Source organism: Psychrobacter submarinus, from assembly GCF_904846685.1.
Classification (GTDB): Bacteria; Pseudomonadota; Gammaproteobacteria; order Pseudomonadales; family Moraxellaceae; genus Psychrobacter; species Psychrobacter submarinus.
Genome location: NZ_CAJHBQ010000002.1, coordinates 692,059 through 737,933 on the forward strand (window position 1 = coordinate 692,059; position 45,875 = coordinate 737,933).

42 protein-coding genes and 1 pseudogene (1 of these 43 running past the window's edge) are annotated in these 45,875 nt (G+C 44.9%); 22 read left to right on the forward strand and 21 right to left on the reverse strand.

Going from position 1 to position 45,875, the window contains the following annotated elements; all coding sequences use genetic code 11:
• The 16 genes from urtE to JMY03_RS09190 all read left to right on the forward strand — a co-directional run.
• Nucleotides 1–451 carry the 3' portion of an urea ABC transporter ATP-binding subunit UrtE gene (urtE, locus tag JMY03_RS09110; protein ID WP_102077817.1) on the forward strand. 248 nt of this gene lie to the left of the window's left edge, so 451 of the gene's 699 nt are visible here — the last part of the coding sequence; its start codon lies off the left edge, out of view; it ends in the stop codon at nt 449–451.
• A gap of 44 nt (nt 452–495) precedes the next feature.
• Nucleotides 496–1,485, forward strand: a complete 990-nt coding sequence (locus JMY03_RS09115) for an urease accessory protein UreD (protein ID WP_201603134.1) — start codon at nt 496–498, stop codon at nt 1,483–1,485.
• 307 nt (nt 1,486–1,792) lie between these two features.
• Nucleotides 1,793–2,095 (forward strand): urease subunit gamma, encoded by a 303-nt coding sequence (ureA, locus tag JMY03_RS09120; RefSeq protein ID WP_025643648.1) that lies wholly within the window; start codon nt 1,793–1,795, stop codon nt 2,093–2,095.
• Between the two features lie 32 nt (nt 2,096–2,127).
• Nucleotides 2,128–4,272, forward strand: a complete 2,145-nt coding sequence (ureC, locus tag JMY03_RS09130) for an urease subunit alpha (protein ID WP_227675568.1) — start codon at nt 2,128–2,130, stop codon at nt 4,270–4,272.
• A gap of 81 nt (nt 4,273–4,353) precedes the next feature.
• A complete protein-coding gene (gene ureE / locus JMY03_RS09135; RefSeq protein ID WP_201603136.1) occupies nt 4,354–4,977 on the forward strand; it encodes an urease accessory protein UreE in 624 nt (207 codons plus the stop codon).
• Nucleotides 4,970–5,806 (forward strand): urease accessory protein UreF, encoded by an 837-nt coding sequence (locus JMY03_RS09140; RefSeq protein ID WP_201603139.1) that lies wholly within the window; start codon nt 4,970–4,972, stop codon nt 5,804–5,806. The genes ureE and JMY03_RS09140 overlap by 8 nt, the downstream gene beginning before the upstream one ends.
• A gap of 85 nt (nt 5,807–5,891) precedes the next feature.
• Entirely contained in the window at nt 5,892–6,545 is a 654-nt protein-coding gene (gene ureG, locus JMY03_RS09145) for an urease accessory protein UreG (RefSeq protein WP_025643656.1), read from the forward strand.
• A gap of 176 nt (nt 6,546–6,721) precedes the next feature.
• Nucleotides 6,722–7,435: a HupE/UreJ family protein gene (locus JMY03_RS09150; RefSeq protein ID WP_025643658.1), complete on the forward strand. Its 714-nt coding sequence runs from the start codon at nt 6,722–6,724 to the stop codon at nt 7,433–7,435.
• A gap of 594 nt (nt 7,436–8,029) precedes the next feature.
• A complete protein-coding gene (locus tag JMY03_RS09155) occupies nt 8,030–8,329 on the forward strand; it encodes an IS630 transposase-related protein (protein ID WP_201603141.1) in 300 nt (99 codons plus the stop codon).
• Nucleotides 8,330–8,599: 270 nt separating this feature from the next.
• Nucleotides 8,600–9,151 carry an acetyl-CoA carboxylase biotin carboxyl carrier protein gene (locus tag JMY03_RS09160; protein ID WP_201603143.1) on the forward strand — a complete coding sequence of 184 codons (552 nt, stop codon included), beginning with the start codon at nt 8,600–8,602 and terminating at the stop codon, nt 9,149–9,151.
• An 83-nt stretch (nt 9,152–9,234) separates the two neighbouring features.
• Complete coding sequence (gene accC, locus JMY03_RS09165; protein WP_201603145.1) at nt 9,235–10,584, forward strand: acetyl-CoA carboxylase biotin carboxylase subunit; 1,350 nt, start codon at nt 9,235–9,237, stop codon at nt 10,582–10,584.
• A 130-nt stretch (nt 10,585–10,714) separates the two neighbouring features.
• Nucleotides 10,715–11,410: a 5-oxoprolinase subunit PxpB gene (gene pxpB, locus JMY03_RS09170; RefSeq protein ID WP_201603147.1), complete on the forward strand. Its 696-nt coding sequence runs from the start codon at nt 10,715–10,717 to the stop codon at nt 11,408–11,410.
• Nucleotides 11,411–11,457: 47 nt separating this feature from the next.
• A complete protein-coding gene (locus JMY03_RS09175; RefSeq protein ID WP_201603149.1) occupies nt 11,458–12,381 on the forward strand; it encodes a 5-oxoprolinase subunit C family protein in 924 nt (307 codons plus the stop codon).
• Nucleotides 12,371–13,105, forward strand: coding sequence for a 5-oxoprolinase subunit PxpA (pxpA, locus tag JMY03_RS09180; protein ID WP_201603152.1), 735 nt, complete (start codon nt 12,371–12,373; stop codon nt 13,103–13,105). Before JMY03_RS09175 ends, pxpA begins: the two co-directional genes overlap by 11 nt.
• A gap of 71 nt (nt 13,106–13,176) precedes the next feature.
• Nucleotides 13,177–14,364, forward strand: coding sequence for an NRAMP family divalent metal transporter (locus JMY03_RS09185; protein ID WP_201603154.1), 1,188 nt, complete (start codon nt 13,177–13,179; stop codon nt 14,362–14,364).
• 66 nt (nt 14,365–14,430) lie between these two features.
• The gene (locus tag JMY03_RS09190; RefSeq protein WP_201603156.1) at nt 14,431–14,886 is read left to right on the forward strand and encodes an acetyl-CoA carboxylase biotin carboxyl carrier protein; all 456 of its coding nucleotides are present in this window, start codon (nt 14,431–14,433) and stop codon (nt 14,884–14,886) included.
• Nucleotides 14,887–15,718: 832 nt separating this feature from the next.
• On the opposite strand, the gene JMY03_RS13165 is transcribed toward JMY03_RS09190, so the two are convergent.
• From JMY03_RS13165 to JMY03_RS09200, 3 genes and pseudogenes are all read right to left on the reverse strand, one after another.
• Nucleotides 15,719–15,979 carry a hypothetical protein gene (locus JMY03_RS13165; RefSeq protein ID WP_227675569.1) on the reverse strand — a complete coding sequence of 87 codons (261 nt, stop codon included), beginning with the start codon at nt 15,977–15,979 and terminating at the stop codon, nt 15,719–15,721.
• 202 nt (nt 15,980–16,181) lie between these two features.
• Nucleotides 16,182–16,517: pseudogene (locus tag JMY03_RS13170) on the reverse strand (hypothetical protein); the annotation flags it as partial.
• A gap of 523 nt (nt 16,518–17,040) precedes the next feature.
• Entirely contained in the window at nt 17,041–17,202 is a 162-nt protein-coding gene (locus tag JMY03_RS09200) for a hypothetical protein (protein WP_201603158.1), read from the reverse strand.
• Between the two features lie 320 nt (nt 17,203–17,522).
• On the opposite strand from JMY03_RS09200, the gene JMY03_RS09205 reads away from it, so the two are divergent.
• On the forward strand, nt 17,523–18,050 hold the full coding sequence (locus tag JMY03_RS09205) for a peroxiredoxin (RefSeq protein ID WP_037058515.1): 528 nt from the start codon (nt 17,523–17,525) through the stop codon (nt 18,048–18,050).
• A gap of 286 nt (nt 18,051–18,336) precedes the next feature.
• Here the strand turns inward: JMY03_RS09205 and rluF are convergent, their stop codons facing one another.
• The 6 genes from rluF to JMY03_RS09235 all read right to left on the reverse strand — a co-directional run bounded on the left by rluF (nt 18,337) and on the right by JMY03_RS09235 (nt 24,928).
• The gene (gene rluF / locus JMY03_RS09210) at nt 18,337–19,308 is read right to left on the reverse strand and encodes a 23S rRNA pseudouridine(2604) synthase RluF (protein WP_201603159.1); all 972 of its coding nucleotides are present in this window, start codon (nt 19,306–19,308) and stop codon (nt 18,337–18,339) included.
• Nucleotides 19,309–19,550: 242 nt separating this feature from the next.
• Complete coding sequence (locus JMY03_RS09215; RefSeq protein ID WP_201603161.1) at nt 19,551–20,264, reverse strand: DarT1-associated NADAR antitoxin family protein; 714 nt, start codon at nt 20,262–20,264, stop codon at nt 19,551–19,553.
• 190 nt (nt 20,265–20,454) lie between these two features.
• Nucleotides 20,455–21,216 carry an SDR family oxidoreductase gene (locus tag JMY03_RS09220; RefSeq protein ID WP_201603165.1) on the reverse strand — a complete coding sequence of 254 codons (762 nt, stop codon included), beginning with the start codon at nt 21,214–21,216 and terminating at the stop codon, nt 20,455–20,457.
• Between the two features lie 33 nt (nt 21,217–21,249).
• Nucleotides 21,250–22,053 carry an SDR family NAD(P)-dependent oxidoreductase gene (locus tag JMY03_RS09225; RefSeq protein ID WP_025643695.1) on the reverse strand — a complete coding sequence of 268 codons (804 nt, stop codon included), beginning with the start codon at nt 22,051–22,053 and terminating at the stop codon, nt 21,250–21,252.
• Between the two features lie 3 nt (nt 22,054–22,056).
• On the reverse strand, nt 22,057–23,076 hold the full coding sequence (locus tag JMY03_RS09230; RefSeq protein ID WP_201603168.1) for an NADP-dependent oxidoreductase: 1,020 nt from the start codon (nt 23,074–23,076) through the stop codon (nt 22,057–22,059).
• A gap of 46 nt (nt 23,077–23,122) precedes the next feature.
• Nucleotides 23,123–24,928 carry an acyl-CoA dehydrogenase gene (locus JMY03_RS09235; protein ID WP_201603170.1) on the reverse strand — a complete coding sequence of 602 codons (1,806 nt, stop codon included), beginning with the start codon at nt 24,926–24,928 and terminating at the stop codon, nt 23,123–23,125.
• A 167-nt stretch (nt 24,929–25,095) separates the two neighbouring features.
• Here JMY03_RS09235 and JMY03_RS09240 point away from each other — a divergent pair, with 167 nt between their 5' ends.
• Nucleotides 25,096–26,094: a GlxA family transcriptional regulator gene (locus tag JMY03_RS09240; protein ID WP_201603173.1), complete on the forward strand. Its 999-nt coding sequence runs from the start codon at nt 25,096–25,098 to the stop codon at nt 26,092–26,094.
• A gap of 65 nt (nt 26,095–26,159) precedes the next feature.
• Here the strand turns inward: JMY03_RS09240 and JMY03_RS09245 are convergent, their stop codons facing one another.
• Nucleotides 26,160–27,017 carry a universal stress protein gene (locus JMY03_RS09245; RefSeq protein ID WP_227675570.1) on the reverse strand — a complete coding sequence of 286 codons (858 nt, stop codon included), beginning with the start codon at nt 27,015–27,017 and terminating at the stop codon, nt 26,160–26,162.
• A gap of 155 nt (nt 27,018–27,172) precedes the next feature.
• Here JMY03_RS09245 and JMY03_RS09250 point away from each other — a divergent pair, with 155 nt between their 5' ends.
• A complete protein-coding gene (locus tag JMY03_RS09250) occupies nt 27,173–27,931 on the forward strand; it encodes an IS5 family transposase (protein ID WP_192529359.1) in 759 nt (252 codons plus the stop codon).
• 56 nt (nt 27,932–27,987) lie between these two features.
• On the opposite strand, the gene JMY03_RS09255 is transcribed toward JMY03_RS09250, so the two are convergent.
• The gene (locus JMY03_RS09255; RefSeq protein ID WP_201603176.1) at nt 27,988–28,563 is read right to left on the reverse strand and encodes a GNAT family N-acetyltransferase; all 576 of its coding nucleotides are present in this window, start codon (nt 28,561–28,563) and stop codon (nt 27,988–27,990) included.
• A 90-nt stretch (nt 28,564–28,653) separates the two neighbouring features.
• A complete protein-coding gene (locus tag JMY03_RS09260) occupies nt 28,654–28,965 on the reverse strand; it encodes a tautomerase family protein (protein WP_201603179.1) in 312 nt (103 codons plus the stop codon).
• 327 nt (nt 28,966–29,292) lie between these two features.
• Here JMY03_RS09260 and JMY03_RS09265 point away from each other — a divergent pair, with 327 nt between their 5' ends.
• The gene (locus JMY03_RS09265) at nt 29,293–30,483 is read left to right on the forward strand and encodes a glycerate kinase (protein WP_201603182.1); all 1,191 of its coding nucleotides are present in this window, start codon (nt 29,293–29,295) and stop codon (nt 30,481–30,483) included.
• 114 nt (nt 30,484–30,597) lie between these two features.
• Here the strand turns inward: JMY03_RS09265 and JMY03_RS09270 are convergent, their stop codons facing one another.
• The 7 genes from JMY03_RS09270 to surE all read right to left on the reverse strand — a co-directional run bounded on the left by JMY03_RS09270 (nt 30,598) and on the right by surE (nt 39,195).
• Nucleotides 30,598–32,130: an acetyl-CoA hydrolase/transferase family protein gene (locus JMY03_RS09270; RefSeq protein WP_201603185.1), complete on the reverse strand. Its 1,533-nt coding sequence runs from the start codon at nt 32,128–32,130 to the stop codon at nt 30,598–30,600.
• Between the two features lie 121 nt (nt 32,131–32,251).
• The gene (locus JMY03_RS09275; RefSeq protein WP_037058521.1) at nt 32,252–32,692 is read right to left on the reverse strand and encodes a hypothetical protein; all 441 of its coding nucleotides are present in this window, start codon (nt 32,690–32,692) and stop codon (nt 32,252–32,254) included.
• A gap of 122 nt (nt 32,693–32,814) precedes the next feature.
• The gene (locus tag JMY03_RS09280; RefSeq protein WP_025643704.1) at nt 32,815–33,153 is read right to left on the reverse strand and encodes a RidA family protein; all 339 of its coding nucleotides are present in this window, start codon (nt 33,151–33,153) and stop codon (nt 32,815–32,817) included.
• A gap of 99 nt (nt 33,154–33,252) precedes the next feature.
• Nucleotides 33,253–34,515: an NAD(P)/FAD-dependent oxidoreductase gene (locus tag JMY03_RS09285; protein WP_025643706.1), complete on the reverse strand. Its 1,263-nt coding sequence runs from the start codon at nt 34,513–34,515 to the stop codon at nt 33,253–33,255.
• Nucleotides 34,516–34,843: 328 nt separating this feature from the next.
• A complete protein-coding gene (locus JMY03_RS09290; protein ID WP_201603188.1) occupies nt 34,844–37,024 on the reverse strand; it encodes an ATP-dependent helicase in 2,181 nt (726 codons plus the stop codon).
• A gap of 292 nt (nt 37,025–37,316) precedes the next feature.
• Nucleotides 37,317–38,114, reverse strand: a complete 798-nt coding sequence (locus tag JMY03_RS09295) for a peptidoglycan DD-metalloendopeptidase family protein (protein ID WP_201603190.1) — start codon at nt 38,112–38,114, stop codon at nt 37,317–37,319.
• Nucleotides 38,115–38,310: 196 nt separating this feature from the next.
• The gene (surE, locus tag JMY03_RS09300; RefSeq protein WP_201603192.1) at nt 38,311–39,195 is read right to left on the reverse strand and encodes a 5'/3'-nucleotidase SurE; all 885 of its coding nucleotides are present in this window, start codon (nt 39,193–39,195) and stop codon (nt 38,311–38,313) included.
• Nucleotides 39,196–39,663: 468 nt separating this feature from the next.
• On the opposite strand from surE, the gene JMY03_RS09305 reads away from it, so the two are divergent.
• Both JMY03_RS09305 and JMY03_RS09310 read left to right on the forward strand, forming a co-directional pair.
• A complete protein-coding gene (locus tag JMY03_RS09305; RefSeq protein ID WP_201559212.1) occupies nt 39,664–40,098 on the forward strand; it encodes an MCR_0457 family protein in 435 nt (144 codons plus the stop codon).
• Between the two features lie 584 nt (nt 40,099–40,682).
• Nucleotides 40,683–41,849 (forward strand): D-alanyl-D-alanine carboxypeptidase family protein, encoded by a 1,167-nt coding sequence (locus JMY03_RS09310; RefSeq protein ID WP_201603194.1) that lies wholly within the window; start codon nt 40,683–40,685, stop codon nt 41,847–41,849.
• Nucleotides 41,850–41,992: 143 nt separating this feature from the next.
• Here the strand turns inward: JMY03_RS09310 and JMY03_RS09315 are convergent, their stop codons facing one another.
• The gene (locus tag JMY03_RS09315; RefSeq protein WP_201603196.1) at nt 41,993–43,957 is read right to left on the reverse strand and encodes a sensor histidine kinase; all 1,965 of its coding nucleotides are present in this window, start codon (nt 43,955–43,957) and stop codon (nt 41,993–41,995) included.
• 171 nt (nt 43,958–44,128) lie between these two features.
• Nucleotides 44,129–45,571, reverse strand: a complete 1,443-nt coding sequence (gene der / locus JMY03_RS09320; protein WP_201603198.1) for a ribosome biogenesis GTPase Der — start codon at nt 45,569–45,571, stop codon at nt 44,129–44,131.
• Nucleotides 45,572–45,875: the final 304 nt, after the last annotated feature.

Sequence of the window (45,875 nt, forward strand, 5' to 3'; positions counted from 1 at the left end):
AGGGCGCGATATATTCTCAACACTGACGGTAGAGGAAAATATTTTGATCGGTATGGCCAAGTTCTCCCGCAGCAAAGCGGGGCGCGTTCCCAAACACTTATACGACATCTTTCCGGTACTCGATGAGATGAAGCACCGGCGCGGCGGCGATCTGTCAGGGGGTCAGCAGCAGCAGTTGGCAATCGCGCGCGCACTGGCCTCAGAGCCGCGCGTGCTGGTACTCGATGAGCCTACCGAAGGCATCCAGCCCTCAATTATCAAGGATATCGGACGGGTCATTAAGGATTTAGGCCATCAAGGGGATATGGCGATTGTACTGGTTGAGCAGTTCTATGAATTTGCAGAGGAGCTGGCGGATAACTACACCGTGCTCTCGCGCGGACAAGTGGTCGCTCAGGGCGCAGGAGAGGATATGGCAAACAACCACATTCAAGAGTTGGTAGCCATCTAAAAGCGCTTTTTTAATAGCATACGTCTCAAAAGGAACATTTTATTTTGACTTGGCAATCTACGCTACATCTTTATTTTGACCATACAGCTGACGCGGCAAAAACTCGGCTGTATCACCGTGCCCATACTGGGGCACTGGTGGTACAACGCGCACTGTATCCTGAGCCTGATCACCAAGCAGGGATTTGTCATATCTATGTGTTATATCCTCCCGCTGGTATCGCGGATGATGACCGCTTAACACTGGAGTACAAGCTAGAGGCCAATAGTCACGCGGTGATTACTACCCCAGGCGCGGGCAAATGGTACGGGCAACGACAGGCGCAGCGCCAAGCGCATTATGGCGAAGCACAAAAATGTAGCAAACCAAGTCAGCCTATAGACAGCAGTAGCAGCACTTTGCTTGATAAGCGCTTATTAAGCGCTACGGTTGAGGCCGTACAACATATCAGCGCCTACCTCGATGACCACGCTATCCTTGAGTGGCTGCCCCAAGAGAGCATTTATTACGATCACTCTGTCTCTAACGCTACTAACCGCTTTTATTTAACCCAAACCGCCAGTTTGCTCACTTGGGATATCGCCGTGTTTGGTCGTCAAGCGTACCGAGAGACTTTTGCTCATGGTCACTATGCCAATCGTTTAGAGATATGGCGAGATAACGTGTTATTGGTCAAAGAGCATACCGCGCAGCAGGCCGATACCCGCTGGTTTACCTCAGCACTCGGGCTAAATAATCAGCACGTGCATGGCTCGTTTTGGGCCATACCCAGCATTGATACCATTGAAGCAGAGCTACAAAACAACCCATTAAAGCTGGGACAGTATTTAGATGAGACGATCAGCGAGATACGCAGTCTTACCGATAAACAGTCGCTACCCATTTATTGTACGCACAACTATCAAGGGATCAATTGTCGCTACCTAGGGTCTGATGTACGAGCTTGTTTTGAAGCCTTTTACCAAGCCCGCGAGCTTATCAGGCGCAAATGGTATGCGCTTGAGCCGCATCGACCAAGGATTTGGGACACTTAGTTTTTAATTCTGACCTATTCTAAAGCGATAGCTTTTGACAATAGACTCTATTGATCAACAGCGATGTGACTAGGGCGTGTCCCTATTTTAAAAATGGTGATAAAAATGAGATAAATTAAAGGCAAACAAGGAAAATAGCGCAGGTAATATCAAGATATTGACCAGTTATTTGACACCGTTTGCTAAAGATTTAGCCATTTTTAGCCCGTTTAGTCATAAACGCTTGAATTAGGGACACGCCCTAATGTGATAAGTAAATAAACAAATAATATGACCACTCATTATTAAGGCTATTAAGGATAATCCGATGCAACTAACCCCTACCGAAAAAGACAAACTCATGCTATTTACCGCCGGCATGGTCGCTGAACGTCGTAAAGAGCGCGGCGTCAAGCTCAACTATCCAGAAGCCATCGCTTATATCAGTATGCTGCTTATGGAAGGCGCCCGTGATGGCAAAACCGTAGCGCAGCTAATGAGTGAAGGCGCGACTTATCTCTCAACTGATGATGTCATGGACGGTATTGCTGAGATGATTCACGATGTACAAGTCGAAGCCACCTTCCCTGATGGCACAAAACTTGTGACCGTACACAACCCTATTGTCTAGTAAGACCTATAGAGCCATGAAGGATGACAAAAATGAGCAAAAATAAAAAGATAAAAGCAGGCGAATATAGAATCAAAGCAGGTGATATGGCCCTAAATGCGGGTCGCTGCGTGCAAAGCGTAGAGGTCGTCAATACAGGTGACCGTCCCATTCAGATCGGCTCGCATTATCATTTCTTTGAGGTCAACGAGGCATTAAGCTTTGATCGAGAACCCACGCTTGGCTACCGCCTCAACATCGTACCCGGGACTGCGGTACGTTTTGAGCCGGGGCAAGCGCGCGAAGTAGAGCTGGTTGCCATCGCAGGTCGTCAGCACATCTATGGTTTTGCAGGTAAAGTGATGGGAGCGGCCGATATCAAGAGCACGCCACACACCTCGCAAAAACGCGTGGATAGACGCATCCATGCCGAGCACTTTGGCCCGACCACAGGCGACAAAGTGCGCTTGGCCGATACCGACTTATGGCTTGAAGTGGAGTATGATTTGACCAGCCACATCGACCAGCGTCCTAATACGTGTAGCGTCAGTATCGGTGAGGAGGTGAAGTTTGGCGGCGGCAAGGTCATCCGTGATGGCATGGGCCAATCACAGCTGCTTGGTAGTCAAGTAGCCGACACCATTATCACCAATGCTTTGATTGTTGACTATACCGGTATTTATAAGGCCGACGTGGCTATCAAAGAGGGTCGCATTAGCGGTATTGGCAAAGCCGGCAACCCTGATATTCAGCCCAATGTGACTCTGCCGATTGGCGCAGCGACTGAGATTATCGCTGGAGAAGGCAAAATCCTAACTGCTGGTGGTGTTGACAGCCACATTCACTTTATTGCTCCGCAGCAATGCGAAACGGCCTTGATGTCTGGAGTCACCACCATGCTTGGCGGCGGTACTGGGCCTGCCGAGGGCACTCTAGCCACTACTTGTACGCCAGGAGCTTATCATATTCAAAGTATGCTAAAAGCCAGCGATGCTATTCCTATGAATATCGGGCTGCTTGGTAAAGGTAACGTTAGCTTACCTGAGCCTATTATCGAACAAGTTGCAGCGGGGGCTATCGGTCTAAAACTGCATGAAGACTGGGGCTCAACACCGCAGGCTATTGATAACTGCTTGAGTGTGGCTGATGAGTACGATGTGCAAGTCGCTATCCATACCGATACGTTAAATGAAAGTGGCTATTTGCATAGCACGTTAGCTGCCTTTAAAGAGCGCTGTATCCATACCTTTCACACCGAAGGCGCAGGCGGTGGTCATGCGCCAGATATCCTAAAGGCCATTGGTGAGCCTAATGTCTTGCCGTCGTCAACCAATCCGACGCGTCCCTTTACGGTCAATACCATCGATGAACACCTCGACATGCTCATGGTCTGTCACCACTTAAGCCCAGCCATCGCCGAGGATGTGGCTTTTGCTGAGAGTCGTATCCGCCGCGAGACTATTGCTGCTGAGGACATTTTGCAAGATATGGGCGCCATCTCCATGATGAGCAGCGACTCGCAAGCGATGGGGCGCGTAGGAGAGGTCATTATTCGCACGTGGCAGACCGCTGATAAAATGAAAGCGCAGCGTGGTCACTTAGCACCTGACCAAACGGCCAAAACGGAGCAGTCCTCAGAACATATCACCTTAAGTCATACCGACTTTGATAGCGGTAATGATAACTTTCGTATCAAACGCTATATCTCTAAATACACCATCAATCCCGCTATTACCCATGGTATCAGCGATGAGGTCGGCTCTATTGAAGTTGGCAAATGGGCGGATCTGATTTTATGGTCACCCGCGTTTTTTGGGGTAAAACCGGACAACATTATCAAAGGCGGGTTGATAGCTGCCGCGCCTATGGGCGACCCTAACGCCTCCATTGCTACCCCGCAGCCTGTCCACTATCGCCCTATGTTTGGCAGCTTCTCCAAAACAGTAGCGCAAACTTGTATCACCTTTATGTCGCGTACTGCCTTAGAGAAAGGTGTTGATAAGCAGTTGGGACTAAATAAAGTCATTAAAGCAGTACACAACATTCGTCAAATGCGAAAACAAGATATGAAATTTAACAGCTACTGCCCGATTATGGAAGTCAATCCAGAGACTTATGAGGTGCATGCTGATGGGGAGCTGTTGACCTGTGAGCCTGCTGACTATTTACCAATGGCTCAGCGTTACTTTTTATTCTAAAGGGCTTTTATAGTAGTGCTAACTCAGCTCACTAGACATCAACCCCCTATTCCCCTATTTGAACGGACGATAAAGCAATTTATGAAAATATATACACAGCGTCTCGACCCAGCAGCGCTTAGCGTCAAGCAGCAAGCCGTTATTGATGATCAAAAACAGGCACAGCACTTTTTATATCTCGATTTCGATACCCGTCAGCGTAGCCGATTTAAAGCGCAAACGCAGCAGCAACAAGACGTCGGTATTGACCTACCACGCACAGAAACTATCAAAAATGGCAGTGTGCTGGCCGATAAGCACGGCGAACTCATACAAGTGATGGCCGCTAAGCAAGCGTTAATTGAAGTCACTGCTGATAATAGCTTTGATCTTATGAGGGGCGCTTATCATCTAGGTAACCGCCATGTGCCTCTAATGATTACCCCCGACGCTCTGTACTTTGAGCCTGATCATGTCTTAGAGGCAATGTTGGGTCAGTTAGGGCTGCATACCCAAGCCGTACAAGCAGCGTTTGAACCAGAAACGGGAGCCTATAAAGGTGAGCACGGGGGACACGCTCACGGTCATGCGCATAGCCATACTGATAGCCATGGACACAGTCACGCTCATCACAGCCATGCTTATGCATATGCTCATACTCACAGCGCTCAAAGCGCTCAAAGCGATAACGGACATTCGCATAGCGATGGCAACGCTTATGACTAATCATGATACGCCCTTAGCGCAATCGAGCGCAAACACGGTAGACGCAATAGACGCGATAACTGCGCTAAACTCTATAGATATAGACGTGACCGGACGTTTGCTTATGCTGGCGTCAAGTAACCTGCCGATCGGTAGTTACACCTATTCACAAGGTATAGAACCGGCTATTGAGTCCGGGCTTATTTGTGACGAGGCCAGTAGCTTGGAGTTTATGAGCGACTATCTAGCACTGGCATTATGTCGTTACGAGCTACCGCTATTGGCGCTTATGATGGCAGCGCTTATGAGTGATGATAACGCCCTTGCTGATGCTTTAGGTGCCGATTACCACGCCAGCCGCGAAAGCAAAGAGTTTGTCTATGAGTCGAGCCAACTGGCACTGTCTTTATCGGCTTGGCTTGGTGATGTGCTTGAGCTTGACGTGCCTGATCGTCTGCTTGCTCATGGGTTTTTACCCTTATTTGCGCATATCAGCTCGTATTGGCAACTTGAGCCTGCGCAAGCTATGACTACCTATGCTTTTGGGCAAATTGAGAACATGGTGCTGGCGGCGGTCAAGACTGTACCACTTGGACAAATGGCAGGCCAGCGTATCATCTGGCAGTTGCAGCAGTTATTAAGTGAGCGCATACCGCCCTTAGCGGCTAGCGTTCAGCAAAGCTTTTTGCAGGTGCAAAAACTATCGTTAGCGGCTAACAGCCTAGAGGAGACTAGCATCTTAAAGCTAAACCTGCTTTATCAAGAGCTGCATATGTCAGCTAACTTGCCGAATTTAGCGATACTGTCATGTCAGCATGAAAGACAATATAGCCGTTTGTTTCGCTCTTGAGTGCTAACCCACACTATTTCACTTAAACACTATTTATTTGTACCAAACTTTTAATTACTCACGACTTTATTGAGGATATTTATTTATGGCACTTACACCCAAAGCCGACCATACCCATTCAGAGACTAGCTTATCTCCTCTACGTTTAGGTATTGGCGGTCCCGTTGGCTCAGGAAAAACCGCACTCACGCTAAGATTGTGTCAACGCTTGCGTGATGACGTCAATATGGCAGTGGTGACCAACGACATTTATACCAAAGAAGACTCTGAATTCTTAACGCGTCACGAGGCCATGCCAGCCGAGCGTATTCGCGGTGTCGAAACGGGCGGCTGTCCGCATACTGCTATCCGTGAGGATGCCTCCATCAATTTATCTGCCATCGCTGAACTACAACACCAATTTGCAGGGCTTGAGCTTATTATTATCGAATCTGGCGGCGATAATTTGGCGGCGACCTTTAGCCCTGAATTATCTGATTTAACCCTATATGTCATCGACGTCTCAGCAGGCGATAAAATCCCTCGTAAAGGCGGACCTGGCATTATGAAATCTGACTTACTTATTATTAATAAAACCGACCTTGCCCCCTTAGTAGGCGCCTCACTTGAGGTGATGGCGCGCGATGCCAAAAAGATGCGCGGCGATAAGCCCGTGGTCTTTAGTAACATGAAAACCGGCGAAGGTCTCGATGATATCGTTACCTTTATCCTAGATAAAGGCATGATTAGCGCGGCATAAGGTGCGGCGTATAAATAGATGTTCTACAACCCCCTGACTATAGTCAATCAATATTAAAAGTGGTACAAAGCAGACGAGTGCAAGTACTACAGTAGTAGGCTAAACGAGTCTAACGCTGTAACACTTTAATAGTGGTTCGACTATATATCGACTTATTAAACCATTAAGGACACATCATGAGCACACAAGCTTCAAAAACCATGACTAAAAATAAGACAGCTAAAAATCTAATCGATAAGGCGGCAATGACTCGCACTCTAGCACTGTCATCTTTGTTAACGGGACTGCCAACACTAGTATTTGCTCACCCTGGGCATGGGGTGATGACAGCTGATGGAGCCTTTGGCAACTCAGTACTGTCAGGTATCATGCACCCTTTGACGGGGCTGGATCATCTTGTACTAGCGCTCGGTATGGGCATGCTCTTGACGCAAATGCACAGCTTTAAAAAAGGCTTTGTGTCGTTGAGCTTAGGTTTAGTGGCAGGTTTTGCCCTAAGCTTAAATATGAGCTTAAACAGTACGTTTATTGAGTCCGGCATTGTACTGTCTATCGTCTTACTCACCATGGCACTGATGAGCCGCTATTTTAATATCAGGCTTAATAATAACGGCATTAATCAAAGCAATGAAGCGTCGGTGAAAACGTGGCATAACTTAGCCATCGCAGGCTTTGCTGCACTCGCTATGCTCCATGGGGCAGCGCACGCTATCGAAGTGCCCGCTAACAGTAGCACAACAGGCTTTTTCATCGGTATGATTATTGCCATGCTTGGTCTGTATACTGTGGGTAGAGGCGTTGCCACTTACCTAAATACTCACTTGCAAGACAGCCTGATGATCCAGCGTGTACTGGCGGTGGTTGGTCTATGCGGCGTGTTGTTTATTTAGTTTTATAAGATATTAGCAGTTTTGTTAAACACTTTGCTAAGTATAGACGATTGTCTTTGCCAACTATCAATCAAACAAAATAGAAAAGCGTTTAACTCTATACTTCTCGGAATACACGCAAGTAATGCTAGCTAAAAAATTTTTAGGTTTCCAGTATAATTGAATCACTATAAAACCGATACAATGCTGCTGGGATGCTTTTTTTTAAAATATGGGTTGCGCAGCCTCTGGCTGCGACGACACAGCACGCAAGTAAAATTTATAGCACTGGTAATATTAGGGCGTGTTTGCGCCGCTATAATAAGACCTTCACCAAATATAAATAACATATCGGACTGCTGCTTGGTATTTTCCGCGCTTACCTGTTCATACTTCTCGAATAACCATTATCTCACCTCAGTGTTGTGCTACTTGGCTATATGATTAGCCTACTTCTTATCACACGCAAAATTAGTTGACCACTATTTTACAATAGTTTAGGCAAGGACAGACAGTATCCAACTTATTGGTGGTAATTAGCCATTTTTAACGAAGAAAAGCCTTTATGATTTACTAACTAAACACTGTCTCAATTACTCCACAAATCAAATGACCATGACTTACTCCCTAGATTATCGCAAACAAGTTCTTAAAAGCTTAGATGAGGGCATGACCTTTGTCGAAGCTGCTGTTTTCTATGATATCAGTCCAACGACTATCCAGAAGTGGAAAAAGCGTCTTCATAGTAAAACCACCCGATATATTAAGCCCTACAAAATAAAGGATGAAGCCCTAGCTCAAGATGTCAAAGACCACCCTGACGATTATCATTATGAGCGAGCCCAGCGTTTTAATTACAGTCCAACAGGCATCAGCAAAGCCTTAAAGCGTATTGTTGCTAATAGCTCAATATGAGTATCTTATAGTCGAACCACTATTAAAGTGTTACAGCGTTAGACTCGTTTAGCCTACTACTGTAGTACTTGCACTCGTCTGCCTTGTACCACTTTTAATATTGATTGACTATAGTGACTTATACATTGTAAGCCCATTAATTTTAGCAACGACTTACTAAGCGCAATATTTCATTACTTTCTGCATAGTTACAAATGACTTAGTATAAACAGTAATGGACTATTGTCTGCCTTTTACTTTAATAAAACGGCAAAGAATATGGATGAAAATATGAATATCAATTTTAACGATGTAGAAAGGCTCATTAACATTGCTGAACGTGCCAACATTGATTCCCTAGAAGTCGTTGACGGCAGTAAGCGTATCTCTATCATTTGTCAGCCTCCTTTTAATCAAAGCGGTAATCAAATTAATCAAAGCAGCAATCAAGACCGTAGTCATATCAATAGTAGAAACAGTTCTACTAGCACAGATCATACCTCTACAAACTCCTTTACAAACCCTAATGGCAATTCTTCTGCGCAAGATATCGACTCTGCTGGCGCTGCTAAAGATAAACCAACTACAGAAACAGCCAGCGAAAACAACCAAATCACCGCTCCGATGCTCGGCACCTTTTATCGCCGCTCTGACCCGAGCGCCGATGTCTTTGTAAGCGTTGGCGATAGCGTGGTAGCAGGTGATACGTTATGCGTAATAGAAGCGATGAAAATCATGCATGAAGTCAAAGCCGATCGCGCCGGCAGTATTGAAGAGGTTTTGGTCGAAGACGGTGATGTGGTTGAATTTGACCAAGCGCTGTTTATGATTAGTCCTAGCTAGGATATATTAGCTGGATTAGATATTGCCTATATTACTAACCGTATTTAAGCCATCAAATGGACTATATCTGCAAGGACAGCTTCATGTTTAAAAAAATTCTTATCGCCAACCGTGGCGAGATTGCGTTACGTATCATCCGTGCCTGCAAACAGCTGGGCATCACCTCCATCATCGTCTACTCCAAAGCCGATAAAGACTCGCTGCCCGTAAAACTTGCCGATGAAAAGATCTGTATCGGTCCTGCCCTTGCTACCAAAAGCTACCTGAACCAAGAAGCGATCATCTCCGCTGCCGAAGTTATGGGCGCTGAGGCCATTCATCCGGGTTATGGGTTTTTGGCAGAAAATGCCGCTTTTGCTGAGCGTGTCGCCCAAGCTGGATTAACCTTTATTGGTCCAACTTCAGACAACATAAAAAGCATGGGCGATAAGGTTGCGGCAAAAAAACAAATGCTAGAGGCTGGCGTCCCTTGTGTGCCCGGCTCTAATGGCGCACTGCCAAGCGACAAAGAAGCCGCGCTTAAAATCGCTAGAGAAGTCGGTTATCCGGTGATTATTAAAGCGGCAAGTGGCGGCGGCGGGCGCGGTATGCGCGTGGTTGAGAGTGAAGAGAACCTGATAAACGCCATTTCAATGACCCAAGCGGAAGCCAAAACCAATTTTGGCGACTCCGTGGTTTATCTAGAGCGCTATCTACAAGCGCCGCGTCATGTCGAGATTCAAGTCCTTGCTGATACCCAGGGCAACGCCATTCATTTAGGCGAGCGCGATTGCTCGATGCAGCGCCGTCATCAAAAAGTGATTGAAGAAGCCCCTGCTCCCGGCATTAGCGCTGAACAACGCGTACAAATCGGTGAACGCTGCGCGCTGGCTTGTCAAAAGATGAATTATATTGGCGCAGGGACGTTTGAGTTTTTATATGAAAACGGCGAGTTTTTCTTTATTGAGATGAATACCCGTATCCAAGTTGAGCATACCATTACTGAGCTGGTGACTGGTGTCGATATCGTGCAAGAGCAGATATTGGTAGCAGCAGGTCAGCCTTTGAGCTATACGCAACAAGACGTCAGAATTAACGGTCATGCGTTTGAATGCCGAATCAATGCTGAAAACCCTTATACCTTTATGCCCAGCCCCGGACGTATCGATTATTGTCACTTGCCAGCAGGATTTGGCATTCGCGTCGATAGCCATATCGAATCGGGCTATACCGTCCCGCCCTCTTATGATAGCTTAATTGCCAAAATCTGCGTCCATGCGCCAACGCGAGAGCAAGCTATCGACAAGATGCAAGCGGCACTATCAGAAGCTGAGATACAAGGTATTGATACTAATATTGCCTTGCACCAAAAACTATTTGCTGATCCCGAATTTAACAAAGGCCAAGTAAGTATTCATTATCTATCGCAGTGGATCGCTGAGAATATTGAGTAAAAAGTAATTGAGTAAAAAGTAAAAAGCATTATCAAAGACAACTGACATATTTTTTATCATGTGCAGCATTTTTAAATGGTCTTAACTAAAACTAGAATGTAGAAACAAGAACCAAAAGGAATCGCGATCTATGGCTACTCAAGACGCAACCGTTACAGAAACCACAGTATCTGAGCCGCCGCAGTGGCAGCTGTGTAGCGAAACCAATTTGGTGTTATTTTTCCCCAAGCCGACCACGCTTGCCAAGCAGCAACAGTGCTGGGCGCTGGCAGATAGCGTGCAACAGTTGCCAGAGGTGAGCGAGGTAGTCATCGGTATGAATACGCTGAGCGTGTTTATCAGCCCTTTAACTTATAAACAGCTTCACAACCTGCAACAAACGCTCACCGAATTAAGCGCCAACCCCGAGCAAAAGCAGATTCAAGGTAAGCATGTCGAGATTCCTGTACATTACGGCGGCAAGTATGGCCCTGATCTAAAATCTATGGCCGCTGAATTGGGCTTATCTGTTGAAGAGGTCGTCGAGAAGCATACGGCAGCGACGTATACGGTGTACTTCATTGGATTTCAGCCCGGCTTTCCCTACCTTGGTGGCTTAGCGGAAGCGCTTTACTTCCCAAGACATACCAATCCGCGCACCAAAGTTCCAGCAGGTTCGGTCGGTATTGGCGGCGAGCAAACGGGTATCTACCCTTTTGCTTCTCCGGGCGGTTGGCAGCTACTCGGACAAACAGAAACCAAGTTATTTGATTTATCCAAGGAGACGCCTACGCTATTAACCGCCGGTGATACGCTTAAATTTAGCGCTATTGATATTTATGAGTGATGAATAATCTCAAAACAATAAATTAACGATAAAAATAGGCGGTAGTGATGAAAGTTTTAGCCTGCAATGCCCTTGCTAGTATCCAAGACCTCGGTAGATTTGGCTATCGTAGTATGGGCGTGCAACGAGGTGGCGTGATGGATCGCTGGGCCTTTGCAGCCGGTAACGCTTTAATCAAAAATGCATTAAACGAGCCGGCTTTAGAGATCACATTAGGCGGCTTGACGCTAGAATTTACTAAAGACACTGCTTTTTGTATCACAGGCGCTTTATACGAAGCTTATTTAGATGATAAGCGTATCCATTGCTATTGGCGCATCAATGCCAAAGCCGGACAGATCTTAAAACTAGTACGCCCCCTAAAAGGCATGTATAGCTACCTTTGTGTCCATGGCGGCTTTGCTGTCGAGCCAATTTTAAATTCTTCTAGCACCAATGATAAAGCAGGTTTTGGCGGCTTTAAAGGTCGATTCATTCAAGAAAACGATGTCATTAAATTAAACACCTCTTCCCAATTATCCAACATAGGCGTTGCCGCCTTACCCGATACTCGTATCATTCGAGTCGTCAAAAACAGCGAATACGACTACTTTACTAGCGCCTCGCAAAAGCTATTTTTTAAGCAGTGCTGGAAGATAGAAACCAGTAGTAACCGTATGGGTTATCGCTTCAAAGGCGAACAAGCACTTGAGCTTAACGCGCCGCTACAAATGAGCTCGCACGGCGTCGATATCGGTATGATTCAAGTCCCGCCGCAAGGACAGCCTATCGTTCTGATGGCTGACGCGCAAACCACAGGCGGTTATCCCAAAATCGCCAGCGTCATCGACGCCGATATTGGCCTACTGGCGCAAATTCGATATGGTAAGGAGTGTCAGTTCGAGCTTTTGACCATAAAAGACGCTTTAGTGCAGCGCCAAAACAGACAACGTTATATCGCACGTATCAAGGAGTACGCTCATGAAAATTGATCTAAACGCTGATGTCGCCGAAGGCTGCGGCCAAGATGATAAACTACTTACTATAGTCAGCTCTGCCAATGTCAGCTGTGGTCTGCACGCCGGCTCCTATGCCGAGATGCTCGCCACCCTCAAGCTGGCAAAACAACATAACGTGCGCGTCGGCGCGCATCCGGGGCTTGATGACAAAGAAAACTTTGGTCGGGTGCAGCAAGACTTAGACGAAGATGGCTACCGTGCCCTTATCAGCTACCAGCTTGGGGCTACCAAAGCGGTATGCGATATGGTCGGCGTCACGCTTGATTACGTCAAACCGCACGGCGCGCTATACAACCAAGCTGCGGTTGATAAAGACTTAGCAGATATCGTGGTCAGTGAGATTAAACGCTTTGACCCTAGTCTTAAAATCATGGGCCTATCAGGCGGTCATTTAGTTAAAGCCGCCAAAGCGCACGATATGCAAGTAATCTCTGAAGTATTCGCCGATAGAAACTATGAAAATGACGGCTCGCTAGTATCACGCACCAAGGACAACGCGTTGATCACCGATCCTAAAGAGGCCAGCCGGCACGCGCTTGAGATGATTACCGAGGGGGTAGTGACCAGTGTTGACGGCAAAAAAGTCCCGGTCGAGGCGCAAAGCATCTGTCTGCACGGTGATAGCGAACATGCGGTAGCTTTTGCTAAAAGTATCAAAGAGCAGCTGCAGCAGCAAGGTATTGAGATATCGGCATAGATAGTAAATAACAGATAGTCAGTAGTCGTTATAGAGTCAACATATAATAAAAACCCTAAACAAGGACGTTTATGAGCACCATAAAAAAACACAATACCGCCATTTTGGGCGCGGCCTTTTTGATGGCAACCTCAGCGGTAGGGCCCGGGTTTTTGACTCAAACCGCTACTTTCACCGAAAGCTTGCTGGCAAGCTTCGGTTTTGTGATTTTAATCTCTATTATTATGGATATTGGGGTACAGCTTAACGTTTGGCGCGTGGTCGCTGTCTCCAAAAAACGCGCGCAAGAGATTGCCAATTTGGTGTTCCCGGGCGTGGGCTATTTGCTATCTTTTTTGATTGTCGCTGGCGGTCTGGCCTTTAACATCGGTAATATTGGCGGCGCGGGGCTAGGCATGGAGTCGGTGTTTAACATCTCTCCCATTACCGGCGCGCTCATTAGCGGGGTTATCGCGGTCGCCATCTTTTTAGGCCGAGAGACCGGACCTATTATGGATAGATTTGCCCAGCTGATGGGCTTTATCTTGATCATACTTATCATTTATGTGGTGTTTAAATCTGATCCGCCGTTAGCTGAAGCCGCTACCAAAACCATTATGCCCGATAAGATAGACGCGGTGGCTATCGTCACTCTAGTCGGCGGCACGGTCGGTGGTTATATTACCTTTTCAGGCGCGCATCGATTATTAGAAGCGGGGGTCAGCGGTGAAGAGAATCTTGACTCGGTGACGAGAAGTTCGGTCTCAGGTATTTTAATTGCCTCTATCGTTCGGGTGTTTTTATTCCTCGCCGTCTTGGGCGTGGTCTCACAAGGTTACGCGTTAGACCCAACCAATCCTGCGATGTCACCTTTTCAATATATCTTAGGTAACGTCGGTAAAATCATCTTTGGTATCGTCATTTGGGCGGCATCTGTGACCTCAGTCATTGGCGCCGCTTATACCTCAGTGTCTTTTATGACCAATTTTCACCCCTTTATCGAAGAATATAAGCGCTTTTTTATCATTGGTTTTATCGTCGTCTCCACCCTGGTTTTTGCCACTATCGGTAAGCCGGCGCAAGTGCTGGTGCTGGTCGGTACATTGAACGGTTTGGTACTCCCAATAGCAATGGTGATTATCCTGATCGCCGCTTATAGAAAGAATATCATCGGTAATTACAAACATCCCATTTGGATCGCCGCGTTTGGCTGGGTTATCGCTGTGGCTATGAGTGTGCTTAGTGCGATGACTATTGCTCAGTACTTAGGTATTAATTAGGGATTTTAGTTAGGGGTATGAGTTAACTGATTTTAAATAGTAGATATAGTAGATAAGGATAATATTATGGATATCGCTGCCGTTGAGCGCTTAGTAAAACTGACAGAAGCTAGTCAGGTATATCAAATAACCATTGAGGACAACGATCAATCTATTAGTGTGGTTAATGGTTCTCGTACCGCTAAAAGCTCTGTTCGAAATCCTATAGACTCATCATCAATCGAGGCAGGCGACAATACTAATTCCTCTCTTAAGGCAAAAAATAACAATGCCCAAGACCAAGAGGCTTTACAAGTACGCTCTCCTCACGTTGGCTATATGCGCTTAAGTGCCGATGGCGCGACGGATAATGTGGTACAAAAAGGTGATGCAATTGAGATAGGTCAAACCATTGGATTTGTTGAAGTATTGACGAAACTGCTACCCGTTACCAGCGATAAAGCCGGCACGGTTAATGAGATTTTAGTTGAAGAAAGCCAAGTCGTAGAATATGGTCAGCCGATTTTGCAGTTAACTGAATAAAGAGTAACAAGTCATGTGTAATAAATAGGTTAGATAACTAGCTATTGACGGGTTGTAACCTACTGAACTGTCTAAACCGTTCCAAAAATCTTACTCAAACCTAGCCAATATTGACTATTAGATAGGTTTGACGTTTTCTTTCTGCTTCATTGTCACGCGCTATTTCTCATTTGAGATTTAGACTGACCACGACTCCACAGACTTTTTTAATTGGCGATGGAACTCACCGTCCAATAAACAGGATTATGCAGCTGTTAAAATAACAGTCGCGTTATTTAAAATATTGATGCTGGCGTTGAGGTCATGGTCATGAGAAACCTGACAGTTAGGGCACTGTCCTCACGCATTTTCAATGTTAGCTCATCTTACCAAGGATATGATTGCAGTTTGAACAGGTTTTTGAGCTTGGGTAGAAAGGTCCGACTGATTTCTAACCTTGCCTTGCTCAGTGGCTTTGTAGATAGCTGTCGCTTAAACTCAAAAAAGCAAGTCACTGATAGCTCTTGATAGCCGCCTGTTCTTAACCATACCTTTGACATTCAAATCCTCAATCGCAATCACATCGAACTCATTAACCAGACTTGTTGTGATTTGATGGAGAGAATCACCTAGCCACTGATCTTATAAGGTGCACAAACAAGAGAGCTTGGTTTTAACTTTTCTCTGTTTTTACTGCCTTTTTTAGTGCGACTGAGCGCTTTGTTTAACGTTCTTAGTTTTTAAGGTTTGCTTGAAGTGGTTTTGGCGCTTTAATTTTAGTGCCGTCTGATAAAACCAGTAAGTCGGTAATACCAAGATCAACACCAGCACTTTCCTGTCTTTTTAGTAGGAATTACAGCTTTTTGTATTTCAACAGCCACATAACAAACCACTTACCGCCACGTTTAGAGATGGTGGCTGACGTGATCTTTGCCGTCAAAACGTAAAGCTTCTTTAAGCGAACCCAGCCCAAGTTTGGGATACGAATGGATTTACCTTTAATGGCAAATTGGTCGTTGGATAAACTGAATCTATCGTCACGGCCTTTTTTACGAGCGGTTGGGTATTTCGCTAAGCCTTTAAAGAAGTTGTTATAAGCATCACCCAACTGCATGATTGCCGCCTGCGGAGCGCATTTGGTCACTTCCAGCATGTAGAATAATTCGCTTAGCCAGCGTTCAATTCATGATACAGGCTTCGCCTGAGGGGCTTGTTTAGATTTTAGTATCAACCTCAACGCCTGCGGCCAAACGCATCACGGTACGCTTTGTCAAGCGCACTTCCTTACCACTCATGCAAGCAGTTGTGGGCTTTTCTCACTTACATAAGCACGAGCAAGGTGATTTGCCTGTACGTTGTTTGGCTTGAGTTCGACGTGTCCACGGATCATAATGCTTTTTAACCGCCTCTATTAATTGTTGGTTTTTCTTGCTGCGGGGGCATCTTAGCCTCGCTGAAAATACGGTGATAAGCTCAATACATCTTGGCTGTTCTTGCTCAAAACTCAACTCTTCACCTTGATTGATTATTACCACTTCAACGTCACGAGCCTCACACAACATGAAAACCAGTTCTGCACCAAATCGTAAAAGCCTGTCTTTATGGGTAATTACCAGCCGTTCAACTTTATTGCCCAGTATGTCATCAAGCAGGTTTTTTAAACGCTTTCTTTATAATTCATTCCACTACCAAGATCGGTAATCGTCTCAAAGTCCAGCCTTGCCTGGCACAAGTTCAAAACTTGAGACTGGCGAAGTAAGGTCGTCTTTTTGATCGACTCGGCACGAGCATAAGCAATGGTTTTCGGTCTAATTTAGGTGGTGTATTCAAGGAATGCGGTCTGATTTCACTTAAATCCTTATCGCCTATGCCCGTTTCGGTTCGCTTGGCATTAACGTACCATCCTCATCCAACGTCTTAATGTGAGTTGAGCAACTTGAAATGTTTGTAGCCTCCCAATACTGTAGTTCCCATAACTTGCTCTCTATATTATAGATATAATCTATCTATTATAGTAATAAATAGGTAGTTTTGTATATATTTTATTTAACTGTTTGCAACCCTCTACCAGCAAGCTTAGCTTTTAATATTTTATTGATAGATATTGACAGCGTAAAAAATGTCCGTATAACCTCCCCTCATCATCACATGATTGATGATTTAAGCGGGATTAGCTCAGTGGTTAGGCACAGTGGTTTGCGCTGAGGTGCCGGGTTCACTAATATCATTACTCATATCGTTAAGATCAGTTGCGGCATAGGCTTGATAACTGATACTCATTAAAAAACTGAGCTGTATCGCTTTTACTAAAGGTTTCTTGTGAGAAGGTTTAGGCATAAGATATTCTTCGTTTGGTTTTGAAAAAGAAAATAGCAACTATGGAGATGCTACTAGATCGTTATCGACTCTACATAGAGTAACAAAGCAGATAGAATATATAATAAACATTCTCATTTGTAAATGATAATCGTTACTATTTACAAATTTAAAGTGTATAGCATGGCTGAGTTTTATTCGAATGAGTCACCGTTAACAATAGACCACGAGTATTCAAACCATATTACAACCTTAAAAATTTGCTTATAAGTTGCAATAACTACTATCATATCGATGCACTATTAAAACCATAAAGATCACACCCCAAATAGGAGAAAATAATGATTAGCCATGTACCTGACGTAACGTTCAAAACTCGTGTTCGTGATGAGTCTATCGGCGGTGATAACCCCTTCACTTGGTATGACCTGACCACGGATGAGTTATTCGCTAATAAAAAAGTGGTCGTGTTCTCACTACCTGGCGCCTTTACGCCTACGTGTTCGACCAGCCATCTACCGCGTTATGAAGAGCTATATGAGGAGTTTAAGGCGCTTGGCGTAGATGAAATCGTTTGCGTTTCTGTCAATGATGCTTTTGTCATGTATCAATGGGGTCTCAAGCAAAACCGTGAAAACGTCTTCTTGCTACCTGATGGTAATGGTGAGTTCACTCGTAAAATGGGCATGCTAGTAGATAAGAGCAATCTTGGCTTTGGTATGCGCTCATGGCGTTATTCGATGTATGTCGATAATAAAGAAATCAAAAAGGTGTTCAAAGAACCTAACTTCGGTGACAACTGCCCAATAGACCCGTTCGAAGTATCAGATGCTGACACCATGTTAGAGTATCTAAAGAGCAACGCCTAATATCTACTGACTGGTATTACAATCATTCAAAGATAGCTCAAAAAAAATCCTCACAACTCATTGACGAGTAGTGAGGATTTTTTTGCGTTGTGTTAAATCGTTTTTTTAAATGATATGTACGTGTCTGACGCTATAGTCCATTCATCTTAAAAGTATTATAGCGCTACTGGTATAAATTTTACTGGCGTGCTGCGTTCCTTCGATGCTGCGCAACTTATGTTTTAAAAAGAGCATTCCAGTAGCGCGTTTAATAGATTCATAACATTTTTATCTTCAACTGACGCTATCATTTAGAGGAACGCTTCGAACCTCTGCCCCCTTTGCCTTTAGTAGGACGCTTACCATTACCGCCAGAACTCTTACCGCCGGTAGCCTTACCACGTCCAAAAGGGCGACCGCCTTTAGAAGGCGCTGGAGTTTTAGCGCCATTCTTGGAGCGCTTACTGTTATCGTTTGTACCTTTTGATTGTGAAGAGCGATTATTATTAGATTTTTTGCGGCGTGTATTAGCAGACCTCTTAGAAGCATTACTGTCCTCTGACGCAGAGCCTTCTAACGACTTAAGTAAAACGGACATCTCTTTTTGGGTCAAGTCGCGCCAGTCTCCAATAGCAAGACCCTTGAGATTGACATTCATAATCCGCGTACGCTCAAGCTTGACGACTTCGTAGCCAAAATGCTCACACATACGGCGGATTTGACGGTTTAGACCTTGCACTAAAGTAATGTTGAACACCGTGGGCGCTACTTTAGTCACTGGGCATTTTTTGGTCATTTGTCCCAAAATCGGTACCCCGCCTGCCATACCCTTAATAAAGCTCTCAGTGATTGGCTTGTTTACTGTTACTAAATACTCTTTTTCGTGGTTATTACCGGCCCGTAATACCTTATTGACCAAATCACCATTGCTGGTCAAAAATATCAAACCTTGCGAGTCTTTATCCAAACGGCCAATAGGAAAGATACGTATCCCATGTCTGACAAAATCCACGATGTTATTTTTTTCAGCTTTTTCCGTCGTACTCACGATACCAACTGGCTTATTGAGTGCAATAAATACAAAGTCATCAGCGTCTTGCGGCTCAATGAGCTGTCCGTTGACTTTTACTGTGTCTCCAGGCATCACTTGATCGCCGATTTGAGCCCGCTTGCCATTGATATATACGTTGCCTTGCTCAATAAAGCGGTCCGCATCTCTACGAGAGCAGATACCACTTTCTCTGATGTATTTATTTAAGCGAGTTGAGTTGTTGAACATAGAGCACCGTTTTAGCTAATGAAAAGCTTTTATTGCCAAGAAAGCTTATATTAAATGAATGAGTCGTAATGTATGAGTAGAACTGAGTTGATTTTATTATATAGGAAATTGAGTATTAGTTTTATTTCGAGCAGCCTGTATCCATTATAGGGTTAACCAGAATGACTTTAAAATATCTTATTGATGCTTTTAAAGTCTCAAACCTATACCAATGAGCAGTAGATGTAGCGATCATCTAACGATTAGAACCAACCGCTCTGCAAAAGGTGCTCGGTATTACTCACTTTAAAGCCCTCACATAAATCATAAAAGGCTATCGGGTCTTCTATATTATCGAGCAAATCTCGTTTGTTTAGTGCCACAAATAGCGCTAAAGCATAAGCGGCGCTGTGAATAGACTTTTTGGGATTGAAGGTGATATCGGTAAAGGCTTGATACTGCATTACCTCGCTATGGAGCCGTGTATTTTGTTTAAGCGCGTTGACGTATAGCCAATCATAAAACATGGTTAGCGGCTCTAAATTCCACTCCATCCCAGAGTCATTGTAACCAATAAGCTGACCTGAATGGTGTAAGCGCTCATCTTTTTTGGCTTGTCTTGGCGGCGCATCAAGCAGGTCAGTAAAGGGGCCACCGCGCTCAAACACCTTACTCGCCTGAAAGATATTCTCCACGCTATATTGCCCGCCACTGTGCTCATCAGTGAGCTGCAAACTGAGTGGGCTGACTAAGAAACTTAACTTATTGCCCGATTTACTTGATAGCTCTAAAACATTATTAAAGCCGTATTTTTTACGGATGACCTGATGCAAGTCGTTGATAGATTTTTTCTTTTGACGGCTGGCAAATCCGATATGGCGCTCAAAGCGAACCATATCTGTTTTGACTAGGTTGTCACTATTGACTCTGGGCATAAATACCGGTCTTTGTTCTACAGCGTTTTGATTTTGTTCCATAGTGTATAGTCTTCAGTTCATCATAATGATGGACATTATACCAAGAGTTGAGGAATTGAAAGCCGTTTTAGTTTAAATACAATTGTGAATGATAAAATGTGAGCAATAAAAAAGGACAAAATATTGATTATTCTGTCCTTTTCTTTGGTAACTAATCTACTTGAAACTTTAAAGTATAAAAGGCATAAAGTTAAGTCAGCATACCACCATCCACGAGCACACAAGCGCCAGTAGTATAACTCGACGCGTCTGACACTAAGTACAATACGGTGCCTGCCATCTCATCAGGGTCGGCCACGCGCCCTAGCGGAATCGCATGTAGTGCCATATTTAATACTTTATCATTTGACGTCAGTGCTGAGGCAAATTTGGTATCAGTAAGGCCTGGTAATAAAGCGTTGACACGGATATTGAACGGGCCACATTCTTTGGCAAACGATTTAGTCATGCTGATAACAGCAGCTTTGGTAATTGAATAGATGCCTTGCTTGTCACCAGCGACAATGCCGTTGACCGAGGCGGTGTTTAAAATAACGCCGCCGCCCTGCTCTTTCATCATTTTGCCCGCTGCAATAGACATAAAGAAATAACCACGAATATTGACATCGACAGTCTTTTCAAATGCGCCCAAATCAGTATCTAAGATATGGCCATAATAAGGGTTGGCCGCGGCATTATTGACTAAGATATCGATTTGACCAAATTCGCTTTTGATGTGCTCAAAGATGGCATCAATCTGATCCATCTCGCCGACGTGACAAGCATAAGCACTGGCTTTATCGCCGTTCTCTACAATACTATCAGCAACCGCTTGGCAAGCGTCAATCTTACGGCTTGAAACGATAACGTGCGCACCGCGTGATGCCAGCAAGCGCGCAATAGATTCGCCAATACCGCGACTCGCGCCTGTAACTAAGGCAATCTTCCCTGTTAAATCAAATAAATCTTTCATTACTCCTCCATAATATTCTTAAATATCTAATGATTACGCTAACATACCACCATCTAAAGTAAAGGCATGACCATTCATAAAGCTGCTCTCATCGCTGGCAAGCCAAGCGATAGCGCCTGAGATTTCTTCTACTTGACCTAAGCGGCGCAGCGGACTGGCTTTAATAGTGGCCTGCTGAGCACGCTCATCCATTTTTGCCATGGTGTTCTGTACCATCGGTGTATCAATGAAGCTTGGGCACACGGCATTGAAGCGAATGTTTGCGCGAGCATACTCGTGAGCCGCTGACTTTGTGAGCCCCATAACGCCATGCTTAGCTGCACTATAAGCAGATAATAATGGCGCAGAGCGCAAGCCTGCGATAGAGGCCACATTGATCACATGGCCGCCGCCATTAGGCGCTAAGCAAGCAACTGCCGCTCGCATACAGTGCCAAACGCCTTTGAGATTCACCGCGATATTTTTATCAAAATCGTCATCGCTCAGCTCATGCATCGGTTTGGGTGCATGGTCGATACCGGCATTATTAATGACCACATCAAGGCCACCAAGCTCGCTCATAGCGAACTTAAATAGCGCGCGAACATCATCACCATCGGTGACATCGACTCGTCTAAAGGTAATGCTATGATTGGCCTCTAGCGCTTCTTTATAGACGCTATCGCCAAGCTCTTCGTTTCTATCGCCGATCACGACCTTTGCGCCGCGACTGGCTAATAACTTAGCGCTCGCCGCACCAATGCCTGAGGCGCCGCCTGTAATCAAAATGCGTTTGCCTGCAACGTTTGAGGCAGGTAGGTTGCTTAAATTGTTTGCTGCAAGTCCATTGCTAGTCATCAGTTATTCCTTTACTTGTAAAATAAGTTTGCCAAAGTTTTCACCATTAAATAACATCATGAGCGTCTCTGGGAACGTCTCAATCCCTTTGACGATATGATCTTTTACCGTGATATCTCCTGCTTGAATCCAGCCGGCGATATCTTTCATCGCTACCGGGTACTCTTTGATATTATCAAACACGACGATGCCCTCCATACGCGCGCGATTGACCAGCAAAGATAGATAGTTGGCAGGGCCTTTGACCGCTGTCGTATTATTATACTGACTAATCGCACCGCAAATCACAATACGCGCATGGACATTAATTTGAGTTAAGACGTCATCTAGAATCTCGCCACCGACGTTATCGAAATATACATCAACGCCGTCAGGGCACGCTTGCTTAAGCGCTTTTTTGACGTTCTCGTTTTTGTAATCGACCGCGGCATCGAAGCCTAACTCATCAATCAAAAACTGACATTTCTCAGGACCACCGGCGATACCAACGACACGGCAGCCTTTGATTTTGGCGATTTGGCCAACTAGGCCGCCGACAGCTCCCGCCGCTCCTGAGACCACTACCGTCTCGCCAGCTTTGGGCTCGCCGGTCTTTAGCAGACCGAAATAGCCGGTCATTCCTGGCATACCGAGTACGCCAAGATAATAAGGCAGCGGCGCTAGATTCGGATCGACCTTATACAAACCCTTGCCATCACTGACCGCATAGGACTGCACACCGTTATGACCAGAGACAAAATCACCAACGTTGAATTTGTCGTTATTACTTTCGATGACTTCGCCAACCGTACCAGCGCGCATGACATCGCCCATTTGCACCGGCTCAATGTAGGATTTGGCATCGTTTAACCAGCCGCGCATCGCAGGATCAATAGAGATATAATCAATTCTAATTAAGATCTCGCCATCACCAATACTAGGTACTTCGGTCTCGGTATAGTCCCAAGTATCGCGGCTCGGTCTGCCTGTCGGTCTCTCTTTGAGTCGCCACTGCTTATTGATCGGTGTATTTTCAGCTGTCATTATTTATTCCTTTAAATTAATTTTGTGTTCGTGCCATTTATCGAGTCTAAAACCACTCTACTTCCATATCGGTACAGACTGAATTATCGTTGTTTAATAAGTCAATATCACGCTGAATCGTTGGCAACTCCCAGTCGATAAAGTATTTGGCCGCCTGAATTTTGCCATGGTAGAAGTTTTGCTTATCGCTCGCCTGTTCCTGAGCCAATAGCTGCTCAGCTGTGCTTGCTTGACGAATCCACATCCAGCTCACCACGATTGAGGCAAAGATATTCATCAATGCTTGCGCGTTACCCGTCAATGTCAGCGCTTTTTCGGTCGGTAGTATTTTGCTTAAATGCACAAGTACGTTGTGTAAGTGCTCGGTATATGGCATAAGTTTACCCGCCAACTTCGCCGACTCAGGCGTTGTGATACTTTGCAAGTCATTAGTAATCTCACGCTTAAGAACTTGCATCCCTAAGCCTTGATTTTGCCAAATTTTACGAAATGACAAATCAAGCGCCTGTACGCCGTTCGTGCCTTCATGAATAGGGTTCAGACGGTTATCACGCCAGAATTGCTCGGCATGATATTCGCGTGTATATCCGGCGCCGCCTAATACCTGAATGCCTAAATCATTGGCTTTGGGTCCATACTCTGATGGCCAAGCTTTGATCACTGGCGTTAATAAATCTAATAATTCGGATAGCTCGTTCTGTAGCGTGTCATCATCGCTGGTATTGATACGGTCAATTAAGTTTGAGCCGTACAGACACAATGCCATTGCGCCTTCGGTATAAGCTTTTTGCGCAAGCAGCATCCGCTTGACATCGCCATGATTGATAATAGCCGTAGCGTCATGCTCAGGCTTATTGTTCGGAGCAATACGACCTTGGGTTCTGTCTTTAGCATAATCAAGCGAGTACTGATAGCCACGATAGCCGATCATCGCCGCGCCAAAGCCGACACCGATACGCGCTTCATTCATCATCTTAAACATATAGCGTAGACCAAAGTGCGGCTCGCCGACTAGGTAACCATAACATTCGCCTTTATCACCGAAGCTCAGCGCGGTAGACGTCGTACCGCGGTAGCCAAGCTTATGCAGCAGCCCTGTCAAATGTACATCGTTACGCTCGCCGATGGAGCCATCCTCTTTTAAGCGATACTTCGGCACCACAAAGAGCGAGATGCCCTTCACGCCGGCAGGTCCGCCTGGGATTTTGGCCAGCACTAAATGCACAATATTGTCAGACAGCTCATGGTCGCCGCCTGAGATGTAGATTTTGCTGCCTTTAATGCGATATGAGCCGTCTTCTTGCTCGGTGGCAGTTGTTTTGATATCCGCTAGTGAGGAGCCCGCGTGCGGTTCGGTCAACGCCATCGTACCGGTGAACTCACCTGTCAGCATACGCGGCATAAAGGCATCTTTGACGTCCTCACTGGCAAAATGCGAGATAACATTGATCGCGGCTGTCGTCAAGAACGGATAAGCGGTAGTCGACGGATTCGCCGCCATAAAATAACCTGCGACTGCGGTCATTACCGTCTCAGGTAGCTGCATACCACCAACTTCAAAAGAGTAACGACCAGCGATAAAGCCGGAGTCACGAAAAGCATCAAAGGCGACTTTGACATCGTCGATCATGCTGACGGTTTTGCCATCGAACTGCGGCTCATCTTTGTCCGCGAGATGATTGTGCGGTAAAAACAAATCCGTCGCGATCTTATCTGCAGTATCTAGCACGGCATCAAAGGTTTCGCGGTTATGTTCTGAAAACTTAGTATGTTCAGTTAAACGCTCAACATCTAACACATCGTAGAGCTGGAAAGGTAATTCATATTCGTTAATCAAAGTATCGGTCGCCATAATATTCCCTTGTTATTAAAGCTCATCATTAGCATTAGAGTAATCATAAGCTAAATTTTTGCTTTACCGTATTGTCATTTATGACATAATTGAGGTGAAAAACGACATTGGTATGACACTGGTATAAAGAGTGCCTGCATAATAATAGTCAATAAGGAGAGTAGCCAATGCCGCAAACCAAGCCCTATGAAGTGATTATCCTCGGATTTGATGGCGTGCTCGGTAGCGTGCTTTCAGGAGCGCTGGACTTGTTTTCTTTTACTGGCGTCAGCTGGCAGCGTTTTTTGGATTTAGAAGTAAAGCCAAAGTTTAAGGTGCAGATTGCAAGCCTTGGCGGTGTGGATATCACCGCCAGTAATCGGCTAGTGATTCAAGCACACTGCGATATCACTACAGTGAGCAAGTGTGACTTACTCCTTATCCCAACCATTGGCGACTCGATAGACAAGGTACTCAAACAAAACGCAAAGCTGCTACCGCATTTGCAGCGTTTGGCCGCAACTGAGGCTGATATCGCAAGCAATTGTAGCGGCGCTTTTTTTCTAGCTGAGGCAGGACTCCTCGATGGCAAAACCGCGACTACCCATTGGGGCTACGCTGATAAATTTAAAAGTGATTACCCCTTAGTTGACTTACAAGACAATCAGTTTGTCACTCAATCAGGGAATATATTTTGCGCGGCAGGAGGGAGCGCTTTTTATGATTTAGCACTGCTACTCATTGAGCGTTATTGCGGCCGTGAGGTCTCAACGCAAGTAGCCAAGACTCAGATTATTGATAGCAAAAGAGGCAGTCAAAACAGCTATACCAACGTGACGCTGCATAAGCCGCACGGCGATACACTAGTCAAACAAGTGCAAGAGTATATCGAAAACAACTTCGATCAGCCGCTACAAGTCAGTGATTTAGCTACCATTGTCAATGTCACGCCGCGTACGCTGAATAGACGCTTTCAGACCAGTATCGATATGCGCCCTATTGAATATATTCAAGCAGTGCGAATTGAGCAGGCCAAGAGGCTGCTTGAATCACAAGCCGTCACTATCAAGTCGCTTGCCTATCAGGTTGGCTATAGCGATCTTTCCTCATTTACCCGGCTTTTTAAGCGAGCGACCGAGCTGACGCCAAAGGAGTATCGAGATAAGTTTTCGCGGCTAGCGATTTAAAGACGAAGTCTTGCAAGCCGCAAATTTAGGTTTTATAGCTGTATTCAATATAGCTAATCCAAAAATCAACGCACTAAAATCACCGGTGAGACTGTACTCGCCAAAATCTCAGTCGTCGTACTGCCTAGGAACATCTGCTGCCATTTAGAATGACCATAAGCGCCAATCACCATAATATCGATATGATGTTCTAGTTGAAAATTGAGTAGGCCATTGACCGCATCGCCTTGCGGCAGATGATGACAGTCAATACTATAGCCTGCATTTAGTAACTCTGCAGCGGCCGCGGATAGGCTATTTTTGGAAGTGCTATCGTGATTACCCACCATCACTAAGTGGCCTGGTAGCTTTTTTAGCACTTCGCTCTTAGCGATGCGTTTGATGACTTTGATAGCAGTTTTACTCGCGTCAAAAGCAATCATATAACTGCTTGGCTCTTGAAACGGCTCTGAACAAATCAAAATGGGTACATTCGATGCGCGCGCAACGGTTTCGATTTGACTGCCAATATTGATGCGGCTATTTTTGTGGTCCTCACCGCGGCGCCCCATGACGATCGCGCGGTTCATATCACTGAAATGCTCGATAGCAGGTAATAGCTTGCTATGACGCTGATAGATATCAACGGCGACATCGAAATGGCTATTGATATAGCTTTTTGCGTCATTCACCAAGGCGGCGCTATAATTGTTAGCCACCTTGGCTCGGCGTTCATCTATCTCCGACAACTCCTGTAATAGAATCTGACGACTGTCAACGCCAATGCTCCCTGAGAGGTCACGCCTAACTGAGGCTGGCACTTCGATTGTATTCAACAAAGCAACCGGCAGACACAGCCGATTAGCGTACCATGCGGCGTAACCACAAATGGACTCGGTCACTGCCGAGCCATCAATACAAGCTAAAATATGTTGCGTCGCCATAATTTATCCTTAAATGCGCTGAGTGCATTATCCTAATATTGATACTCATATTTATAGCAGATTATTAGGGGCTGTATAGAATTGAGAAAACATTGAAAAAAATAAGCAACGCCTTACTCTAATGTTTACCACAACAAAGAAACAAGGCGTCACTTATGGCTCGCACCAAGCTCAACGATGAACATTGGCACAAGCTATTTATTATATTGCGACAAATTAACGTATATAACAAGCCCAATCTAAGACGTACCGTTGAAGGCATGTTGTACCGCATACGAGTAGGCTGTCCATGGCGAGACTTACCTTCTTATTTTGGTCATTGGTCTAGCATATATCATCAATACCGTTACTGGCGTAAAACCGGTAAATGGCAAAAGCTCATGAAGATAGTCACAGCAAACTATGATAGTGAATGGTTATTTATAGACGGTAGCGTGGTCAAAGCTCATCAGCATAGTACAGGCGCAGCCAGTCATCTTGATGAGGCCATTGGTAAAAGCGTTGCAGGTAATAGCAGCAAACTGCACTTAGTGGTCGATGCTTGTGGCAACCCTATACATGTTGAGCTGTCAGGTGGGCAAGTACATGACTCTAAGATGGCAAAGGCGTTGATATTTAGCACGATTAATAACCAGACTAAAGCGGTGATTGCAGACAGGGGCTACGATAGTAGCGATATTAGAGAGTGTATCTTCACGCACTGTGCTCAGTCAGTCATACCTGTTAAGTCGAACTCTAAAAGCTGTAACGACACACTAGATTGGTATTTGTATCGTTGCCGTCATTTGGTAGAAAACGCTTTTGCTAGATTGAAACATTTTAGGGGCATTGCCACGCGATATGATAAGCTCAAAGATAGCTATGCAGCGGCGGTAATGCTCGCTTGTGTCTTTATCTGGTTGCCCCTGATTTGAATTCTATACACACCCTAACCCGTATTGATAGTATTTCTAAAATTTAAAACAAATATCTAATCTCTGATTTGTAATTGCTGCCAGTCTTTTTGGCTTATTCTATATAGTACATGCGGCGCAAGCGGATGATTGGCGTTTAACATAGGGTGATCAAAGACCTGATTAGTATTAGTCATTCCTAAGCGCTGCATCAGGCGCTGTGACGGCTGATTGCTTATAGCGGTAAAGGCGACTACTTCCTCAAGAGCTAAGACGTCAAAAGCGTATTTTAGCGCGGCCTGTGCGGCCTCTAACGCGTAGCCGTTACGCCAATAGTCTTTATGCAGGCGCCATGCAATCTCTACACCTGTAAAAGGCATATCGGCGTGAATCTGATTTAACCCCACCATGCCAATAAAGGTATCAGCAGCACCCTCTTTAAGACTAACGGCCCAAAACCCCCAGCCGTTATCCTCAATCAGTTGTTGGCATTTATTGGCGATGAGATTACTTGTCTGTTTAGAGAGTACCTTAGGAAAATACTGCATGACTTCGCTATCCGCATTCATCTCGGCAAAAGCTGGCAAATCACTAGGCTGCCATTGCCTTAACAGCAAACGTTCGGTTGCTAGCGTCGCAGTCGGTTTTATCATAGTTTGAAACCGCAATTAAGGTGGGTTTTGGGCTAGAGGGAGAATGGACTAAAAAATTATAGATAAATTGTTTACACCGTTTGAATCGCTTTAAACACTGACTCTATAACTCAAATCACCCGCCTCATCACCCGTCATTCCACGAAAACCCCAACAATGCGCAGGCTGCTCTTTAATGGTAATCTCAACATCGATCGGCTTGATACCAAGCTGAGATTCAATCTGCTGAAATAACGCTTTGATGAGCGCTTTTTGCGTGGCCATCGTCCGCCCTGCCATCATGTTGATTTCGATGACGGTATAAGCCGCTGACCGATCACTAGGATAATAAAAATCTTCCGCATTAAGCGGTACAAAACGCTGAGCCTTTTTGCCTTCTGGCATCCCTAGTACCGACTGCATACAGTAAGGTAGCAATAGTCATAAAATCATCCTTGATAGTGGTATATTAACGGTAAAAAGTAAGTACGTTCAGTTTGTCATCCACTCTTTACTACAAATAACTTCTTTAGCTAAAAACAAAGCAGACAAACATAGTTGCAAAAATAGCTGGGTTAAGCAATAACGATCTATACAACCTTAAGGTCACATTAAACTTAATAAAACTCTAAGACAATAAGCTCATTATATATTGAGAAAACTTCAAAAAAAGTAACGTAAGCTAAATAAACCGCTATGGTAGCAGATAGACTATTATTATGGTCTAAATAATACGCTTAGAGGTCAGCTATGAACATCTTAATTGCGCCCGACTCCTTTAAACAAAGTCTTGAAGCTCTAGAGGTCTGCCGGGCTATCGAATCTGGGTTTAGGCAAGTATTTACGGATGCTACCTACACGCTACTACCAATGGCTGATGGCGGCGAAGGCACTACTGCAGCGCTATCCTACGCGCTTGAGGGGCGCTGGATAACGACCAAGGTGCATGACCCTTTAATGAGAGCTGTTGATGCAAATTACTTGCTGCTAGCGGATAACACCGCGGTGATAGAAATTGCAGAAGCTTGCGGTTTAGCCTTATTGACGAGTGCCGAGCAAAACCCCTTAATAACGAGTAGCTACGGCGTAGGCGAACTTATCTTGGATGCGTTAGAGAACGGTGCACAGCGCTTTATCATAGGTTTGGGCGGTAGCGCTACTAATGACGCAGGCCTTGGTATGCTTATGGCTTTAGGCGTTAGATTTTATGATGCGAATGATAATGCGTTAACCCAAGGCGGCGCGCAATTAGCCAATGTGCAGCGTATCGATACCTCTACCTTACACCCAAAAGCTAAAGCGTTACTGGCACAAAGTACGCGCCCTTTTGCAGTCGCCTGTGATGTGACTAACCCTCTATGCGGCGTCAATGGAGCTAGTGCTGTCTTCGGTCCACAAAAGGGCGGGAGCGACAAGCAAGTCGCTATTTTAGATAAAGCACTGGCGCATTTTGCCCATATTTATGCGCAGCAGAACATGCAAGATGATAATGATGACTATCAAAAAGTAGCAGGTGCTGGAGCGGCAGGTGGATTAGGGTTTGCGTTTATGGCTTTTCTTGATTCAGAGCTGCAATCCGGCTTTGATCTTATCGCTAAGGCTACGCGTTTATCAGCGCATATTGCTAAGGCTGACTTGGTCATTACTGGAGAAGGAAAGCTCGATGCTCAGACCATGATGGGGAAAGTCGCTAATGGTGTTGGTCTGATGGCAAAAGCGCAAAATAAACCGGTCATCGCAATCTGCGGTGCGGTTGACCATGAGGACTATCATAAAAGCGCTCATAATGAATCTACCATGAACACTTTGTTCGCTGTGGTAATGCCTAGTATTCAGCAGCTTGCGCCTATTGATGAGGTATTCAATAGCGCTTATACCAATATCGAGACCACTGCTCTAAATCTTGCCGCAGCGATGCGTTTAGGGGAAAAACTGAACTAGGCCGCTGCTAGTCAGACTTTTAGTAGCGCATCCAAAAACAGTCTTATAATAAAACACCCCTTAGCTAAGCAATCACTAAGGGGTGTTTGTTACTCAGTTTTATACTAAAAAAACTTACTTAATGCGCATATCACCCGTCTCAACGAAACGCTGATGCCAAGACAAAGACTCTTCTAAGATATGCGGCGTTTGCATGCCGGCATTTTCAGCGGCAGAAGCACGATCGAAGTAATCTTGCAGCATCGGACGATAGTCTGGATGCGCGCAATTATCGATAATTGCTTGCGCGCGCTGACGTGGCGCTAAACCGCGTAGATCTGCCAAGCCCTGCTCAGTGACGATTACCATGACGTCATGCTCAGTGTGATCATGATGCGAGACCATCGGCGTAATACAAGAAATAGCGCCGTCTTTCGCCGTTGACGGGCTGACAAAGAACGAAGTGTAAGCGTTACGGGCAAAGTCTCCTGAACCACCTAGGCCGTTCATCATGCTCGTACCCATAACGTGAGTCGAGTTGACGTTGCCGTACAGATCGCACTCAATCATCGCATTGATCGCAAGCACACCTAGGCGACGTGAGACCTCAGGATGGTTGGTAATCTCTTGTGGACGTAGTACGATGCGCGCGCGCAGCTCTTCGATATTGGCATTAAAAGTCTCTAGCGCTACTGGGCTTAACGATAGCGCTGTCGCCGAAGCCATAGTCATTTTGCCAGACATAATCAGATCGAGCATACCGTCTTGTAGTACTTCGGTATAACCGGTTAAGTTCTCAAACGGACTATTCTCAAGTCCAGCTAGTACTGCATTAGCGACGTTACCGACGCCTGATTGGATCGGTAGTAGATTCTTCGGCATGCGGCCTTTTTTGACTTCCTCATGGAAAAAATCAATGATGTGGCTGGCAATTTTGTTTGATTTTTCGTCCGGATCAGCGAACTTACTGTTACGATCTGGCGAGTCAGTTAATACCACAGCGACCACTTTATCTAAATCGCAATGTAAGTAGGGCACACCGATGCGGCCACCTGGAGTGACTAGCGGAATTGGCTTACGATTGGGCGGCATACCGATATCGTTAAAGACATCATGCATACCCTCAAGCATTAAGCTTTGCTGAGCATTAACTTCTAGGATAATCTTATCGGCATTTTCAAGCCAAGCATTACTCGTACCAATTGAGGTCGAGGGAATCAGGCGACCGTCAGGCAAGATACCAGCCACTTCTACCACCGCCATATGCATATCACCATAAAAGCCTATGGTGCTTTGCTGAGCGACGTGTGATAAGTGCATATCAAAATAAAAGGCTTTACCCGCGTTGATTTGCTTACGCAAGGCTGGCTCTGATTGATACGGCGTACGCCATTTGATGCCGTTAGCCTCTGCTAATACACCGTCACATTCGGTAGCAGTAGAGGCGCCCGTTAATAAACCAATTTGAAAGTTTTCACCGCGAGCGTGCGCCGCTTCCATGTGCTTAGCAAGGGCAGCTGGAATAGCTTTTGGATAGCCTGCCCCTGTAAATCCGCTCATACCAACATTCATATCGTTTTTGATAAAGCGAGCTGCTTCCTCAGCCGACATGATTTTTTTGTTTAGTCCTTCGTGCAGTACGCGACCTTCATGATTCATTGAACTCATATTATTTTCCTTCAACTTCCTTATTAAATTAAACTCTTAATACAGTAATAAGAGCGTGTAAAAACAACGCTACAAATGCAGCGTCCGTTTCATATTGAAAAACTAAGTCCTGGCTGTCGTATCAATCTTGCTTTGCTAACAAGGTCGTTAGCAGCTCATCGATTTCAACCTTAAATTCTTTATCTTCGCTTTTATTCGCGGCGATTTTAGCATTCTGCAGATTTTCGATAGCTTTATCGGTTTGATTTAATTCAATTTGCAAAACTGCCATCGAAAAAGCTATCGAAGCTAAATGATCCTTAGCATTGATAGCTTGCGCTTTGGCTAGTGCTTTATCATAAATAATAAGTGCTGCATCAAGATCTTCGGTAAAATCTGCCAATGTCTCCCACTGCTCGGGATGATCTTTATCCGTATCTTCATTGTCCACACAGAGCGCTTTTAGCTCAGCATAAAACCCGTCAAAGGCGGCTTGATCGCCTATTCGGTCTGCTTCTAACAGCTCTTCAGCTAACAGATAGATAGCCTTATATATCTTCGTATTGATTTTGCGATTGCTCATCAGCGGGACTCTTAACTCTGTAACTCAGGATAGATGACTTTAGTGTCAACTCTTTTAGTAGAAGTCGCTTTATTAAAAAAGACAGGATAGCCGGTATCATGTCTTTTCAGCTCAGCTGCTGCCTACTCAGCTGCGATAGCGATCATCTCAACGAGTAACTCGGGGCGCGCAAGAGCGGACTCACCGCAAGCACGAGCTGGTGGCTGCACCCCTTCAAACCACTTATCATAAACCTCATTCATCGCGGCAAAGTCTGCCATATCCTTAATCCACACGGTCACCGAGAGAAGTTTGGATTTGTCACTACCGACTTCGTTGAGTAAGCTCTCAATCTTCTCTAAGCAAGTGAGCGTTTGCGCTTTGATATCGTCTTCCGCGTTGCCGACTTGACCACACAGATAAATAGTCTGATTGTGAATGACGGTTCTGCTCATACGCTGAGTGCTATGGAGCTTCTTAATCATGGGTTATCCTTAAGTTATTAAGCAAAATTTATTGAGCAGATGATTAAAACACCAGCCATCAATAGGGCAAGCCAAATGGCGGCTAAAAATATAGCGTTATTTTTTGGTGAAACGCTGAGCATTAAATGGCGCAACATCGACAGTCAACGGCTTATTATGGATCAGCTCTTCAACTAGGCGACCAGTGATAGGCCCTAACGTGAAACCTTGGTGACTGTGCCCAAAAGCAAACCATAACTTGTCGTGCTTATCAGCAGGTCCGATGACCGGTTTCATATCTGGCATACAAGGACGCGAGCCGGCCCACGCCTCGCTCTCTACCGCGTCTTCTAAAGGTAGAATTTTGCGAGCCAGCTTGAGTACGGTCTTGAGTTGGCCGAAGTTCTTTGGCGCGTTCATCGTCGTCATCTCAGCGCCCGTCGTGATACGAATGCCTTGCTGCATCGGCCCCATGACAAAACCTTTATCCATATCGAACATACTATGATGAATGGTATTTTTTTCATGGAGTTTAAAATGCTGATGATAGCCGCGCATAGGGAATAGTGGCAGAGTATAGCCCAGTGGTTTGATCAGCTCATTGGACCAAGGACCTGCAGCAATGACCAGATTATCACTATAGTAAGTGTCGGTATCAGTGACCACTTTCCAGCCCTGAGCCTCATTACTGTTGTCAGGCTGAATCTCGGTGACATTGCTTTCAAGTATCGAGCCGCCCATCTGCTCGAAGTTCTTAGCGTAAGCTTTGACTAGGAAGCTTGGGTTAGACACCTGCCAAGAGTTTAACCAATGAATAGCGCCGACAAAACCGTCAAAATTAGCATTTGGTTCTAAGGCTTTTAACTCTTCTAAGCTGAGTACTTTATGCTCTACGCCTTGCGCGCGGTCGACTTCAGCGGTATCGGCAGCGGCTTTTAGTGTCTCTTTTGAGCGGTGCAGCTGCAACCAACCATCACGAGTGATAAGCTCATCAGCGCCAGATGCCTCAATCATCGTTTGATGCTCGCTAGTACAATGCGCAATCAAGGTTTGCCATTCACTCTCAATCTTCTTGACTGAGGCCGGCGATGAGTACTTCCAGTACTGTAATAGCGCCTGATGGTAACGCAGAATAGCCGGAACTCGGTAGCGTATATCGGTGCCTTGATTGGGCAGGACGCGAAACACTTCAGTAATCTGACGCGGAAAAGGATGGGTATGGATAGCTTCGCGTTGAATAAGACCAGCATTACCATACGAGGTCTCAAGACCTGGCAGCTTTCTGTCGAGCATTAGTACTTTAGAATTGTTCTTTTGTAGATGCCAAGCAGTTGAGGTGCCGACCATGCCCGCACCAATAACAATAACGTCATAACGCATAACATACCTTTCAAATAGTAAAAACCATGCCGTAGTAGCAGTTTTAAGGTAGATGAGACAGAAAATTTAAAGTGGTTATGGTAACGCATTATAGCGAATATTAAAGCACTAATTAACAATAAATTTTTCAATGAATTACTTTTAGTTATATATAACTATAAATCTAATAACTTAAAGATATTCTAGCTATTTTTTTAAGTGTATTTGAGCAGTATTTAGGCAGTATCTAGATAGTATTTGCATTAAAAGCAGTGAGTCTTTATTGCTAAATAATAAATAAGTAAAGTATAGAACTAAGCTTATAGAGCACGGTATAAAAACACCTATCCTACCACCATACTGGATCAGCACTCGCCAGCGCCGCGAGCCCTTTTAGTGATGACTTCACCTCGACCTTATCTGCGGGCAGCTCGGCGATAAACCTTGAGGGCTTATCAAAATATCCAGAATAACTGGCGAAGTAATCCGGCGCGGTTAAGTAGAGTTTGTTTTTGGCACGGCTGCAGGCCACATAAAACAGCTTACGCTCCTCTTCTAACTCCTCAAAATCATCTAAAGATCGATGATGCGGCGTCATGCCATCAACAAGTGAATTGACAAACACTATCGGCCATTCAAGTCCTTTAGCGCTATGAATGGTTGAGATAGTAACCTTATCATTGTCATCGTCCTCAGGCTTATCGGCCGTCGCGACAGAGTCGTTGGGCGGATCAAGCGCTAGGTTTTCTAGGAAGTCATCGAGACTATTGTGCTCATTGGCTAGGTTTTTTAGCACGCGAAAGTCCTCACTGCGCTCGCGCCAATTCTCCTCGGCCGTCTTTAAAATAGGAATGTAAAACTCTAAAATCAGCTCAATAGTCGTCGCGACCGACTGCGCTTGTTGCGCTTTACTTAGAGTCATATATAACGGCTCAAGCTGCGGACTTTTTTTACTAAATTTCGGTAATAACAGCGGCTCAAACGAGTTGTCAGCGCCATTGATAGCTTGTGTGAGACGCGTGGCGGTGACCGCCCCTACCCCTTTAAACAAGGTCAATATACGGTGCCAAGCAATGGTGTCGTTGGGGTTATACAGGATCTTGATAAAGGCAAGGACGTCTTTGACATGGCGACGCTCAACAAACTTGATGCCGCCGACAACAATAAACGGAATACCGCGCTCCATAAATTCAAGCTGCACGTAGTTGGACTGAAAAGAGGTGCGGCACAGTACCGCATAATCGCTGTAATCATAGTCAGCTTTGTGCGCGGCGATTGTATCGGCGATATATTTCGCCTCTTTTGTCTCATCACTAGCGCGGCTAAAGACCGGCTTATCACCGGTTATGCTAGCGTTTGAATAAAGTTGCTTTTGATAGCCCAAGGTGATTTGCGCAGATAAGGCATTGACATAGTCGAGCACAGCTGGGGTGCTACGATAGTTTTGCTCAAGCTTAATCAGCTTCGCCTCAGGGTAAGTCTCGCCAAAGAGTAGGATATTCTCGTAATTAGCGCCGCGAAAGGCATAGATACTTTGATTGTCGTCACCGACGACCATCAGTGATACTGAGGCCGGGGCGCAGATCAGATCGATCAGCTGCTTTTGCGGAATATTAGTATCTTGATATTCATCGACCATCACGTAGCGATAACTCTCTTGTAGCAGCTGGCGAAATTTATCATTGGTTTTTAGATGACGCACCACTTGACTGATAATATCATCAAAATCGTATAAGTGATTGGCACGCTTATATTCATGAAAATCAATCGCCAATTGCTCGATGATCGGAATATGCATGGCAATATCAGGATAATTGTCCTCAACCAGCTCAGAGATAGGGATACGCCGATTTCTAGAGGTCGAAAACAGATTTTGTAAGGTGCGCTTACGCGGAAACGCTTGTTTCTTGGTTTGCACCGGGTACTTTTTTTCTTTGTATATCAGATCTATAGCGTCCTCGCTATCGCCAGTATCCAAAATTGTAAAGCGCGGATTGATACCGAGCAAACCTGAATACTGACGCAGCAGCCTGTTGCAGAACGAATGAAACGTGCCGCTAGTGATATCGTTAAGCGCTTTACTAGTTGGTGCTATATGAGTAGACAGAGCATCTTCAGATAACTGCTCATCCGTCAGGCTATTGGTTAACAAGGCTTTAGCGCGGCTTTTGATCTCATTTGCCGCTTTACGGGTAAAAGTTAAGAGCAGGATTTGCTTTGCTGCAACGCCGTTCTCGAGCAAATAGCTGGTACGGTAAGTGAGAGTTTTGGTTTTGCCGGAGCCGGCTCCCGCGATCACAAGTACTTTACCCTCGATAGTCGTTGCTGCTAACAGCTGATTGGGATTGAGCTCACTGGCATAATCAACTTTTAACTCACTGCTCATAACGATATCAGTATCGCTATCGGCGTCAATCAAATTAGCCTCAAGCTTTTTTATCGCTTGTTGCAGCTGCTCGAGTTTGGGTTTGATATCAGCGAAGTTTTGCGGATAGTGATAAGATTCGGTATTAAAGACAGTGGTTTGCATGATTGGCAATACCCTTTTGCTTAGTCGTTTTGGCTCTATAGCTCTATGATTTGGCTTGACGATGTTTTAGAGTTTGGTCTTTACTATAGCGCTCAATATGAAAAGCTGATCATCAATATAGTCAATCAATATTAAAAGTGGTACAAGGCAGACGAGTGCAAGTACTACAGTAGTAGGCTAAACGAGTCTAACGCTGTAACACTTTAATAGTGGTTCGACTATACTATCAATGACCAGCTCCAAAACCAATAACTAGAAATAATTAACAACCATAATTAAAACTACGCTGATATTAACGCCCTAGTACGGCACGCGGATCGATAGGATTACCATTGAGACGCACTTGGAACTCTAGGCCGACTTGATTGGTCTGCCCGCTGCTACCCATCGTTGCGATACGTTGTCCGCTTTGGACTTGCTCGCCCTCGCTTACTAACAGCTGACTATTATGAGCATAAGCGGTAATGTAGTTATCGCTATGACGAATCATAATCAAGTTACCATATTCTTCTAGCCCATTACCTGCATAAAGCACGGTACCGCTTTGGCTTGCCTGCACCGGATCGCCCTCTTGGCCTGCAAACCACATACCCATATTACCGCCTGCTGCATCAAAATTGCGGATGACTTGGTTTTGGCTAGGATATAGGTAGCCTGAGGTAGAAGTGGCTGTGTTCTGATAAGCTGGCACTGTAGAAGGCGCTGCTACAGGATTAGGGTTGTACGTTGGACGAGATTGGACAGGCTGACGATTGTTGACGTTATAAGTAGTATTAGTAGCCGCTTGACTGCCTTGCCAAAGCTTGAGCCACTGACCACTATAGATCGTGTATTTACTATCTAGGTTATTGATCGCGCCGATTTGACGATAGTTCAGACCATAGCGCTGTGCAATTTGACTGACAGTATCACCGCGCTTAACCAGATGATAATTAGGCACGCCTTGGCTATTGGTGACAATCGTGGGACCGGCAGCGCTGCTGCTCTGATAAGTCGGTTTGGTCGCGCAGCCGCTCATAGCAAGCGTCGCTACGCTCAATGAGCTAACAAGGGCGGTGGTTAGTGTTGACTTACGAGTAAGCTTCTTCATAAAATTTTCCTATAGTTCATGTACGCCATGCTCTTCATGGACAGGATGGACAGGCTATAAATTAATGATTAAACGGCAATTAAACGGACAAGTGCTTATAGTGATGAATACTCATGTTTACTGATATTTCGATTGCTGATAGTTTGGTTACTACTATTGTTATGAGCGCTAATCAGGCACAAGTGCAGCATCGCTTTTATAGTGCTAAAGTCGATAACGTCTCTAAGCTCTCAAGCGGTGTATGGTGCAATCTGACCGGTGACAAGCTCACATACCGCTCTGCCAACGCCTGAGCATCGGTAACATTATTGGTAATATCGTGATTATTGTGACGCTGATTCGCTGCAGTTGATCGTGCTAAGCTTGTTTGCGTTTCTGCAGTCGCTTCGTTTAACTCAGTCTCTAGCGGCGTGTGCGTCGACTTACGCAAGCACAGCCAATAAGCATCGCGGCCGCGTGGATCGATGATATGATGTACCGGTTTGGCAATTTGGCTATGGGTCAAGCAAGTCAGCCTACGCCCTTGGATATCACTCGCCTGCTCAACATCAGGAATATTGACGTTGAGCACATGATACGGCATGGCTTTGAGCGCAGTTAGGATACCCGTCTCAGTGATGAGCTTGACGATCTCTGCAGCGGCTATGGTATAGTGACTTGCTTCATCATCGAGACTACCTTGATCGGCATTACTAGCGCCGCCTGCCAGTGAGGTTGCAATAGCAGGCACGCCGAAGACTTGAGCCGTTAACGCAGCGCCAAAGGTACCAGAGAATAAGACGTCTTGACCAAGGTTGGCTCCAGAATTAATCCCAGTAATGACGCAGTCGAAGCTCACATCACAGTAGAGCTCATGCAGCGCCAAGTATATACAATCAGCCGGCGTACCATTAACAGCGATAAACCCTAGAGCGGTTTTTTGGGGATATAAAGGTTGGGTGATACGTAAGGCACTAGCAGAACCGCTTTGCTCAGAATCAGGCGCGACCACGTACACCTCTGCAATCTCAGAGAGCGCACGGTATAACGCTAATAACCCTGGAGCATGTACCCCGTCATCATTACTAATCAAAAACTTCATATTGGCTGAACATACCTAATAGGGTTTGGTGAGTCATAACTTGTACTATTTATTTTTATAAAATAACGCTATCCTTGCCGCATCAAACCAATAGTTGAATAAAGCAAAGAGTCAAAACATAGCGCTATTATAATATAAAATGACAAACTAAGGCTTTATCCTTGAGATGTCAAATAGATTGAGCGAGTAAATTTTTAGCGACTCTAGCAGCTATACTAAGAGCCCCTACTCTTCGATCTAATATTTGGCTTATGGATAGATTAAATCTCGATAAACATCATGCAAGATAACAATAATAAGCTATCGGTTAATGTTAGGGTAACCTATTTAAATATACTACCGCTATATTGCTATAAAACGCCTTTAGCTCACAATACATCTACAGATCAACTCATATTTTATGTGACATTTTATGCTTTTACTATTACCATGATACCACTCAATAATGTTAAGCGAGCGTGATACCGGATGACTAATAAATTGATATTCTCTACTCTTTTTGTTGCCAAAAAAATGGCTTCTAAAATTGGCATTGCCAGTCTCATCATGTCCGCTGCGATGTTGTCCCAAGTTAGCCAAGCAGCCGATAATGTAGCCACTACTATTCCTCTTGATATGTCTGGCATGAATATTACCAAGCATGAAATTGCGGTTATGCAAGTACTATCTGAGATCTGCCCCTCGATGCTCAATGGTCAGCAAAAACAGCGCTTTTATAAGTCTTATAACGTACAGCTTCAAGAGCTGATGCCTACATTAGAAGACCCTAAAGCCGCTATTCAATATCTGTCTACTCAGCAAGACTACCGTCAAATCCTGCAAGGTATTCGCAGTTGGACGATGGGGTTTTCAAAAAGTGAAAACAAAGCACTTTGCCAAGATTTAGCTGATGCCCCTTATTAATTATTAATGTCTGTATCATTCAAATACTTTGAGATAGATATTGTATCGTACTAATGACGATTTATGTTTTTAGCGACTTAGTTTTAGCAACTTGATCAATGATTACTCAATTGGCGATTACTTAAAAAAGCTTGTCGGCGCTACTCTCAACTTTTGAGACGCGCTGCAAGCTTTTTTTTAGCTGACTGCTTTTTTAGGCTTGTAGACAAAAAGCTGTTTTTAGCTCCATAAAGTCTCGGCAATACTAAAGCCTTATTGACTAAACCTGATAAATTTAATCAATACCGCTATCTACTATTGCCGCTTATAGGTTTTTCGATTATTCTTGCAAGCAGCAGTCGCTATCACTGCTATCGCTAAGCGGGTTATGGCGCTATGATAGCTTTGATATAGCTTTTTTAGCACTTCCTAAACAGGCCCATATTCTTTGTTTTATTGCCCTTATCATACTAGATTTTGTGCTCTATACTCACTGTATGCTTATGATAAGGGTTCATTTAATGTCTATTCAAAGCAGCTTGCAGACGGTTTTGCGGTTCATTTACAATAGATACTTTTGGTTTTATGATGTGGTGTAATAATTTATGACAGTTAAGCGTGTAAAACAACAGCTTGTACAATTAGTAATCGGTGTTAGTGTTTCACTCGGTGCAGTAGCCGCCAATGCCGCCATCCAACCACCGACCATGGACAATACCGCTTACGTATTGATGGATTACAACACCGGCGAGATATTGGCACAGAAAAACGCCAACCAGCCATTGCCCCCCGCTTCATTGACCAAAATGATGACCAGTTACATCATTGAGCAGCGTCTGGCTTCAGGCGACTTGAGCGAAGATGAGCAAGTGCTGATGAGTGAAAATGCTTGGTGCCGCGGCAGTAGCAGCCAGTCTTGTATGTATGTGCCGGTAAATCAAACAGCCAGCGTTATCGATATGCTGCGCGGAATCATTATTCAATCGGGTAATGATGCCTCAAAGGCTATGGCCGAGCACATTGCGGGTAGTGAATCTTCGTTTGCGATTTTGATGAATGAGCAAGCGCAAAAACTAGGTATGGAAAATACCAACTTCATGAACTCCACTGGTATGCCAGATGAAGGTCATGAGGCTTCTGCACTAGATTTGGCTAAGCTTGCCCGTGCTATCATAAAAAATAGCGGCGAATACTATGATCTGTATGCTGAAAAAGAGTTTACTTATAATGGCATCACCCAAGGCAACCGTAACGCCTTACTCGCTACAGACCCTACTGTCGATGGTCTAAAGACCGGTCATACCAATGCAGCCGGTTACTGCTTAGTTGCGTCAAGCGAGCGTGATGATATGCGTCTAATATCAGTAATCATGGGTACTAAGAGTGCACAAGATCGAGCTGATCAGTCGCGCCAGTTACTCAATTGGGGCTATGGTCATTTTACTACCGTCACCAAAGCCCCGGCGGGTCAATTCGTCAGCAAGATACCTGTCTGGTTCGGTGAAGCAGAAGAGATTGAGCTTGCAACCGCAGACAACCTAAAAATACTAACGACTAAAACACAAAAAAATAAAATCACCACCGTGGTTGATATTCCAGAGAGTTTAGAGGCGCCTATCACTAAAGGCCAAGAAGTCGGTAAAATGATGGCAGTGATTGAAGGCAAGGCCGTAGCTTCGACCCCTATTATTGCTACTAATGATGTAGAACAATCTGGATTTTTTAGTCGTATGTGGCAACATGTAGTACGCTGGGCACAGAACTTATTTTAATCTGTAACGGCGGACTATATGGAATCTTAGTCAAGTATTGACTTGACTGTAATATCAAAAAACGATAAAGAAAATAGACGCTATACTCTTTTCAAAGGCCAGACTTTATCGGCTTAGCCTTTAAAAAACTTAGCCTTTGAAAATCAGTACCTAGCGTCTTTTTTTATCAACTTATAGAGTGTTTTACTGTTCTCAGTAGCCGGATAGCAAAAGTCTACCCCTGCAGCTTTCAGTGAGTACTCAAAATTATCTAAATTATCTTGCTTGTGCGGCGGATACCAATAAATAATTAATACTCGGTAGCGACTTTCTTCAGCGCGTATCAGTCGCGCCATTTGTATTGCCTTTTCTGGTCGCACCTCTTGGGTGATCATCACCATATCTACTTGAGTCTTACTGAGTTTTTGTAGGACTGATAATTCATGCTGCTTGGCACTGACTGTCGCACCAAAGCCGCGTAGCTGCTCGGCTAACACTCCTATATCCTCATTATAGTAACAAAGGATACTTAACCCGGCGAATGGCTTTTGCGAATAGCGCGACTGACTTTGATAAACGCTTTGTAGCGGGAGAATCACGGTAAATTGACTACCTACATTGGGCTCACTTGCAACGTCGATAGACCCTCCAAGTAGCTGTACAATCTGTGATAGCACCGGCAAGCCCAGGCCTACACCTTCATAGTGCCGAGTACCACTAGGATCGACCTGAAAAAACGGCGTGAAAATATCCTCAAAATACTTATTATCAATACCGATCCCTGTATCTTTCACCTTAATCTCCCAGCGCACACTAGTATTAAAATGCGTCAGCTGCGACTCAACGCTGATCTCACCACTGTCGGTGAATTTAATAGCGTTTTCAAGCAAAGTGGTCAGTATCTGCTTAATTTTATCGGCATCGCCTTTAAGCTTATAATCAATGTGATGAATGCGGCTAGTCAGCTCAATCTCCTTCTGTTTTGCCGCTTCCTCAAACTCAGTAAACAAGTCTGATAATAGCTGCAAGGGATTAAACTCAATCACATGAATACTCATCTGACCTTTTTCTATCCTATTGAGCTGAATGATTTGCTCAATCGTTGCCTCTAAACGCTGACTGCCTTTATGAATAATGGATAACGAATCTTTTTGCTCAGCACTAGCATACTGGCTCTCTAATAGCTGTAAGCCGCCCGCGATAGCATTCAGCGAGGTTTTAAGCTCATGAGTAATCATACTCTGAAAACTATTACGCTGCGTGTTGAGAGACAGGTCTTTATTATGTAACTGCTGCTCATAGGCTGCTAGAGAACGAAGCTTATCTTCCAGCACTTTTGAGCGATTAAATAAACTCACCAATGCCAGCCTGATATCTCTAGTTTCTTTAAGACTCAAGCGTTGCTGGATTACCGGTAGCTGCTCGGCGTCTGGGTTACTGACAACGATCTGACACACTTTGGCTAATTCCGTCGCACTATCGGCGACCCAAGTTAAACGGCGCAGCAGCAGCAACATACTGATTACTGTCGCGCCAATAATAATAAATAATAGCCAAGCGTTTTGATACAACCATTCGCTTCGTAGTTTATGGATATCTAAAGTGATATTAAGATAGCCAATCAAGACGTCTTGCGCTCCTAGAGGACTACTCTCTACTACGCTGCCACTGTTTACCCCATCGCTAGTACTAGTATCTATGCCACTGTTTGTCGCTGAGGGCTGATAGTAGCTACTCGTGCTCAGATAGCGACTGGTCACTGGCTCATTAAAGCTCATACTATCGGCAAACCAAGCATTATACCAATCACGGTTTTGCTGCTCGATATCGAGTTTATCGAGCGCTAATACAGGTGAGTCAGAAGAGTAAAACACGATACTGCTAAGCGTAGGGTCGCCGGCTAGCAAGATATCAACTTGCTGTGCCACTAGGCTTGCACCGTCTACAGTCGAGGCGCTATTGACGAGTAGCTCTGATAACTGCTGTACTTGCAGACGTTGCTGCTTATAGTGCTGCACAAAGCCATAATAAAAAGACAAAAAGCACATCACGATAACAATCAGCAACACGGCCTGAAAAACCGTGCGCCGAATAAGGGAAGAAACAGTTACTGAGGAGGGGTTACTCATATTACTCACTTGAGTCAAAAGAGCTTAGAGATCTAAGCGCTGACGATACAGCGCACGGTTATCAATCTGTCATACGCTCTATCATAAAATAAAAAGGCAAGGAATACGAATTACTCCTTGCCTTAACGAGCGCCTTTTGTTTATTACCAAGCTTCTAGCTATCAGCAATGATTAACGCTTGTTACTCTTTCTTTTATCACTTTTTTTGTCGCGCGAGGTGTACTTATGCGCACGATTACGCTCTCGTTGTTTAAGCTGTTGGGCTTTAGCTTTGGTAGGCGTGTCGCTCTTGTTGGCATAAGGGTTTTCGTTGAGCTTAAAGACGACGTTGAGTGGTGTGCCTTCAAGCTTGAACACTTGGCGAAACTGGTTTTCTAAATAGCGCTGATAGCTTTTGGGTAACGAGCCCGTCTGATTACCATGAATTACAATTACCGGCGGATTATGTCCACCTATGTGAGCATAACGCAGCTTGATACGGCGACCTGATACGGTAGGCGGCGGATTAGCGGCAACCGCATCTTGCAGTATCTGTGTTAAACGGTTGGTTGACACTTCAAACATCGAGGATTTATAAGCTTTTAAGATAGAGGGATAAAGATTGCCGACACCTGTACCATGCAGCGCTGATATTAGATGCACTTTGACATAAGGAATGAAGCTAAAGCGGCGATCCATCTCAATCTTAATATAGTCCTTTTGCTCGACACTTAAGCCATCCCACTTGTTAATCGCTACTACCAACGCGCGGCCAGCATCAAGAGCATACCCTATCATATGTAGATCTTGGTCAACGATGCCTTCTTGCGCGTCAATGACAATCACTGTGACGTTTGAGTCTTCGATCGCTTGCAAGGTCTTGATGACAGAGAACTTCTCTACTTTCTCATCGATTCTACCGCGGCGACGCACGCCAGCGGTGTCGATAAGGACATAGCTTTTGCCATCGCGCTGATAAGGGATATAAATACTGTCGCGCGTGGTGCCTGGCATATCATAGACCACTACTCTATCCTCACCGAGCAGTCTATTGACCAGCGTCGATTTACCGACGTTAGGACGACCAATAATCGCCAGCTTCAGACCATCTGGCTCTTGTAGGGTATCTTGCTCTGGCATGTCAGCAGTAATGACCTCTAACAAGTTACCGACTCCGCGTCCATGACTGGCCGCCATAGGAAAAGGCTCGCCTAAGCCCAAAGCATAAAACTCTGCCGGCGCAGCATCATGCACGCCATCGACTTTATTGGCGACCACGTAGACCGGCTTTCCTAAAGTATGTAAGAATTTGCCAATCTCGGCGTCAGCGCCAATCATACCTGCTCTAGCATCAACGACGAAGACGATAATATCAGCCTCATGAATAGCCGTATGCGACTGCTCAGACATATAGTCATCAATGTTACCACTGCCATCATCCGCCTCGCCAATACCGCCGGTATCTACGACAATAAAAGCTTTGTTTTCATACACCGCATCGCCGTATTGGCGATCACGAGTCAGTCCTGACAAGTCAGCGACCAAAGCTTGGCGACTTTTGGTGAATTGGTTAAATAAGGTAGATTTACCTACGTTTGGGCGACCGATTAAAGCCACTACAGGCTTGATACTCATGGGTTACTCTCGATAATAGTCATTAGCAGATAATAGCAGCAATAGGCTGGCCACTATCTTAGACTTAAATAAATAATGATAATAAATAAAATACAATAACTCGGTTAACAATAACCTTAACGACTCTAATCTGCAAACCACTCAGTGCTTGGCTGACTGTCGCGTTTCGGCCGCAATAAATAATAGGGCGCAAGAGTACGTCAAATCGCAGCTTTAAACAAGGTTTAAACCAGCTTCAATAAAAAGCACTAAACGCTGAACGAGCAGCGTTTATGAGGAGTAAGGTATTATTGCTTAGTTTATA

Coding starts and splice junctions, on each gene's coding strand:
- JMY03_RS09265 (WP_201603182.1), top strand. CDS start 29,293: ATGAACATCTTAATTGCGCCCGACTCCTTTAAACAAAGTCTTGAAGCT.
- JMY03_RS09295 (WP_201603190.1), bottom strand. CDS start 38,114: ATGAAGAAGCTTACTCGTAAGTCAACACTAACCACCGCCCTTGTTAGC.
- JMY03_RS09215 (WP_201603161.1), bottom strand. CDS start 20,264: ATGGAACAAAATCAAAACGCTGTAGAACAAAGACCGGTATTTATGCCC.
- surE (WP_201603192.1), bottom strand. CDS start 39,195: ATGAAGTTTTTGATTAGTAATGATGACGGGGTACATGCTCCAGGGTTA.
- JMY03_RS09240 (WP_201603173.1), top strand. CDS start 25,096: ATGCCGCAAACCAAGCCCTATGAAGTGATTATCCTCGGATTTGATGGC.
- JMY03_RS09310 (WP_201603194.1), top strand. CDS start 40,683: ATGACAGTTAAGCGTGTAAAACAACAGCTTGTACAATTAGTAATCGGT.
- JMY03_RS09270 (WP_201603185.1), bottom strand. CDS start 32,130: ATGAGTTCAATGAATCATGAAGGTCGCGTACTGCACGAAGGACTAAAC.
- JMY03_RS09235 (WP_201603170.1), bottom strand. CDS start 24,928: ATGGCGACCGATACTTTGATTAACGAATATGAATTACCTTTCCAGCTC.
- JMY03_RS09245 (WP_227675570.1), bottom strand. CDS start 27,017: ATGGCGACGCAACATATTTTAGCTTGTATTGATGGCTCGGCAGTGACC.
- JMY03_RS09290 (WP_201603188.1), bottom strand. CDS start 37,024: ATGCAAACCACTGTCTTTAATACCGAATCTTATCACTATCCGCAAAAC.
- pxpA (WP_201603152.1), top strand. CDS start 12,371: ATGAAAATTGATCTAAACGCTGATGTCGCCGAAGGCTGCGGCCAAGAT.
- ureG (WP_025643656.1), top strand. CDS start 5,892: ATGGCACTTACACCCAAAGCCGACCATACCCATTCAGAGACTAGCTTA.
- JMY03_RS09220 (WP_201603165.1), bottom strand. CDS start 21,216: ATGAAAGATTTATTTGATTTAACAGGGAAGATTGCCTTAGTTACAGGC.
- JMY03_RS09140 (WP_201603139.1), top strand. CDS start 4,970: ATGACTAATCATGATACGCCCTTAGCGCAATCGAGCGCAAACACGGTA.
- JMY03_RS13165 (WP_227675569.1), bottom strand. CDS start 15,979: ATGCAGTTGGGTGATGCTTATAACAACTTCTTTAAAGGCTTAGCGAAA.
- JMY03_RS09230 (WP_201603168.1), bottom strand. CDS start 23,076: ATGACAGCTGAAAATACACCGATCAATAAGCAGTGGCGACTCAAAGAG.
- JMY03_RS09185 (WP_201603154.1), top strand. CDS start 13,177: ATGAGCACCATAAAAAAACACAATACCGCCATTTTGGGCGCGGCCTTT.
- JMY03_RS09190 (WP_201603156.1), top strand. CDS start 14,431: ATGGATATCGCTGCCGTTGAGCGCTTAGTAAAACTGACAGAAGCTAGT.
- JMY03_RS09260 (WP_201603179.1), bottom strand. CDS start 28,965: ATGCAGTCGGTACTAGGGATGCCAGAAGGCAAAAAGGCTCAGCGTTTT.
- JMY03_RS09315 (WP_201603196.1), bottom strand. CDS start 43,957: ATGAGTAACCCCTCCTCAGTAACTGTTTCTTCCCTTATTCGGCGCACG.
- JMY03_RS09150 (WP_025643658.1), top strand. CDS start 6,722: ATGAGCACACAAGCTTCAAAAACCATGACTAAAAATAAGACAGCTAAA.
- der (WP_201603198.1), bottom strand. CDS start 45,571: ATGAGTATCAAGCCTGTAGTGGCTTTAATCGGTCGCCCAAACGTAGGT.
- JMY03_RS09200 (WP_201603158.1), bottom strand. CDS start 17,202: ATGCCTAAACCTTCTCACAAGAAACCTTTAGTAAAAGCGATACAGCTC.
- JMY03_RS09205 (WP_037058515.1), top strand. CDS start 17,523: ATGATTAGCCATGTACCTGACGTAACGTTCAAAACTCGTGTTCGTGAT.
- JMY03_RS09175 (WP_201603149.1), top strand. CDS start 11,458: ATGAAAGTTTTAGCCTGCAATGCCCTTGCTAGTATCCAAGACCTCGGT.
- pxpB (WP_201603147.1), top strand. CDS start 10,715: ATGGCTACTCAAGACGCAACCGTTACAGAAACCACAGTATCTGAGCCG.
- ureC (WP_227675568.1), top strand. CDS start 2,128: ATGAGCAAAAATAAAAAGATAAAAGCAGGCGAATATAGAATCAAAGCA.
- accC (WP_201603145.1), top strand. CDS start 9,235: ATGTTTAAAAAAATTCTTATCGCCAACCGTGGCGAGATTGCGTTACGT.
- ureA (WP_025643648.1), top strand. CDS start 1,793: ATGCAACTAACCCCTACCGAAAAAGACAAACTCATGCTATTTACCGCC.
- JMY03_RS09250 (WP_192529359.1), top strand. CDS start 27,173: ATGGCTCGCACCAAGCTCAACGATGAACATTGGCACAAGCTATTTATT.
- rluF (WP_201603159.1), bottom strand. CDS start 19,308: ATGTTCAACAACTCAACTCGCTTAAATAAATACATCAGAGAAAGTGGT.
- JMY03_RS09225 (WP_025643695.1), bottom strand. CDS start 22,053: ATGACTAGCAATGGACTTGCAGCAAACAATTTAAGCAACCTACCTGCC.
- JMY03_RS09160 (WP_201603143.1), top strand. CDS start 8,600: ATGAATATCAATTTTAACGATGTAGAAAGGCTCATTAACATTGCTGAA.
- JMY03_RS09275 (WP_037058521.1), bottom strand. CDS start 32,692: ATGAGCAATCGCAAAATCAATACGAAGATATATAAGGCTATCTATCTG.
- JMY03_RS09255 (WP_201603176.1), bottom strand. CDS start 28,563: ATGATAAAACCGACTGCGACGCTAGCAACCGAACGTTTGCTGTTAAGG.
- JMY03_RS09155 (WP_201603141.1), top strand. CDS start 8,030: ATGACTTACTCCCTAGATTATCGCAAACAAGTTCTTAAAAGCTTAGAT.
- JMY03_RS09305 (WP_201559212.1), top strand. CDS start 39,664: ATGACTAATAAATTGATATTCTCTACTCTTTTTGTTGCCAAAAAAATG.
- ureE (WP_201603136.1), top strand. CDS start 4,354: ATGAAAATATATACACAGCGTCTCGACCCAGCAGCGCTTAGCGTCAAG.
- JMY03_RS09285 (WP_025643706.1), bottom strand. CDS start 34,515: ATGCGTTATGACGTTATTGTTATTGGTGCGGGCATGGTCGGCACCTCA.